Genomic DNA, 48,939 nt, shown 5'->3' on the forward strand with positions numbered 1-48,939 from the left:
CTCGATCACGAGGCCGCCAAGGGCGAGCTCAAGAAGCTGGTTCCAGAGGACGCGAAAGAGGCCAAAGGGCACGGCGTCCGCGCCAAGCGCTCCAAGTCGGGCGCCATTAGTTTTGAACTTCAGGCCGCCGAGTAGCCGCCGCCGAGCTTTCCGATTGGCTACGTTTTGGAAGCCGGAGCGAAGCTCTCGCAGAAGTTAGGACGTGGATGCGCCCATGGAGTCGCCCTTCGACTTTGCCCATCTCGACCCGTCCTGCGATCCCCCGGAGGGATATGCCGCAGCCTTCGAGCTGCTGGCCGCTTTCTGGTGCGAGCTACGCGCACTCCGGTCCGCCTGCCCGCAGGATGCGTTTATAAGCGACTTCTCCGCCCATCTGGAAACCGAGCTGGTCGCCGCCGCTCTCGTCTTAGCTATCCAAGCTGAACTTCTGACCGCTCGTTAGCGTCCTGGCCTTTCTTCAACGGAGTTACCGATGCAACGTGCAAGCCAGTCGATCAGCAACATAGGCGCGGCCCTAGCCAAAGCGCAGGCGGAAATCCACAACCCCGAGAAGTCGCTGACGGCGACCATTACTTCGGCGTTCCCGCGAGAGGACAGCCGGACCTTTCGGTATGCCTCACTGGCAAGTGGACTGGATATCGTCCGAAGGTGCCTGAGCAAGCACGAGATCGCGACGGTCCAGGCAACGGCGATCGAGCCTGAGACCGGTCTGATCCGACTCACCACGACCCTTCTCCATGCTTCCGGCGAATGGCTGGCCTCGGATTGGCCGGTCTGTCCCGTCACCGAGACCACGGCCCCGCATCGGATGGGCTCCGCCCTCACCTATGCCCGGCGCTACGGCCTCTTTACCCTGGTCGGGATCGCTGGCGATGACGATCTCGATGCGCCCGACGCTGGACCCCAATCGGCGGAGCCAGCTCCCACAGACAGGCCGCCGCAATCCGGAACGAACGGCCAGACTCTGCCAGCGAAAACGTTCCAGAGCGTCCGCAAGCGTGCCAACCATGCTCATGTCAGCGTCCTGTCGGCTGAAGCCTCGGCAACACTGCGGGACCAGTTGCTCGCCGAGCTCGACGGGTTAGGGCTCAAGGACGATCTGGACGCCTGGACGCTGCAAGCCTGGCCAAAAGCAAACGCCCTGATGCCCGCAGATGGCGACAAAGTCAGGACCGCGTTTCAGGACCGGCTCGCCCGCCGCCAAATGACGTCGGATGCGGGTACCGCGTCAGGCGAACTGCAACACCCCATAACGACCCCAGAGGTCCGATCGCGCATCGACAAGAGCGTGCTAACCCTGCCGGAGACCAAACGGCAACGAGACCGGCAGCACCTGCGCTTTGTGGCTAGCCACCCCTGCCTTGTCTGCGGCCGCGAGCCATGTGACCCACACCATTTGCGTTTTGCAAAGCCCCGCGGTCTCGGCCAAAAGGTCAGCGACGAATTTACGGTGCCGCTGTGCCGCGCGCATCATCGCGAGCTACACCGCGCCAGCAAAGAAAGAGATTGGTGGGTGACAGCCGGCCTAGAACCAGTCGGTTTCGCGCGCCAGCTTTGGCTGGAAACCCATCCGCTGCCCGTCGTTCGACCCGCCCAAGACGAAGATAATGAAAATCGGACGCCTGCTGCGCCGCCCAGTCGCATCGGCCTAGCCGGAAAACAACGTCCTTGATTTCAAATCATTGATTGATGGCGCGGCTGATGCTCGAACGCGAGAACCGTTTTGCGACACTGATCGCCATCTCAGCACATCATCGGTAGTGTCAATCTGCTCGATCTTGTTCGCCTACATCGGCGAGCTTGGCCATGCGTTACCGCCATGTCCTCCTATGTAATTCGGTAGCAAAAATGGCAGCAGATCTACTTTCGGCTCTTGGGCTCTTGCCCCATTGCGCCTCTCGGCCTCGCACTCTGGAGTAACGGATTTCTACTCCGTCGGTTGCAGGTTCGAATCCTGCTGGGCGCCATCAAAAACCTCTGCAAATAAAGGGTTTCTCACAATTTCGGTTTGTTCTTTTGGAATGCGGGGTAGTGTCGCTCATCGGTGACAGCATCAGGTGCGCGCCGTTGGTACAGCAGGCGGGCAACTAGCTAGCAAAACGCCAGCATGGCGTGACCCAACCAAAAGTGTTGCTTTTGGGAGAGCGTTTCTCGGAAGGCCCGTCCTCGGGCATCTTGCCCTCAGTAACGCCACAGCTTACGAGGAGCCCACAATGGCCGACTTAGCGAAATATTCCATCACGACGTTTCAGCGCAAACCAGGCTTGTGGCGCGCCTCAATAACTCGAACCGATCGACGCCCATGTGTGGCTCCGCGAGCAATCGGGAAAGAATTATTGAGTTTGGTGACACCGCTGGATTCTGAGTCCGAAGCTGCCGCGGGAGAGGCCGCTAAGGCCGTGATTGAGAAACTCTGAGCGGTTGTTTCCCAAAGGTCGGCACCGCTCGCTACGGCTTGGTCGCCAAGTGCGAGCTCGCACAAATGCACCAGGCCGGCGCTGGCGAGGCGCTCTTCGCCGGAGATGCCTCCCTTCGAAAGCTGCACAAGCCGCCTCGCCAATTCAGTCCGAGCGACATCCTGACTGACAGTTACCCCCCGAGCGGTAGTAGCTTTCCCACGCCCGATCGAATGCTCTTGCGAGCGATCGGCGGATGTCTTGGTCATCGTCTGGCATCTAGGGAAGCTATGGTGCAAAAGAGAAACCCGCCACCGGCGGGTTCTTGATTTTGTGGCCTAAAGCATGATGAAATTAGCATCGATAACCTGAGTTTTTGAGGTAGTTCGCGCATTCCTCGGGTGTGAAGGCGTCAAGGAGCTCGCCGATGGCGGCGCAGACTGCCTCGACGGTCCGTGCAGCGGCCTTTCGGAGCAGATGCTTGAGCTTAGCAAAGACCTGTTCGATCGGGTTCAGGTCGGGCGAGTATTTTGGGAGGAAGAACAGCTTGGCTCCGGCGGAGCGTATGAGCTGGCGCACGGCTTTGGTTCTATGGCTGCCGAGATTGTCCATGACGACGATGTCGCCGGGACGAAGCGTCGGCAAAAGAACCTTCGCCACATAGTCCGAAAGCTCTCGCCGTCGATCGGTCCCTCGATGAACCACGGCGCATCGATCCGATCACGGCGCAATGCCGCCAGGAAGGTCATGGTCTTCCAGCGGCCGTGAGGAACCTTGGTGGGGAGTCTTTGCCCGCGTGGCGCCCATCCCCGCAAGGGTGCCATGTCTGTCCTGGTCCAGGTCTCTTCGATGAAGACCAGCCGCTCAGCTTCGACGCGGTCTTGCTTTGTCCATTGGACGCGCCGCCGCGCCACGTCGGGACGATCTCGTTCGCCAGCCGCCACGCTTTTTTTTGAAGCTGAGCTTCTCAGCATGCACAAAATCCCACACCGAGTGATAGTCGACCTTCAGGCCGCGCCCGGCAAGTTCGGTAACGAGGCCACGCAGGGTGAAGTCGTCGTTCTTGATCCGCTGCGCAGCCAGACCGCGTGGTCTCCCGAAATTGCCTTCGGCTTGTGGCCGCCCATCTGACCGGGCTCAACGCTGCCGGTCTCTTCGACTCGCTGCATCCAGCCAATCGCCGTGCTGATCGCCACCCTAAACTGCTTGGCGGCCTGATTACGGGACATCCCGCCCTCAATCGCGGCTACCACACGCTTGCGAAGATCCAGCGAATAAGGCTTGCCCATCCATGCTGGCCTCCTACCCAGCCAGCATGGTGAATCAGAAACAAGCTGATTTGGGAATCCCAAATCGATTCAACCTAACCCCATCCCGCTTTAATTGAACACGGCGGCGCGAAGAGACCGGAACATACCAGGCGCACCTCAGTTAACTCGGGCCTCTCATCAAAGGATTCCGAAGATGAATAGGATCGCTGCAGTCGCCCTTTCCACTCTACTCACTTCTACATCTTTTGCACGCGCAAGGCAGTGCCAGTTCCGGCGGGAGCGCTAGTTCAAGTGGCAGCGCAAGTTCAAGTGGCAGCTCCAGCGGGAGCGGAAGCGCCCCTAGTTCCGCAACCTCCCCGACCGCTCCCACCGTAGGTCAAGGGCAAGGCAGCAGCGTGTCTACAACCTCTCCCGCCCCCGACGCAAAATCAAACAAGCAATAAAGGGTGAGGCCGCAGCCGTCTCGATAGCGACCTCAGCTCTGATGGGGCGCCGCGATTTGCATTCGCGGTCCCAGCCCCCGGGAACGAATAGTGGCGCCAAGAGTCATTCATCAGCTTCCGGCTCGGCGGGCCCCCCTCCGCCGCGAAGTAAAACTCCGGGTTGGAGGTTCGCGGCCCCAGATGTGATGATGTGGGGCCGTTTCCAATTCGTTTGCAAGGCCTTTGGCTGCGTCCCCCACTTTCCTGGCGCGGATGGGAACGCGATAGCTGCAAGTGGCTGCCGCGAGTTTAGGGACGATCGGAGGAAATGATGCGACTACCTTTGATGATGATAGTTGGTGCAGCCGTCTTCACCCTCGTGGGCTGCAACGAAGGCCCTCCTGGACCTGCTGGACCTGCTGGCCCTCCCGGCGCGCAAGGTGCTCAAGGCGCCTCGGGCGAGAGAGGTGAAAAGGGCGACAAAGGGGATAAAGGCGACATGGGCGAAAAGGGCCAAAAAGGCGACCCAGGTGAGCCCGGGAAAGATGCGCCACCGCCCGCTGCACGGAAGCGATGACGGCAGCCAGAAAAAGCCCCGCCGGGGGGGGGGCTGAGTTGGCGCATTTCAGCGCTTCTCGCAACGTTTCCGCCCGCTCCCTGATTTCCAGCACCACGCGGTGCATCCATCGATCGCGGTGTCTGCATCCGGCCCGAGGACAACCCCGAGCAGGCTGGCGGGGTCGAATATCTCGCGCGCCAGGTCTTCGGGTGCTTCCGTCATGCCATGACCGCCGGCTGGCTAGCAACTGTTCCGGACAGCACGGAAACAGCATTTCGCCTTCGTGGTTTGTTCTAGGTCCGGCACGGATCCGATTCGCGTTTTCAGTGCCCTCGCCTATCTAGTCCGTATGACATCTGCGTTCGAGCCCTGCATCCCGACCCGCCGAACCAAGGTGCCGGCCGGCCCCGATTGGCGTCATGAAGTGGAAATGGACGGCTACAGGTTGATCGTCCAGCGCGACGGCACGCGCGTGCGCCTTGTTCACCCGGAATGGTTACGATTGGTCTGATCGATATCCGTCGATTAGCGAGTCCGCGCTTCGCATCCGGTCGACGTCCTTCGTCCTGGACGGTGAAGCGGTGCTGCTCGGCGTGGACGGTATCTCCGACTTCGACGGCCTGCACAGCCGCAAGCACAATGACGAGGTGCAGTTCTACGCCTTCGATATGCTGTGGTGCGAATGGTCCGAGAAAAACTCTGGTCAGATCTCGAATTTTCATTCATAAAAACGTTCGTAGTAATTTCGATGTTTTCTTTCATCTAGGGCAATATTTCTGGGGATCTCACAATGGCAATTGTTGGTACGCCGGGCGACGATACTGTTGTTGGAACTGCAAACGTTGATCAGCTGGAAGGGCTGGCCGGAAATGACACGCTCGTCGGAGGCGACGGCGGCGATACATTAGACGGCGGTTCCGGACAAGATTTCGCCTCCTATTCCGATTCCGGATTGGCAATTGTTGCCAGCCTGGCAAATCCAGGTAGCAATACTGGCTTTGCAGCAGGTGATACTTACAATTCGATAGAAGGTCTGATCGGCAGCAATTTGAATGATACATTGACCGGTAACGGCAACACCAGTTTTCTTCAAGGCGGTCTTGGGGCCGATAATCTTATTGGAGGTTCAACTAGCGATTACGCCGACTACAAGAATTCGGCCAGCGGATTGGTTGTCGATCTCGGAAACACGGCAAACAATACCGGCGAAGCGATTGGCGACACGTATACTAATATTCTTAGAGTAAGAGGATCCGCCTCCAACGATACGCTGAGGGGCGATGGTAACAACAATACGCTTCGCGGTGGATTAGGTGCCGACGTCTTGGATGGCGGCGCGGGCTTCGATTTCGCATCCTATAGTGACTCAACGGCGCCTATCACGGTCAGTCTGCTGAACTCTGGGGTGAATACGGGTGAAGCCGCAGGCGATTCGTACACCTCCATCGAAGGTTTGCGCGGCAGCGATTTCGATGACCACTTGATCGGCGACGCTTCAAATAATTTGCTCCAGGGAGGTCCGGGCGCCGACACTTTAGATGGTGGCACCGGTTTTGACTATGCCGACTATGTTAATGCAGCGGCTGGCATCGTGGCAAATTTGGCTAACTCCGCTCTCAATACGGGCGAGGCAATCGGCGACGTTTATATCGGGATCGAGGCGTTAAAGGGGGGCGCTTTTAATGACACACTTACCGGCGACGCCAACATTAATTTTCTGCGTGGCGGCCAAGGAGCGGACAGGCTCGATGGCGCGGGTAATTTTGACTATGCGGATTATATAGATTCGACGTCGGCCCTTGTAGTAAATCTCGCCAACTCAGCCTTGAACACCGGCGAGGCGGCGGGAGATACCTTCATTTCCATTGAAGGCATTCGAGGGGGCAATCTCAATGACACGCTCACCGGCGATGCGAACAGCAACAATTTGCGGGGCGGTCTCGGAGCGGATTCGCTGGACGGCGGCGGCGGAACAGATTTCGCGGATTATGGAAATTCCTCTACTGCGCTTGTCCTCGATCTCGCGACCCCGGCTTCAAACACTGGCGAGGCTTCTGGCGACATATATGTGTCGATCGAAGGTTTGATGGGCTCGAATTTTAACGACACTATGACCGGCGACGGGAGCGACAATACTCTTCGAGGTGGTTTGGGGGCCGATGTGCTTGCGGGCGGTGCTGGTAACGACACCGCCGACTACATCAGCGCAGCGTCGGCAGTGCTGGTTAGTCTCGCTACGCCTGCCTCCAACACAGGTGAAGCGGCGGGTGACACCTATACATCGATTGAAAACCTGAGAGGTTCGTCGGGATTCAACGATACCTTGATCGGAGATGCAGGGAACAACTTTCTCGACGGTAATGGTGGCGCCGATTCCATGGCCGCCGGCGACGGAAACGACCAGTATTTTGTTGATAATGCGGGCGATATTGTTGTCGAAAATAGCAATGAAGGCATCGATGGCGTCAATCTCATCGGCAATTTCAACTATACGCTGGGTGCTAATATTGAAGGCCTGAGTATCTTGACTGGGGCCAACGTCTCAGGAACAGGCAATTCTCTCGCCAATAATCTCTACGGCGGTGCAGGCAATAATAGTCTGGACGGTGGTGCAGGGGCCGACACGATGATCGGCGGTCTCGGCAACGATATCTATTTCGTCGATAACGCCGGGGATATTGTTACGGAAAACGCTGCCGAAGGCACCGATACCGTTCACACAACCGTCACCTACGGGATATCCGCCAACACCGAGAATTTGATCCTCGACGGTTCAGGCAACATCACCGCCATTGGTAACGCGTCGGCGAACACCCTGACAGGCAATGCCGGCAATAACTCGCTTTATGGCAGCGGGGGCAATGACACCGCATATGGTGGTGACGGAAACGATGTCGGTATCATGGGGAACGGCGATGACCTCTTTGTAGGGGGTACCGGCGCTGACTATGCCTACCTTTATGGGGGCAATGACACGGCATACGGTGGCGCTGGACTTGATGTGTTGATCGGCGGTGGCGGCAATGATCTTCTGATTGGAGAGGCCGGGTTTAATTATTTCTTCGGAGGGGACGGCAATGACACGCTGTTCGGCAATGGTGGCGCGTCGGCAAGCGACGTCAACGTCATGTCTGGAGAGGCCGGCACTGACGTCCTCTATGGCGGCGCGGGCACCAACTATTTCTACGGCGGAGCCGGCGTTGATACTATGACCGGCGGCTCTGGGCTTAACATCTTCATCTCCTCCGGCGAGACTGAGGGTAACGTAATCAACGGCGGCTCTGGCCAGAACTATGTCTATGGCTCGAACGGCGGTGACACCGTCACCGGCGGAGCAGGTGTCGACGTGTTCCTGATGGGTACAGGCGCCGACCTCATTACCGGCGGCGGCGGAGTAGACTATGCTTGGGGTGGCGGCGGCTCCGATACGTTCACGATCAACGACCTTTCTTCCGAGGTGATGGTGATCCAGGACTTCAACACGGGTGGCATCAATGACGTACTCAACTTCTCCGGGACTTCGTTGCATTCCTTTGCCGACGTGCAGGCTGCTTCGTTCTATGCGGCTGGCATCAATACCACGATCATTACCGATGCTGCCGGAAACGCGGCGTGGCTAATCGGAAAGGGGCCCGGTGATCTTGACGCTAGCATGTTCAGGTTCACGTGACGCCCATTGGTGCAGGCGCGCGTTCAAGACCAAGCTCCCGCATCACAGCGGGAGCTTTGAGTTGGGCCTGATCACATATTGACGCGTGCGGCGCGCTGAATCGACGATGTCCAACTTCGTCGTCCGTGCCTCCAATTTCAAATTGGTACGATAATGAGGATCTGGCGCAATATAAGCCAGAGCTAGCGGAAGGCACCGAAGTTGTACACCGGCGGCGCGAGCCAGCGGTGGCGGCAACTATTTCGCGTGATGTTCTTCAGCAGCAGATCGAAGAAATCATCCATGGAATCGCCAATGACGAAGGCGTTCGAGCGCCTCGCGATCGGCGCCGGACCGGCCGCGGCGAGTTTCGTAGACGCGTCCGAGAGCGGGAGCGGCTGATGATAACCGAAGACAGTGATCAGCCACAACGGCACCGAACGCACCAGCGCCGCCATTTTTGCATGGGCTGATGCCGCCCGGATCGACTGGCATTACATCGCGCCGGGCAAGCCGACCCAGAATGCCTTCATCGAGAGCTTCAAGCGGCCGCTACGGGACGAACTGTTGAATGAGACGCTGTTCACGTCCCTGGCCCAGGCTCGCATCGTCCTCGGATGTTGGCGGGCCGATTACAAAAAAACTCGCCCACCTCGCAACTCTGATGGCGGACGCCGGCCGAATTTGCCTTCACCCATCTGCGACGGGAGCTGGCATGCGCTATGCCGACGGCTCCGCGCCAGCTGCGGGCGCCACCGCCGTTGCCGCCGAAGTAGTCATTCACGCCTTGGCCGCCGTCAAAATAGTCGTTGCCAGCGCTTCTCATGAGTACGTCAACACCGTCACCGCCAAACATATAATCGTCGTCATTACCACCATAAAAATATCTTGACCGGCATTACCGAACATCGTGTCGTTGCCGTCACCGCCCTGTCGATGACGCGCCCGCCGGTGGAGATCAAAATATCGTTGCCGAGCCCCCATAGGCCTGCGCGACGTAAATTTCAGAAGCTTCGCCGCTAGCAAGGTAAATATAATCGTCTCCACCATCGCCCACCGGTACATCCACTCCACTGCGCCGACCAGTGTGTCGTTACCATTCCCGCCAAAAAGGGTGTCATTGCCTTGGCCGCCATAAATTGCGTCGTTAGCAGGCTTCGCAGATGCTGGCGCTTCCGCGGCACGCCGCCCCGCCTCGCTACGAGCCGACGCTCGAGGCCGCGATTGCGGCGTTCGCCAAAAGTCGGCGGCGAAAAGTTTTAGAAGGACAGGCAAGACGTCTCAGCTGAAGGCGAAGTCCGTAGCCTGGAACGTTGCCGATGTCTGACCGATGAGCCAGATGTTTTCTGTAGGACTGATTGTGATCACGCTGAAGCTGCCGTAATCGGTTGTGTTGGCCAGAACGTCTGCAAACGAGTGGAGGTTGGTACCCTTAATGCTTATCAGATCTCCCTCGGCACGATTGAAGTCCTGGATGACGTTTGCGCCCGCAATGTTCTCAATTCCGAAGACGTCGGCTCCTGCGCCTCCAACTAGGTAATCGGCCGCACCGCCTCCTCCAAAGAGGAAGTCATTTCCGCCTTGGCCGAGAAGCACGTCTACTCCGGTGTTGCCATAGGCCACGTCGTTGCCATCTTGACCGTAAAAATAGTCCTGGCCGTCGCCGGCGTAGAACGTATCGGTGCCTATACCACCGACATAGATGTCGTTGCCGGCCTCACCAAAGGCGGTCGCGGGGCCCATGCTCAGTGCGTAGAAGTAGTCGCCGTCAGCGCCGCCATACATTACATCGTTGATGCCTTCGGAATTTAGTACGTCGACGCCCGCACCACCGAACATAACGTTTGTGCCGGACCCGCCGAACAAGTAGTCCTGATCATCTTCGCCAAACAGGCTGTCATTCCCTGCCTCGCCCAGCAGCACGTCGACGCCGGCTTCGCCGACCGCGATGTCATTTCCGTTGCCCATATAGGCGTAGTCATTACCGGTCCCGCCATAGGCGTAATCATCGCCGTTGCCCATGACCAGCACGTCGGCACCCCCAATGCCTACTCCCACATCATTGCCAGGGCCGCCGTAGATCAGGTCATTGCCAGGGCCGCCGATTAGCTCGTTGACGTTAGTGACGTTTACCGTGATGGTCTGCGTGTCCACCAGACTCCCATCGAAGGCGCGAACCTGGACGACGTAGCTGTTATTGTGATCGGCATCTGTTGGCGCTTCGAAATTCGGAGTGCCGACAAAACTCAGGGCACCCGTTATGGAATTGATCTGGAATTGCGCAGCATCATCACCGCCCAGGATCGAATAGACGATTGCGGAGCCGTCCACATCGGTTGCAGTGACCCCAGTTACGGCGCCCGTGTTCTCGGCGACCAGCACTGTCGCGTTGTCGCCGCCACCGTTCGAGGTGATGATCGGCGAGTCGTCGATTCCGGTGATGATGACGACGGCCCAGGTGACCGATTGCTCGAGATCGCTGCGCTCTCCGCGCACCCAATCTGTTGGATCATACGCGCGCGCCGTGACACTGTAGCTTCCATAGTCGAAGCCGTGATCGGAAAAGCTGAATGTGTCGCCGGAGTTGACGAAAGCGTGGCCGTTCACCGTCCAGTCAACGCTGATCACGGTTGGGTCGATTACGTCCACGCTCAGCGTCTGCACGTTGAACTTTGTACCGATGTTGTCGTCATGACCGTCGAGCGGGTCGACAAACTGATAAAACCTATGGATGAACTCCTCGCGTGCGATCGGATCGAATGGTCGACCCAGACTGCGCATTTTTGAGTCCTCAGTTGGCCGGTAAATTCCGTGATCATAGTAGAGACCACCTTCGTAGGAGCCTACCAAACCCAGCGCTGGATCATCGTATCCGAGCCACTCTGCCCACTTCACGCCAATAGAATTCGTTGTGACATTAATCTGACTCGGCTCCGAACCGGTATATGTCCCGGTGTTTCCGCCATATTCGTCTGCAAGACCCGCAAATGAGTGGCCGATTTCGTGCAGCCCAATTTCCTGAGCGCTGCTGTTGCCCGCCGCAAACACGCCGAAATAGCCACCGCCGCCGCCATATTTGCTATCGTTAATGAGCACGTAACGTATCTCGTCGCCGATGCTCGTTCCCGCCAGCGCGCTGTCCATCGCTTCCTGGGCTTTTGTATCGCTTACGTATAAGAGCCGCTCGGTGACGCCATCCCAGTAATAACTCGCGTCGAGCGCGGTATCACGGAAAGTCGCTGTCCCTGGATCGTCCGCTCCCGATTGGCTCGAGATCACATCAACAGCGTAAATGTTGAAGAAGCTCTCATAGCGGCCGAATGGCTGCGTCAGAGCGCTGTCATCGAAGATGTAGTTGAGATAACTCTGTATATGAGTTGGGAAGGTGCTCCCGATCTCGGAAGCGGTATAGCCGTCGCCAAGGAAAATGATATCGACCCGATTTGTGCTATCCCCAGTGGTGGTAATCGCCCGCAAGCCGTTTCCCATGTAACCGTGCTAGCATAATTACAACCCGGCGGGAAGGTTGAAGCTCCCGCGCCGGGCCTAACCCGAGCCACGAAGGCCGGGAATCCAAATGACCCAGGCTGACAGAGTGCATAGCATGCCACCCATAAAAACGTCTGCAACCCCACCAGCGCCCTCACAGGCAACCTTTGCCGCTCGGCTGGCTGCAACAAGGCCATCCGAGAGAGCGCTACAGCGGCCTTCGTAAGCTTCGCACGAAGGCCGCTGACAAGATCGACCGCCTCCTGGCGTTCCTCGATGCCCGCGATATTGATTCTGACCTAGAGCCGTCACTTGGATGGACGGAAGCCGGCGCCCGATCCTACGGCAACGAACAGGGCGTCGACCGAACAAGAACCGGAGCATCAAGAGGACGGCGGCGATGGCGAGCCATGGCTCGGTTCGCATGAATTGCGGTCAGGGGCGGTTTGCTATCTGCAGTCTTGCGCGTTTGGCCACCTGGACGTCGAGGCAGTGCGACGACGAAGGAGCGACGGCATGAAGATCGAAGCTTGGCATCGTCGACCTGGTCTATGCGTCGCCAGCAGCCTTCCTGACGATCCCGAGGACGCCTTGGCGGTCCTCGTGTGCGTGAGAAAGTTGGTCGCCAATTCTTGCGGGCGGACGCTCCGGAGCCGGTCAAGGCCCGAATCTTGACGCGGGCGCGGGACTTGTCGGCCTGAAGAGTAAGCCCGCCAGTTTGCGCCGGCGGGCTTTCTTTCGTGACTGACATCATACCCGGTAGCAAATCGAGCCGATGCGGGGGCAAATGTGGCGAAATCGCACTTCTGGATGTGAGGCTTAACTTTGAGCTGCACCCGGTTCTGTCCTAATCCAGTCTGCCGCTCGAACTCCGCCGGGCTCCAATATTCGATCGTCGAGTGCCGACGCTTCGGATTGTAGAAGCGCTCAATGTAATCGAAGACGTCGGCCTTGGCGTGGGCCCTCGTCCGTTACATTTTGTGCGCGCAGTCCGCTCGGTCTTCAATGACGAGAAGACGCTCTCCATCGTCGCGTTAGACATTGCCTAACCCGCTCATCGAGCAGACGACGCCGTGATCGGCCATCAACCGCTGGAACTGCTCGCTGGTGTATTGGCTGCAGCGATCGGAATGATGCAGCAGCGCGTCCGGCTTGCCCCGTCGCCAGATCGCCATCCCGCCGGCGGTCTCACGTCGGCGGGTTAGCGAGCGTCGCGTCTTCGTCCGGTAGGCTTATGCTACCGCCGGCGCGATTGCGAGCCCCCAGAGAGGCCCTGCACCTCCTCTAGATGGGCAGGGAAACTGTGATCGTGCCACAGCATGATCGCTCACTCGGCGTGCCCCATGCCCACGGCTGGCGAGAACCTCAGCTGTGCTCCGAAAAATCCGCCGACCCCGCGTCCACTGGAATTGGCAGACAACGCATAATTTTCAATGCGTAGCTTGTCGATCCCATGCCAACCACTGAAAGCTTTTTGAACGGGCGATTGTTTGAAAGGGCGCGCCGAGCGCCCAAACTTTAAGTTTTCAGCATCAATACCGGTAGATGGCTGCACATTATCGGGGCCTTTCGGTCGAGCATGCACAGGCTAACCGTGAAACCGAATTCGCCCCATCAGGCGCATCGTCCAGTCCTTGACAGAATAGACTTCCCGCCTATTTTTTCGGCGGGCTTGCGCCTCTTTACCGGCGAAAGATTGTAACGACCGTCAAAGGGTGACGACGATAATCGAAGAGCAATTGGAGCGCTTGCGCACGCACCGCAACAAGATCGCCCGGCATCGCCGAGTTCGCCAAACTCAAGGAAGTTGAGCGCGAGTTCATTGAACGGCGCATGACCGAGGAGCAGTCACAATAATGAAGCGGGCCGCTGATCGCCAGTCCGCCTTGGTCTACCGACGAGGATCAGAAGGTGCGTGAGTTCGCTCTTGCTGGTATTCGTCCTGTTGAGATTGCCAAGGAACTGGGACGTTCGGCCGCGGCCGTCCGTCACCGATTTTACAAGGAATTCCGTTAGGGCAACCATAACCGAAAGCAAGCCTTACCGAGCGTCTCACGGCAGCGCCGCCAGTTTTTCCGCTGGAAAGGTTAAGGCGAAGCGTTAAATTTCCCGGTTCGATCCTCACATTCCTCCCTATCGCGAACGTGCTGCGCTGCAGGCATTAATCGGAGAAGGCGGGTTCCCTAGTGCAAAACTCCATCCAGCCGGCCCCTCGACCATTTATGAAATGCTCAGCAAAGGCTGGATAACGAGGAAGCGGGACACGTCGAACGAATGGATTTATTGCATTTCGACAACTGGGGAATCAGCCTTGAAGGGCGACCATCCCCGCTATGCCGAAGAGACAAAGCCAGCGGCCTCGCAGGGCGAGGACGCGGAACTAGATAGGAGTTGATTTGAGTTTCGAGCGAATTTCCGATGAGAGCATTGCGCGCTATTACGAAACATCCGCCAACAAGCCGACGCGATCGAAGGCACGAGGACATTTCACGGCTAGCCCAAGCGTTCGGGAAAAGGGCGGACAAACTGCGCCAGGAAATGATTAAGCGACGTCTGCGGCACTCGCCTATTAACTGTCCGTCTTAATCAAGCCTTCCCCCGCCCCCGCAATCGCGCCAATGCGAGTTGAATATGAGCTCACCAATCACCGTAATATTCGTCTGCTCGCAGTGCAGCGCAGGCTATCAGGCTGTTCAAAAGCTTCGGACTTAGGAGATGACGGGACGTTTCAGCTGTGAGGTATGTCTGACTGAAATCTACGCTTGGTCCGGTCCATACGCCTATCTTGATTGCCGAGCCGTCGAAACGTTACCTAAGCCTCGTCGGGAGACGCCACCAAGTGAACTTTTTAATTAGTGATCGCGGCTTTGCCATTGCCGCCTGTAGGTTTGCAGGTCGCCGAGTTGCGCCGGCGCCTGCCCCGTTGATCCGTAAAACCAGCCCTATGCGAAGCGGATCGGACAGTTGCGTAAAAAGTGGGCTTTTCCGAAAATCACTTAGTTTGGCAACTCTTGGTACTGTTCGGTTGGGCGCGGAAAACTAAGAAGTGCGAGATGGAAAAGTTCACCACGAAACCAACGGCAATCGACCCGAGTTTCGCTATTGCTATGGTGGTATGGTTCGCAAGAACCACCAAAACCGTCGTCGCAATGCTCACTCCCAAAACTCCGGACGCAGCAAACCGCAGATATCGCCCTACGCTGAGGAGGCCACCAGTCTCGTGACCGAAGGTGATCTTGCTGTTCATCATGTAAGAGCCGGTGACGGCGATGATCCACGATACTATGTTTGAAGGGATCAGTTGTAAGTGAAGAACTCGGACCAACAGAGTAAAGATGCTGACGTCCACCAGGACGTTGACGACGCCAATTGACGCGAAGCTGAATAGCTTTGCTAAAAGAGAGCGGCGATTCCAAGCGTCTACGATATTTTTGACGACAACCCGCATGATGGCCAACCGCTAGCATGTTCGCCTGGCAAAGTCAGCTCGATTCGAAGGATATGGCGAAGCTGTCCTTCGGCCTACCCCCAAGCGTGCATAAATCGACAGACAAACCTTGCTGGAGCGCATTCTTGCTCGATCGTACTTTTCCTGCGCGTGAGCGCGGACCGGTACTTCGGGCTGCATTGCGCCTGTTCGCCTCAATTTGGCGTACGCTGGTCACACGTCTACGTCCTTCTCACCGGACGAGTTCCGATCACAATTTCGATTCTTGTCGCTACCGTCCGTCTGACATGATCTATCGCCTAATTGACCCAAATCCGCAGCATCTTTATTGCGCGGCTTTGCGCGGAGGCACGGAGCCTGTCATTTGCTTGCTGCCGCGCGACCAAATGTTGAATTGGGGTTCGAGGATCAAGCTCCGCGTAAATCTCGTTGCGGAAAACCTTAAACCCGCGCTCCGATTCTGAGCGCAAGAGCACGGTTTTGAAGATGCGATCGAACGGATTTTCCGCCGGCTGCTTTCGAGATACAGGTTTCTGCCGTGAGTTACGCTTCATGCTGTTTCCCCTCCTGAACAGGTTTATGTTTCGTGCAGACACCATGTCTGACGAACTCCCGAGAACACCGCCACTGGGAAATGGTACTGTGTGAACCGACTCAGCGCCGTCACGATCGAAGCACTAAGCCATTAACGGTCTCTTTCGAACCGACGTATCGTTAGGCGCCGTCAACTAGCATTTGATTGCTGGTCTGTGCGCTCGCGTCGACCTTCAAACCAGGCAACAATGGGCGAATAGAGCGTGCAAGATGCCCAAGATCAACTGATTGAGTTTGCCAAAGAAATTGGGTTCGTTTTGCGAAATTGGGACCGATTACGAAGCGGCCGGACTTGGGAAGTATTCACTTGTTCCGAGTCTGACGCTTTCGTGGGCCCGCTAGTCGCACTCCGGGTCCACCACCGTTCCCGTCAATAAACTCAATGCCGGCGGCTTCCAATGCACGCTGCATTGCCTCGATCGTGCGCTCCTTCAATTCGTCTCCACGTTCGAACCGAGCGACCGTGTCTATTGATACCTTGGCTGCCGCAGCAAGATCTCGAACCCCCCAGCCAACGGCTGCACGAGCCATTCGGCACTGCACTGGCAACAAAATCATAACAAAATCCTGATTTCGGTTGCAATACCTGTTTTATGCGATATCATGTTTTTGTTCTGATTTCGTACCGAGAGCCACTTTAAGGAGTTTGAAGATGCGTATGTCGATGGTAACTGATTCAGGTGATAGGCGCAGCTTCGTCGGCGGCTCAGATGCGCGGATCATCATGGGCGACGACGAGGCCGCCCTGCTCCGGCTGTGGCGGGAAAAGCGAGGCGAGATCGAGCCGGAGGACCTTTCGGCAAATCTGATCGTTCAACTCGGCACCGCGACCGAGGACCTCAACCGGCGCTGGTACGAACGTAATACCGGCCAGGTCATCACCCAGGTGCAGCGGCAGGTGTTTCATCACCGTGTCTGATCACCCTGCGACCGTAGTGCCCCCGGTCGAAGGCCCTCCGGCCCCCGAGCGGCCCTCCGTAGGAGTTGCTTGTTTAGCTCACCGGCTCTCTTCCGCCGCTCGATTTTCCACTATCTCCCGGCCATGTTGTTGCGTCAGCGGCTCGTTCTATGGTTTCCGAAAAGTCCAAGGTCACGGTGCGTGAACGGGCGGTTACCCTGGCCAGTTTTGATCCCTAGGGGCCTAGTTTGAAAAATCGCGGCGGCATAATTTGAACGATCGGCGAAACCAAGAATAATTAATCCGGGTGCAACGCAGAGCCCGAGCAACACGGCATCTGAGAGCGGATGGAAAAACCTTTCAGCAACAGCACCAATCCCGCCGCGCTGGTAAGTCATGAAGTATCTTCCAGCGAAGATAGCCGCGCCAAGCGCGATCAGGGCATATCCGAACCAGCGAATGACTGAACGCATGTTTTTCTTCTCTCTCAAGGCCGCCTCAGTCGGTGGCCAAAAGCGATGGTACTGCGTGAACACCGCGACCCTCTAATGCCGCCCGTCGAAGGCACTCCGGCCGCCGTGCGGCCCGCAGTGGGTGCACGAAATCAAGCATCGACGGTTACCTCCCTCTGGGTCCGCCGGGAGGGCTCGCAGGTGCATGTGAAAAACATCCGTGATGGAGACCACTTTACGTGCGTCCATCTTCGGATGAAGCAAGCAGCATGGCACTATGCGCAAGACCAATTGCGCTGACGCTGATGCTCAAGTATCAGGTATTGCCAATCGAAGCCAGCAAGCTGGCAAAATACAAGGTGAAGGAAACCGACTTCATCACAGATTCTCAGCGCGATATAAGGAAAACCAAACCCAGATGTATTTTCCCAGTCCATTTTATGACGGCATCCGTTCTGATCCGGCATCGATAGTTGCCGCTTACAATTCCTATGGCGCTCAGTTTGCAATTGATGCAGGCATTGCGAGCATGAACGATGAAATCAAAATTTCAGCGTTCTGTTCGGTCGTTTCGTATGGAATGGCGCCGTATGGCGTGAGCTAAACCAGCCTTGATCTAACCAGCATTCTGGCCGCCCCTGTCTTGTCGTGCAACCAATACATGTCTCTGACCTGGTTTTTAGTCGAAAAGTTCGGCCATGAACACACAGTTTTTCAAACAGCAATAGGATGGGATAGCGGCGCTGTAGGAAATCACTCACAATTTCTAGTTACGGCCAATGGTCAATCCGCCTTGCTTGATCCAACTATCGGCCTGGTCGCTCCTGGTGTAACTCTCACAGGATTGCTATCAGGCACACACTACACCACGATGGCGAGCTTCTGGGAGGCTAAGCATAGCGCCAACATCTCGACCTTCAACGCCGAAGTCGAAAACGCTATTAGTGGCGGGCTGTATCAGGTGCAAGATGCCATCTATAAATTTGACGGCATGGACCAGTGGCTTGAACAAAATGTATCGCATTATGGGTTGGTCTACGGGAACACCTTCAGCGATTATATTTTCAGTGACAACTTCACGTGGACCAGCGGTATAGCCTACGGCAACAAGGGCGACGATACGATCAACGGCGGTTCAGAAGCGGATGTCTTTTTCGGCGGCGCTGGGAATGACGTGCTTTCAGGTAATGGCGGCAACGACGTTCTAATTGGCGCAGATGGCAATGATTGGCTTTACGGCGGACCATATCAATATGGTGGTAACGGCAATGACGTTGGAGTCGGTGCAAGCAGCAACGATATTTTCGTAACGGAATCCGGCGACGACACCGCGTTCGGTGCAACTGGGCAGGATTATTTTTACATGGGCAGTGGCAACGACACCATGTACGGAGGCGACGGCGTTGACGTTCTCCAGGGCGAGGCCGGTAACGATTATCTGGATGGTGGCGCTGGCGTAAACTACTATTTCGGCGGCGACGGCAGCGACACGTTCTTTGCGAATTGCAGTGGATCGATTCAGGTCGTACAAAACTGGCAAACTCAGGACGCGGTCATATTGCAGGGATGGGGATTCACATCATTCGCTGACATGCTTGGGCACTCCTACCAGAACGGCGCGTATTTCATCGTGCAAGCCGATAACGGGTCGGCCGTATGGGTCAACGGCGCAACCGCTTCGACTTTTGCTGCATCACTGATTCCGTAAAACATCAAAACAGCAGACAACAACAAAAAAGGCCGCACCATTTCTGGTGGGGCTTTCTTTTTGGTTCAAGAAGGTCGGGTCGTAGCTCGCGAGGAACCCGACATGCTTCTACCTTGCTTGCCGTCGATGCGAACGCTCTCGACCAAGACGGCCTTTCAGCGAAGGTACGGTCAGTGAATTTCATCGGAGTGGACCTTTTCGCCGCGATCCATCAGGGCATATTTCCGCGCGGTCCAGTCGCGCTGATCGCCCCATTGCTGATCGTCGGCCTCCGTACTGGTACACGATAGATAGGACGCGCCAAGCGGCATCGAAAGCCTTCCACGCGCTCTCGAAGTCTTGCTCGGTACCGGCGCTATGCTCACCCGGATAGAAGCCGGATTGCCATTGCCATCGTTCTGCGGCTCCGGGCGCACTTTGCGATAGTCCCGACATGAACGTCGCTGAAATAGATGTGCCAGCAGTCGGCGCGTTCGCGGTAGGGGACGGCGCGTCAATACCTTCGTCATAGGCCGTCTCCGTAATTCCGCTGGCTCTTGCCGAGTCGCAGCAGTTCTGCCGCCGGTCTCTTTCCAGCCTCGTGACATTTCGCGCAGCGGAGCCGCCCGGCAAGAACATGAACGCACGTCGTCTCGCCATGGCGCAGCGCCGCAAGATCGACGCTGCGCAGCGTGCGGCAGCGCGCACATCGGATTTCAAGCCTGGGTAACCGCCGTTGATGGCCTGATCTATCGTTGGGGACGGGTCAATCGGCCCGCCGTCCGCCCACATGCGTTCGTTCCAGCTTTGGCAGGCAAGGTCGTCGGCTTCACGGATCAGGGCGGCCCCGGCCGCGCGCTTCAGCCGAACGGGCGGCCAATAGGCCGGTCATGGCGCGGGCCTTGGTCAACTCCTTCGCTAGCGCCTTGCGGTCGTCGCCCGATAGTGGGGTCGGGTGATGTTTCGGTCCCATGGCTGGCATCAAACCGCAGCGACCTGGATTAGGCAAACGGCACCATTGGTGGGGAGAGAGGCTCCACCTGACTACAGTAAGTCGGGGTAATGGCTCCAACCGAGGACACCCCGCCATTTGTGGGCAATGAAAGTGCCACTTGACATAATTAGCCCGAGAGCATGCACTTGGATTTTATCTAAGACCTCCCATGAAAAAAGCATTTTTAATCGCAGCGACCGCCGTCGCTGCTGACATTGGCTTCTAGCGTAATCGCCGTCGCAATCAGATTGAGGCATCCGCGCCAGCCTAATTTTGATGAATAGGAACGCCCATGACCTTCGGTATGATCGTTGGAAGATCCTTTGCCCTTCGTCTGGATGTTCCTAGCCGCGCAGAATAAAGCGCATCGCGATGAGACGGGGGTATGCTCCGACCCGACATGGCTGCCGGCGCATCCGGCGGAATGCAAGAAACAAGGGGACTAGCGAGCCACAAGCGTACAGCCAATGGCTCGATCGGAAAGGCGGTTCGGACAACTGCCGCGCGCGCCGGACGAGCAGGAAATCCGAGACCGTCCACTCCATGCTGCGGCCGCTGCGCGTCGGTATAGTCTACGCAAGCAACGCGGCGGGTATATGCTAGTGAACTTGGTAAGCAATCCAACCAAGCTGCAAACTAATCCATATAGCTTACCACATTTGACTTTTCTCGCGAGGAAGTGGAACGGTTCCTCACCGGTGAATAGGCGAATAGATATTGCAACATTTAAAGCCACAGCGGTGCCCCGCCACTATGCTGGTGCAGCAATGAGGCGAAGTAGCCGGGCCTCGCTTTCATGACGGCCCGCCGGTTCACTCCGGCGGGCCTTACTATCAACTTACTATGCTAAAATTCGCCGCTGTCAGCGTTCCAGCGGTCGCCCCATTGAGCCAGACCGCAGTATCCAACCTGAACTACGAAGTAGGCACCGTTCTGGACGCGGTTTTCGCTTTTTGAAACTCGCTTTCCGCCGCCGGCTTCGGAGCTTGCTGGCGCTGGCGACGCAAAAAACGGATGTAGGCCGTTCGGCTTCCGATGAGCGAATAGCCGCCCTTCGGCTCACGAAGGATCACCGCCTTCCTCCTGTGCCTGGCGAGAGGGCTAAAGCCGGTTCCGCTCGGCGTAAGGGAACCAACTAGCGCTTATCGGGAAGCCAAGGTGAGACTTGATCCGGCACGTCAGTTCGCTGTCGAGTTGCGCGATGATCTGGGAGTTAGTCCAAACGGGTTTGGCCATAATGCAGTTCCTGAATGAAACGCTATGTTGTGCCAATTCTCCGTTACGAACCGTTTACAGAACCCGTTTCAATGCCCTCGACTTGTGGGAAACTAACTCGATTCTCGTTGGAACGGGACCCATTAAGATTTCATTAGCTATTGTGGGCATGCCGCAAACAAGATCGCACTCGCGCCGGACAAGCTCGACGCTTGCCGCTCAGTGTTTGACCATCGCCCTGAACTCACATCCACGGTCGTGAAAGCGTTGATGCCACAATTCCAGGCTAAGCAGGCCCCAGGTCTTTCGAGAAAATTGTGAAGCCCCCTGGAAGCTTCCCAGCACCACATCCGAGTTGAAAAAATCGCGCTTTCGAGATCTTTGCTGATCAAACACGTCCGAGACGAAGCCCTTTAGCGCTCCCTGAAACCACTCTTTCAAGGGTACGGGAAAACCCATTTTGTCGCGTCGTTCAACCACATTCTTTGGAAGTGTGTCGCGATAGGCGGTTTTCATCAGCTGCTTCATTTGACCGCCCTTGAATTTCACATCCGCCGGAACGGTCGCCAAAAACTCCACTAGCGCGTGGTCTAGAAACGGAACGCGGCTCTCGAGCCCGTGGGCCATACTCATCCGGTCTTCGACCTGCAAGAGCGCCGGCAAAAGGCATTTGAAGTCGAAATGCGTCATTTTGTCGAAATAAGCTTCCTTGCGAACATTATCCTGGTTGTTGAAGATCGCGCGAAATGAATCGAACACCTGCGCTTTGTTGAGCGAGGACCAGTTAACCTCGCCTACCATGTCTGTCGACCGGTCGATCAGGCGGAAGTAGCGTGCATCGATATCCCCAAACAACCCGTCACGCCAAAACTCACTGATCATTGGTTTGTATTCACGCAGCAGGCCAAGATTGGGCACGATCGACTCGATGGTGACGACAAAATTGCCCTGCCGGTAGGTGCCATCCATGGCCGCTTTGATGCTTTGCTCGAAGTAGGCAACGAGATACCTTGCGTATCCGCCCAGAAGCTCATCGCCACCTTGGCCGCCGAGAACCACCTTGAGGTGCTTGGCCGCCAGTGCCGATACCATGTATTGCGGAAACGACCCGGGGCCGGCCACCGGGAAGTCGAGGTGATAGATAACGTCACCGACATGACGACGGAAATCCGCTGCCGTTATATCAGCGATATGCAGCGACATGTCCGCGAGGTCGGTCACTTCCCGCGCATAGTGGCTTTCATCGTATCCGGGATATTCCATGAACCGCCCATGGAAGGCTTCTCGGTTGCGATGATCATGACGCGATGCCAGCAACGCCACCAGACTTGAATCCAGTCCGCCTGAAACATAGCCTCCTACCGGAACGTCCGCGCGCAAATGCACGTTCATCGAATCCGCCAGCAGCTCCTTGAACCTCGTCTCGAAATAGCGCGGACTATGGTCGTAGTCGACGTCGTACTGGACGTCCCAATACCGCCTGGTCGCAACCCTGCCGTTGGAAATCACCAGCGCATGCCCGGCGGGAAGGGTATCGACTCCTTCGAAAAGCGTTTTGACGCCGATCGTGTATTGAAACGTTAGATACTCAGCGAGCGCCGAAGAGTCCGTCCGGATATCGGGAAGGAATGGAAGAAGCGCCTTCGCCTCGGAAGCAAAAAAGAGGGTATCGTCCTGAACGGTGTAATAGAACGGCTTGATGCCGAAGCGGTCGCGCGCGGCGAAAAACTTCCCGTTGCGCGGGTCCCAAATGACGAATGCAAACATGCCGCGCAGGTGGGTGACGCAATCCTCGCCCCACTTTTCATAAGCAGCTAGAATCACTTCGGTATCCGACGTCGATCGAAAAGTCCAATTCGCGGAAAGCTCCTTGCGTAGCTCGATGTAGTTGTAAACCTCACCATTGTAGGTGATGACCGTATGGTTTGGCGCGTGCATGGGCTGGGCGCCTGACGGCGACAAGTCAATGATGGCAAGGCGACGGTGAATCAATCCAACGCGCCGGTCATCTGAAATCCATTCACCATCGCCGTCCGGACCTCGATGCGAGATCAGGCCAGACATGGCGCGAATCGCAACCTCGGGCCGCGAATAGGGTCTTGACGTCAGTGAAATCAAACCGGCGATGCCACACATGTCGTATCTCTCACAATTTTACAAGGCTTCATGATCGCGGATCACGATCTTATCCAGCGGACGACCACACGAAGAGGCCGGCTCAGGTAGTTCAGCCAACCATGCACCACGTCTCGGGTCTCGGCGCTCGCGCTCCCCAGCAACGTGGAGAACAAGAAACGGTAAGCCTTCTCAGTCAATTTACGGGTAGCCTTGCGGCGCATCACAATCAAGCCGGGGGCAGCAAATCTAGCCAGTTCCCGGTCATCGAGGGCGGCCAGCGGGGCCTTTTGGTGTTCCCGAAAGGCAGTGCGGATGGCTTCATCGAACTGGCCGACCATCGCACGGTAGGAATTCGCTGGGTCGCACGCAACCTCTCGATAGGCCGCATCAATGATGGCCTTCGCCCTTTCGCCATCCTTCAAAACGCTAACCACCTCGAGGTGATTCGAATGGTCTTTTCTGAGTGGGACGTAGTGACGCCAAGGCTGCATCCGGCCGGAATAGTCGCCTTCGTACAGGATCAGCAACGTCCGCAAAGCAGACGCCTCAAAACAGCGGGGAGATATCTGGTTTAGCCTGATCTTGCCTTCGGCTTCCGCAAAGTAGCGTCGCTTCAGCTCTCCGAATGCGACGCCCGGCTCGCGACGGCTGTGATTCTCGACCTGGCGTTGAATTTCCCCGGTGAAGTCGAAAACCGAAGCGCCACTTTCTACACCCAGCATCGCCTTGCAGCTTGCAACAAAATCGATCCAGGCCTCGCCATAGATCCGGTCTTCCTCCCGAAAGGAGAAATCGAGAGCGAGCTTGTCGGGGGCAGCATCTTCCTGGAAGCGCTTCCCGATCTGGTATTTCTCCTGACCCAGATCGCCAAGCCAGGCGGGCACTTTGCGCGCACGGTAGCCGACATCAACGGGTCTCCGCGAAAAAGGCAACACCTTTTTGCTCAACAGATGCTCGGGGACATAGCCCGTGAGAACGCTGACCTTGGTAACGCCGGGCAATCTCATCGAGGGATAAACCTTCTCGATTTCGGCTTCTGGTACACAAGTAAAAAGGACGTCGATTCCGATCTCCTGCATTGCGGCGATCGTTGCATCGACGAAACGGTATTCGTCTTGAATAAAGATCGCCTTCAGACCGCCGAATTCACCGAGAGCCGTGCGCGCAGCAGCACTCACATAGGCGTTGTGACAGGCGATCAGGGAATAATGGATTACGACCGCATCGAAGTGATTTAGATCCAGACGTCTCGGCAGATCCCCGAGTATCGAGACGTGACGCACGCAGTGCTGTGAATACTGTGTCAGCGCATCAACATGCTCCCTCACGGTTGCCGCAATGTCATCGCGATAATCGCAAAGTAGAAGGATTTGCAGCGGCCTTGCCAAGATACTACCGCCGCGTCGCTCGAATATAGATGTCAAGCCCAAGCCATGGACCAAACAGCCTCAGCTTGAGAGAGCGCGTCAGAAAGCGCAACGGCCCCTCGTCTCCGATATTTTCCAATCTGACCGTTTCGATAGACCAATCTGTCAACATCCGCCTGAGTTCCTGCACTGAAAAGAACTCCGTCTCGGGCGCCGCCACTCCATCAACATTTGCATCGTACGCCCACCGCTCCGCTTCACCTGCAACTGGCTTTCCTGCCGATCTACCGCGAAGCCAGAGAGCGTGACGGATGGAGGTCAGCGGCCATCGAATGATGCGCCGGTAAGAAAACGCATTATACACCATGAAGATCAGTTGACCGCCGGGAACCAGTATGCGCCGAAGCTCTTTGAGCGCACCCGCGAGACTTCCAGTGTGATGCAACGAACCTATTGCAATTGCCACATCGAAAGACTGGTCCTCGAATGGACAGGAGAGGACGCTGCCTTGTACGGCACGGCCCGACAAACGTGCCTGATCCAGGCGGCGATTTACCATGGCAACCGGATCGGAGGCGATATCAAGCCCGGTAAAAGTGGCGCCCGCCTCCGCAATTTTTTGCGACAATGACCCGTAGCCCAGTCCAACCTCTAACACGCGCCTGTTCTTGAACGCCGCCACGTCGACGAAAGGCAGCAAATAATCGTAAAAATCGAAATACCAGTTGTCGAATTTCTGGAGTGAGGCCGCCGAATTGTCGTCAATCCCAAGCGAACGCGCCAGCGACGTCCCGCAAAGTTCGGACCAAAACTCGGAATTTGCGTCATTAATCGACATCTCTGCCCTGCTTCGATCGAGAGATGCGGCCATCACCTTGATTTGTCAGCTTTCCGCCAATCGATCAGGCGGCGTAGACCATCGTCCAATGATATTTGGGCGCTGAAAAGAATTTCTTTCGAGGCCTGGTCGGTTGAGCCAATCCGATTCGTCACCAGCGTCGCCTGGCTGCGCGGCGCATAGTTGATCGGCTGGTTGCACCCGGTCAGATGACAGATGCGTTCGGCGAGTTCGCGCAGTGAGGTGCGCTGCCCCGTTCCCACATTGTAGTAACGATCTGTGGTGGCTGCGTTCATCGCGCAAAGGTTGGCCCGCGCGCAATCTTCGGCGGCCACGAAATCAAATGCCTCGGATCCATCGCCAAGAATGGTGGGCCCTTCTCCGCAATCGATCGCGTCGAGCATCTTCATAATAACGGCGATATAGGCACCGCGATAATCCTGTCGGGGGCCGTAGACATTCATGTAGCGCAGACCGACATAGTCGAGGCCGTACCGATAGTGATAGGCCCGCGCCATGGCCTCTCCGCAAATTTTTGTAGCGCCATAGAAATTCTTGTTATTGAACGGATGCTCTTCGGTCATCGGCTCCTCAACGGCATCACCATAAACGGATGCGGAAGATGACCAGACGAGGCGCTTCACCCCATTACGCACACAACCTTCGAGAACATTGAACATTCCTCCAACGTTAACATCGAACGCGCTTCTTGGATACTCGTGACACTGAAGCAACCAGAGGGCCGCGAATTGAAATACCCCATCCGCTCGCTTCAGAGCAGAATCCAGTATGTCAGTTTGCGTGATGTCGCCGCCCGCCTCAAAAATCCTAACTCGTGGATCCTTCAGAGAACCGGCGAGATTTTCCGTTCTCCCACGAACGAAATTATCATAAACAACGATCTCGCCGACGTCCGTCGTCGTCAAAAGGTCGACCGTATGCGATCCGATGAGACCCGCGCCCCCGATCACAACGACCTTTTTGCCCCTGATATCCACTCGACCACTTCCCAATCAAATTTTATCGTCGACCAATCGAAGTGTTGCGGGAGACACTTCCCGATACTTCTCTCCGCTTCGCGGGCAGATCAAATCTGCTCCAAGCCTTTCACCGGCCCTGCTCATCCATCCAATGCGGCGAGCCGGATTCCCAACCATTAGTGCAAACGCGGGCACCTCCTTGGTCACCACGGCGCCAGCACCGATGAAGCAATATTCCCCGAGTGGATGCCCACACACAATCGTCGCATTCGCACCGATGGACGCTCCCCGACCTACCAACGTGTCGCGAAATTCGTCCTTACGACTGACATTGGCGCGAGGATTAGTCACATTGGTAAACACGCAGCTTGGTCCACAAAAGACATCGTCGGCGAGCTCGACACCATTATAAAGCGAAACGTTATTCTGAATTTTGCATCGGTCGCCGATCTTGACGCGCGGGCCGATCATGACGTTTTGACCGATCGAGCAGTCCCTGCCAATGACTGTTCCAGTGAGAACGTGGCAGAAATGCCAGATCTTGGTTCCTGGACCGACAAGGGCGCCCTCGTCAACATAGCTCGAGGCATGGATGTAGGCCTCAGGAAAACGTTGATCCTCGCGTTTTTCGCTCATGTTGCGGAACCTGCACGCGCTGCCGGATGCTGCCACTGATTCGCACGCATAATCGCCGCGTTTCTGAAATTTGATACGATGTCGATCGATGCCCGCACTTCGTCGAGGCCAAATCCGCGGCCAGCGACGATTTCCTCATAGCTGCGGGTATGGAGGTCCGTGAAACCTTCGGAGAACTCCACCTCTTCTCCATCGACGGTAATAGATCGAAAGGTGGTCTTTTTGCCCTGCACGTCGGCAGGGAGATCATTACGATCGACCGACAGGAACCAGCTCACGTCAGCATTGGAGCACTCCAGGTATCCCGCGGCGCGTTCGGGTTCCCGCAGATGCGCTTCGTTTCGGGTCGCAGGACCAAACACAAAACTCAACATGTCAAAAAAATGCACGCCAATATTCGTAGCCACACCACCGGACTTCGCATCCTCGCCTTTCCACGATGCGTAGTACCAGCGACCGCGCGAGGCAATATAGGTCAGATCAACCTTATGTCGCTTTTTGCTGTTGGCGAATTTGTTTCGCAACGCGATGATCGCGGGGTGGAGCCTGAGCTGCAAAATCGTGGAAATTCGATGACCGGTATCATTTTCAATTTCGGCCAACCCATCGATGTTCCAGGGATTGAGAACCAGTGGCTTCTCGCAGATCGCGTTCGCGCCGGAGCGCAATGCAAAGCGACAGTGCGCATCATGCAGATGATTGGGTGAGCAAATCGAAACGTAGTCGATCTTTTCTCCACGACGGCGAAGCTTGTCGATATGGCGATCAAATCTTTCGAACTCAGTGAAGAAATGCGCGTCCGGGAAGTGGCCGTCCATGACACCGACAGAGTCATTTGGATCGTAAGCAACCTTGAGATTGCCGCCAACGACCTGCATGGCTTTCATATGGCGCGGCGCGACATATCCGGCAGCGCCTATTAGTGCAAATGACGTCATCTGTATCGATCCTTGTAGTTTCGGTTTGAAAGGTCCCAGGCTTTCACGCTATCTCCATCCGCAATCAGCGAGCCAACCCGAGCAACGCGGGGGCAAACACACGATCATGCCCGTGTAGGGCTATCGCTTCGTCGAACACCTTTCGTGCATTTTGCACATCGGTAACGACGACGGCGTCAAAAGGTGACGAAAGCGAGTCGTAAAACGGCACAACCGGCTTGCCGATGAAAAGCGATTGGCCAGGCGTCCTATCAACCACCGCCACGATGGATACCCCGCTTTCGACCGCGGAAAGGATCGCAACTTCTGCAAGGTCCGACATGCCGCTGAGAAGGAGATTATGATGGTTGAGTTCCTTTGCAGACTCGAAAACTTGCCTGCAATCAGCTTTTGCCTGACGGAAAAAGGAAAATGAAGCAGACAAATACTCGACCGTAAGGCGTGACTTTTCGGTAAACCCCCGTGGAGTGAGGTAATATGCATATCGATGCGCCGGCGCATCGCCAACCTTGACCAATCCCTTTTTTACGCAGCGTTTGAGATACGCATTTACAAGACCGAGCGCGATCCCAAGCTCAGCCGCAATGCGTCGCTGTGAGGTCGCACCATCGCTCACGGAATTCAGCAAGCCAAGAACGATCCGATCGTCCCCGACACTATCGTTTGACAAGTCGCGCCCCCAAATCTTGAGAACCCAATGAATAGCGCGGTCATCGCCTCAACGTCAATACTTATGTTCACAAGATGAACACAATAACATACTGATTCTATTGAAGTTATGAACTATCCATACTCAAATCGATGAGATGGCGGGGTTCGGTAGCAAAGACATGCAGAAGGCAAGCAAATTGATGTAGAGGAAGAAACGCCGCGCGCCGCCGTTCCAAAGCAACCTGAGCGGTTGAAGGTCTCCCTCAAATTCGTTGACGACAGGCACATGAACATTTTGTTTCTCTACAACTCAACGCAAACCTACACGAGCACGGTATTCGAGCATGTCGGCAGCTTCGCAAAATATTCAAAATATGCCGCATTTTTTTGCCACCTCGACCAGACAACAAACTTCAATGTCGACCTTTCGCGATTTGCAGTGGTTGCAATTCACTACTCAGTGCGCCTGCCCTTCGACCAAATTTCGGAATCGTTCGCCGATGCGCTTACGCGATACAAAGGGTTGAAGGTGCTCTTCATTCAGGACGAGTACGATTACACATTTAGGGCTTGGCACTGGATCAGCCGCCTTGGGGTTCGACTGGTCTTCACAGCTGTTCCGGTTGACAGTATTGTCAAAATTTACCCGCCTGGGAAGTTTCCAGGTGTTCGCTTTGTCAACAATCTCACGGGTTATGTTCCCGAACACCTGAGGCTAAGTACAAATTCCCCCCCAGCCTCGAAGCGCGACACCATCTTTGGTTACCGCGGCCGCCCATTGCCCATTCGCTACGGCGCGCTCGCCATCGAGAAGGTTTTGGTTGGAAAACTCGTAAAGGACTTTTGCGAAGTAACTAACATCAAATCGGACATCGCATGGTCGGAAAGCGAAAGAATCTATGGGGATAAATGGTACGAGTTTCTAACTTCTTGTCGCGCAATACTGGGATCAGAAAGTGGTAGTAACGTATTTGATTGGGACAATTCTCTAACCGACAAAATTGAAGCTTTTAAGAGAGATAACCCTTCGGCTACTAACGATGAGATCTACTCAAAGATTGTTGAGCCGGTCGAGTTGCCGGGGCTAATGAACCAGATATCACCGCGCGTATTCGAGACGATAGCGGCCGGCGCGGTCTTGGTTTTGTTCGAGGGAAATTATTCAGGGTTGCTCAAACCATGGGAACATTTCATTCCCCTCAAAAAAGACGGTAGTAATCTGGCTGAGGTTTGGCGACTTTTGCAAGATGGCGCATACGTCGATGAGCTTACCAGGAGGGCCGTCCAGGACATCATCGCCCCGAAAAACTATGATTATCGATCTTACGTGACGATGGTAGATTCACAGCTGTCCCTGGAAATCGACCGATCTGCAGCTATTTCCGTTGATACGGAGAAGAACCTCGCTCAATACAGCTCGAAAACGGTTGGTCCGGATTGTTCGTCCGCTAATGCGCACAAAAGCGATCAAGCGGATGTTTTTGTTTCGACCTGCATCACCACAAGTCCCACGCAATACAAGTTACCAGATCAGACGTTTTCGTTCTTGGGCCGCCCGATCGATACTCGATCTCCCTTGCTGGCGATTCGGTCTGTGATCATTATCGTCTTGCTATCGGTCTGGAACCGGCTTCCTCAATTTGTGAGGCGCACGTTGAAGCCCATGCTGCAGGAACTCAGAGGTCGTCCTCAGTAAGATGCGCGATAAGAGTTAAAAACCTAGCTCAATTAGCTTGCAATTTGAAAGCCCGAGAGACCGAATGTCTAACGCGAAACCCACAGCACCACTCAACATTCTCGTTCTCTATGATAGGGGCGCCATTTCGACTGAGTTTGTGAGGCAGCATCTTGAGTCAATTCGCATTCATTCAAAGCATAATGTTCACTATTTGGGCGCAACTTTCGGTGCCAACTCAGCAACGCCGGTAGATCTATTCGACGCCGTCATTATCCATTTTTCCGTACGTCTTGCTTATGACTGGCATATATCACCTCATTTCGTCGAACAGGTTAAACGTTTTAGCGGTGCAAAAATCCTTATGATTCAGGATGAGTACGAGATGCCCGAAACGGCATGTGGTTGGGTCCGTCAGCTGGGTATCCAAACGGTATTTACGTGCGTCCCCGAAAATTGTCGCGAAAAATTCTATCCGGCAGACCAGGTGCCAGGGGTTGAATTTGTCCAGGTCTTTACCGGCTACCTGCCCGACGAGCTTCCCGATCCATCCCAAATCAAGCCGCTCGCGGAAAGGCCGATCCATCTTGGCTATCGAGGGCGAAAGCTTCCGGTCTGGTTCGGTTCATTAGGATACGAAAAATACAAAATTGGTCCGCACATGCGCGCGGCTTGCGAGCAGCGCTCGATACCCAGTGACATCGAATGGTCAGAAGGGAAACGCTTCACCGGGCCGGAATGGTACGAATTTCTCGGCCGCTGCCGAGCTGTACTAGGTACTGAGAGCGGGTCGAACGTCGTCGACAAAACGGGCAGCATCCGTGCTGCGATAAAGGAAGCCTCAGGACGTAATCCGAAATTATCCGAAGCGGAGCTATACAACGAATTCGTCCGACCTCACGATGGAGAGGTGCAGATGAATCAAATTAGTCCCAAAACATTTGAAGCTGCGGCAATGAAGACGGCGCTCATCCATTTTGAGGGGGAATATTCAGGCCTACTTAAACCACATGAACACTTCATCCCACTCCGCAAAGATTTCGCAAATATCGACTTCGTTCTTGAACGATTAGCCGACGTTGCAGAACTTCAAGCGATGGCGGAACGAACTTATAAAGCCCTTTGCCAGCCAGCTAAATATGGCTATCAGGTCTTCATAGCAAAGGTTGACGCCGCCGTAGAGCGCAACTGCCGGCGACCGAAAGGGGGCACTTGGACCTATGAGGCGGTTAGATACCAAAGCGGTCAGCAGGAATGGTCAGTCGATACGCAGGACTTGCCGTCAAGTCGCCCCGTACCTCGTGCTCCGCTGACGGGCGGCTTTTTAAGGTCAGCGTGGCTCCGGATTCCGGTGAAAATACGCGCCGGGTTGGTGCCTGTGATCGAACAAATTATGCATCGTCGCAGGCGTTGATTATGCCTCGCGTAGACCAAACTTACTTGGAAGTGATTCCAGTCACTTAGTTGCAAATGGCTATCAAAATCTTCACCACGTGTCGAGCTTCCGCTAGCGGCGTTCAAGGTCCGGTCCGGGCGGCCAGCCCTGGTTCGTTTCCGCAAACCCCAGCGCGATGCAAATACGCCGCCGCTGCGATGTTGCACCATCGCTGACGGTGTTCAGCAGGCCAAGAACAATCCTGTCGTCCCCGACCTTATCGTTGGGTCATTCGGCAAAGCGCGCTCCATTGAAAAACCTCAGCTCGAGGAAACCTCGATAATACAAGGAAAATTAAACACGGATGGCAGCAGCCAGATTCTTGCGACAATACTGCTGCATCGCTTTTGGTCACTGTTCTCCATCGCATTCAGTGACGTTCAGCCGTCCACCGAGGCGAAGCAGGCTGTCGTAATCGGACCTCAACCTTCGTGAGCGTCCGGTGATGGCTCGGTCAATTCGCTCAGACGGCGCTATTGGCTCAGGCGTCCACCATTCCGGGTGGGTGAGCAGATGCAACCGCGGATATCCTTGAGCGATGATGTCACGCATGGGCTTGAACCGCCAGTATCCATTCGAATCCGAACAGTAGACGTAATCCCGCCGCAGCCGGCCGTCATAAGCGTTCAAGAGGCCGCCTAGCTTTTCCGAGTCAAAGCTAAGCAGGTTGGATAGATCCGGGTTGTGCCAACTTAGGCAGCGGATTTCTCGACCGAGGATGGTCTGGAGAACCTTCCGCTCCCGCGCGATTGCTGGCTCGAGACTTGTAATCGTCCATTCTTTGATCGAATAGGCGCTGCCATCGAAATGCAGGCCAACCTCGTGACCCGCTGCCAGAACACGATGGGTGAGGGCTTCTACCTCAGGTTCCAGCAAATTATAAAAAGCAGAGCGTGGATTGAGAAACCAAGTTGAAACCACGCCCTCCTCTGCTTCTATCTCGGCCAGCCGCGCTGCGCGATGCATCGAAAAATCGACATCGTGCCGCCAAATGACGTGACGCTCGCACGTCCCCTCGCCGTAGCGAGCGAATTGATAACCGCCGGATTTCAACAAGCGCAGAAGATCGCGGAATCCAGTCTCCGTGAATTCGGTGAAATCTGTCATGTCGTCCCTATCACTGAGAAATGTCCGCGAGCGCCGCCATCACAATCTCGTCCACCCACTTTCCGTCAATGAAACACGCCCGGCGAAGACGCCCCTCGACCTGCAATCCAGCCTTTTCGTAAGCCCTGATCGCGCGGGCATTGTCGGCAAAAACGCGCAGCCACACGCGCTGAAGATTTCGATCATTAAAGGCAAAATTTGTGGCCAGACGCACAGCCTCGGAACCCGCGCCGCGGCCCCGGTTGAATTCTTCACCAATACGTATGATCAATTCCGCAGAACGATGAACAGGATGCATGTCCGCGAGTTGCAGCAATCCGATTATCGCGGGATCGCCAATCATGCGTATGGCGAACACGATGCGCCGATCGTCCCGCGTGATGGCCTCGAACCATGCCGAGTGGTTCGGCGCGTGGACCGGTATGAAGGGCGCATTGAAGCGGACCGTTTCAGGATCGTTGATCCAGCCAAATAAGGTTTCACTATCCTCATGGCGAAGCTCAGTCAGGACGATCTTTTGGCCTTTTAGCATCGACGCTTTCTCTAACGGACCTGCGACCCACACTATGCTTCCGTTGTCGTAAGCACTTCCTCAAGCGGCCGACCATCATGCATCAGGTAGTCGATGATCGAAAGACCGGGCAGGAATCGCGTCGGATCGCCATAGGGTCGCGGCATAAACCGTTGATAAACAAGCTGTATGCCTTCCTCTGCAAAAATCTCATCTTCCTGATAACCCGCGGCACCCCCGCCGGCAAGGTAGGCCTTCCCTCCAGCCGCCTTAACAAGTGAAATGAGAAGTCTGGTGCTCGAGCCCTGATGCGCCAGTTCGCTCTGACGAAGGAACTGCGTAGCAATACCCAGGTACGCAGCAATGACCTTGATTGCTGAAATATTGAAAGTCGCAAGATTGCCTTCGGGCGACTCAAACAGCGGTTGCAGCAACGTCATAGTATTGTTGAAGTGCGGCGCCCGCCCGTAACCGGCCGTCAACGTTTTTTGCAACTTGGTACGCCACACTTGCCCGTCATCAATTTCAACGGCAAGGATGCGAGTACCAAGTGATGCCCGCTTAACGGGGCAAGTCACCCACTTCGCTTTGCCCTGCACACAAAGTTGCACTCGATTGACCCATGAACCCATGCCCCCCGACCCTTTGCGAGGATAGTCCACATTATCAAGGAATATGAATACGTCCGCTCGCCGTATTTTGTCGAAGTAGCCGAGCCAGGGAAAGAAGTTGGGCTGATGGATGGCAATCAGCATGCGCTCCTCACAGCCGCGTATCGAAAAAATTCTTCAGGCGGCGGAACCATAATAATCCTCCCGTTAGCGAAAGGCTCGCACAAATCGTAAGATAGGCGAGCATCCACAGGGGGGGCAGTCTACCGTTCAAAATAGGGTCGCGGTAACATTCGGCTATGACGTAGAAAGGGTTAAAAACGAGAACACTCTGCGCAAACGCCGGATAAGCAGTCAGAGCATAGAAGATAGGCGAGGCAAAAAGAAGAATAGTGAGCAGATTTGGCAGGATCAGAGCCGTATCGCGAACAAACACGTTGAGAGCGCCAAGAAACATCCCGAGCCCGGCGACGAAAACCAACTGAAGCAGAACCACCAACGGGAGAATAAGCATCGCAGGCTGCGGCAAGGTACCGTTTACCAACTGCAGGAGAGCAATCAGTACAAACGAAACAGCCAAAGGCACTAGTCCAAGCAAGGCACCAACGACCGGGAGAAGTTCGGATTTGAAGGCGATGTTCTTAACGATACCAGCGCTCCCAACCACGGACGCCGTCCCATTCGACAATCCCTCGGAAATCGACAGCCAGGGCCCATAACCCGAGAATAACCAGATGACGAACGTCAGCGTGCTCGTAGCGCCCGCCATCCGGTTTGGAAAAACGAAAGTGAACACGAAGCAGAATATGCCAAGCAGCATCAGCGGCGACAGAAACGCCCAGACGGTTCCGAGCGCCGACCCAAGATAGCGGTCGGTGAGTGCCATGCGAAACAGATTGCTAAGCATCAGCATATCGCGCCGATCAAAGCCCATAATATTCATTTAGGAAGCCTCCAACGCGCGCGTTGTGATGACAGGCGGATAATAGAGCAGCGGCCTGCCACCGTGCTGGCCCTGCTCGTCGATCACCTCGAACGCGCGACGGCTAGTATCTATAGGACCCGCATCATCGCAGAGAAGAACATCAAGGCCGTAGAGATCCGCACCGAGCAGCATGGGATCGAAAGTAACCCCTACCGTGAATGCCCCACTCTCGGGCAAGCGCTGACCTGTGGCCGAAAGTCGTTGCCGCCAAATCGGCCTTCCGTCAACCCGTGTCAACGCGACTTGCAAATCCACTGGCCGTACGAGTCCCGGCGTCGTAAGCATCAGAACACCGGCCACCCGGATCTCAAAGGGGTAAAACGCCGTAGCTGTCGCCGCAATTACCTTGCTGTCCTGAATGAGATCGACGCGCGTGATCCGGCCAATTTCTGGACGGGATATAACAATTTCACCTTCGGCGAACTTGCGAGCGAGCTCCGCCTCGTCCGCCTGCGTCACGGCAGCCTGATAGGCGTCCGTGACGGATTTGGGCTCACCGTCCATAACGATCTTACCCTGATCAAGCCAGATGCAGCGATCGCACATATCCACGATGGAGCCGAGCGAGTGCGAGACCATGAACACGATCCGGCCCTGCCTAGCGATCTCTTTCATGCGCCGCATCGACTTGTCCGCAAAAAAGGCATCACCCACCGCCAGCGTCTCATCGATGATAAGGATATCGGGTTCGATGAAGGCGCCCATGGAGAACGCGAGGCGCCCCTTCATGCCCGAGGAATAAGTTCGGACTGGCCGATCGATGAATTCGCCAAGATCCGCGAAGGCGACGATCGCTTCAACATGCGATGCAATCTCCTCTTGCGACTTGCCGTGCATAGTTCCGTCGAGCCAAATGTTCTCGCGGCCCGTTATCTCTTCGCGGAGCACCGCACCAATGGTGAGCATTGCGTGCACGTCGCCAACTATCTCCACCGTACCTGAGGTCGACTCAGCGACGCCCGCCAAAATCGACAGCAAAGTCGTCTTGCCGGCGCCGTTGCGACCGATGACGCCGACGCGCTCACCCTGCCTGACGTCAAACGAAACGTCTTTGAGCGCGCGCACCTCGCGATAGGACACGGCGGCTTGTTTGCCCGCCGACAGGGCCTGCCAGAGCGACGCGGGGCCGGCGCCCTTCTCGGCTAGCACGAAGCTTTTACAAAGTTTGCTGACATGGATGGAGGCCTTCATGCGGCGCTCACGCTCCAGCGGGCAGGCAGCATAAGACCTCCATCAGGATCACCCAGGACATTCAGGGTGATGCCGTTGCCGTCAAGCCAACCGAAACCATCGAGCAGAACGCGGCGTGTTGGCAACTCCCCGTCGGGCATTACAAGATGCAACGATGCCTGATAGGTGCCCGGATCGAGGGGCAAACGCGGCACAGCAATATTGACGTGATAGATGCCGGGTTCTCTACCGACAGGGCTCACGCTGCGCGACATAAGGGCAATTTCCCATCCATAGCCTGGCTGCAACCGTTCGATCACGAAGACAGCCCCAACCTCCACCGGCTTCAATATTTCCGCTCTGGCCCCAATGACGAGGTCGCGACCGGCTTCGATCTGGATATCGGCGGGCTTTTCTATGAACCGCGCATATCCCGACGTCATCGCCTGGCGTGCAACCTCGCCAAACAGGTAGAGCCGCGCGGCTCGCTCCGGCGGCCCTGAGTAGGTCACGCGACCCTTGTCGATGATATGCGCCGTCTCGCACAACTTGATGATAGCGCTCCAGTCGTGGGTGACGAGCACGCCGGACGCGCCTCGCGATACCCGGTCGCGTAGGCGTCTCCAGCACTTCGATTGAAAATGCTGATCGCCAACCGAGAGAATTTCGTCCAGAAGATACACCTCGTAATTTCCAGCGGTTGCAGTCGAGAAGAACAGACGGGCCATCATGCCAGCCGAATAGGTCAGGACGGGATCCTCGAAACGGTCCCCAAGTTCGGAAAAGTCATGAATATCGGCGATCATCGGCCCGCGCTGGCTCTTCTTAAACCCATGCACCGTGAGGAGACGCTCGGCGTATTGGCGCCCCGTCAACTGCGGATTGCCAACAAGACCCAACTCATAGATGGCTGAAAGTGCGCCGTTGATCGCCACCCGGCCTCGATCGGCTGAATAAGCGCCGCCGACGACGCGGAGCAGTGTCGACTTTCCCGCTCCATTCTTGCCGAGAATGCCCACAAACTGCCCCTTGGGCACATCGAAGCTGATGTCTTTCAGGGCCTCGAACGTCGGCACATCCGTGCCCATGCCGAACGCAAGCCGCCATGCGCTGCCCTTGTCGACGAGCGCAAAGCTCTTCGATACGCCTTGACAGGAGATAGCGATCACCGGCACCACGACATCTCTCATACTCCATTCCGTCGCAAAACGTAGATTCCAGCGTAGTCGCAATCGCGAAACAGCGTTGAATCCGAACAACCATCTTGAAGATTTGCTGCCAGCTGATTGATCGGATGATCGTGCCGGGCCGGATAAGGAAGTTCGACCAGGGGCTGTAAAACTCGAGACATCACCAAGTAAAAGCCCAGATTGATGTAGGCTTCAATTTTGAAAAATGACGTCGCGACGGCTTCAAACTGCTCGCGCTCAATTAGCACATTGTATTTTGCAGCAACAATAGGTGGAAGTGTCGTATGCTTGCGCAACTCGTTCAGTCCGCGCAACCCGCCGCTCCATCCTTCGCTAACAAGCCACAAGCCGCCCGGACGCACCGTCCGGGCAATCTGCTCCATACCTTGTCTCTGCTGGTCCCAATTGTTAAGGTTGATTAGGCACCGTATCGAAATGGCAATGTCGACAGGCCCCTCTTCCGCGCGTATCGGCTCAAGATCCAGAACGTTGCCGGTACGAAAACTTGCGTTCGAGACTCCGCGCTGGCGCGCCTCATCTCGTGCTCGGTCCACGAACTTCGGAATGTAGTCAACCCCAACGATTGATGCGACATTCCTGGCGAAGCGCAATGTGCTGTATCCGTCGCCGCAGCCGATATCTGCGACCTTGGCGCGGGAATCAAGCCACCGCTCCATTCCTGCTTCGACTGCTTCCTGAAGAAATGGATCACGAGCAACAGGACGCAATCCCTGTTCATCGCGCTCGCTCGCCGCCGCCCTTTCCCAGAACTCACGTACTTTAGTTGCGTCTTCTGCCTCAGACACGCTCCCCTCCTTCAAACGTCCGGCACCATTGCTCAAAGCTCAGGAACGACCAGATCAATAATCGGTTATTGGCTTTGCCGGACATATGCTGCTCTACCGTGAACCGGATTTGGTCAGGTGAAAGGTAGTCGCTGCAGGCCAGTTCAGGTCCCATCAGCATGTCGCGCACATAGTCGGCATTCTCTCCCCGATACCACGATGCCTCGGGTGAAGAGAAGCCTTGCTTGCGACGCTCCATCACCTGGGCGGGCAAAATATGCGTCATTGCTTGTCTAAGGCAGGACTTGCCACCTGCGAACGCTTCCTGTGCAATCAGCTTTTTCTTCACGGCGTCTTCATCGATGGCCAGCATGTGGTCAAGATCGGCGAGTTTGTGACTGACAGGCAATCTCATCGCGAAGTCGACGAGCGCATTGTCGAGGAAGGGGAAGCGCTCCTCCAGCCCACTTGCCATGGCCAGCTTGTCACCTACCAGTAGGAGGCCCGAAAGAAAGGTCCGGCACTCAAAATAGAGCGAGGCTTGTATATGATCTTCGGGACTATCGAATGCGAGGCCCTTGGCATTTCTGTAAACCGAACGAAACACGTTGAACATCTCGTCTTCGTCGTCGGCGCCTGAGCGAAACAGAGCCTTTCGTTTCTCTGCATTCGTTAGACGCTGCCAAAAACCGTAATAATTTTCGAGATAGTGGTCGCGGTCGAGAGACCGAAACACCCGATAATAGCGCCAAGGGTAGCCACCGAACAGCTCATCGCCACCGGCGCCCGACAGGCAAACCTTGACGAACTTGGAGGCCAGCCGGGCGATGTAGTAGTTTGGATAACTCATGCCGAGCCTTAGGTCTTCAAGGTGCCAGATCACGCGGGGCAACGACCATCGAATGTCTCCGGCGTTCATCACTTGTTCGTAGTGCTCGGTCTTGCAGGTATACGCCATCAGCTCAGCTGCGCGCCGCTCATCGAATGTAGCCTCGATGCCTTCCACGCGAGAGAGCTCGAATCCGGCCGTGAAGGTCTGAAGCCTCGGCACATGATTTGCAGCCAATGCGACCACGGCACCCGAATCCATACCGCCCGACAAATAGGCTCCAACTGGAACATCAGCGACGAGTTGGCGGCTCACCGCATCCCGCATCAAGCGCTCAAGCTTCGCAACTGCTTCTTCAGGATCGATCGGCTCGGTTTTGGAAAAATCGTAATCCCAGTATGTTTCTCGTCGCTCGCCCTCGTCGTCTATGGTCAAGATCGTGGCGGCGGGCAATTGCTCTACACCGTCGAACAACGTATGCGGCCGGAACAAGTTCTGAAACGTGAAATACTCGCGAAGCGCAGCCTGATTGACGCGAACCTTGAAATCCGGGTGCGCCATGAACGCTTTGATCTCGGAGGCGAAAGCGAGGTGACGGTCAGTACGCCACAGATAGAGTGGCTTGACGCCAAATCGATCGCGCACAAGAAACAAACGCTTTAGCCGCCGATCCCAAAGCCCGAATGCGGCCATGCCGTCCACCCGCCGAGCCAATCCATGGATGCCCCAAATCGCATATCCGGCGATCAACACTTCCGTGTCAGAGCGCGTGCGAAACGCCCAACCCTCCTTGGAAAGCAAAGTGCGGAGTTCGCGGAAGTTATATATCTCTCCATTGAAGATGATTGCGATCCCCCCGTCGGGCGATTGCATCGGTTGGCGCCCGGCCGAAGTGAGATCAATGATCGAGAGGCGGCGATGGCCGAGACCAATATTATCCTGGACCAACAAACCTTCGTCGTCGGGGCCACGATGAATCAACGCGTCGCGCATGGTAGCGATGATACGCTCTTCGACGGGGCCATTATGGAGATTGTAGAGACCTGCAATGCCGCACATCAAGGAGTCCTCAGCCGACCGGGACATCGGGCCATCGTAACGGTGGTCCTCATCCCATCGCTCTCAATGTATCCACGACGCGATCTACGTCAGCGGTTTGCATGTGGTTATGGAGCGGCAGCGCAATGCTCCTGGCTTCTGCTTGCGTGGCCAGGGGAAAATGCCTCGGATCCGTGCCATACGTCTGTCGGTAAGCCCCTAGGCCCACGACGGAGTGAGTGCCGGGCCGACCTGCTATGCCGTTGGTCTGAAGGTAGGCCAACAGATCGTTACGCGGTGCCGGCGCACGCGTCTCATCTACCATCACGACATAGGCTTGCAGCGCATGCTCATGAGCTCTTGGTCGCGCCGGAGCGCTAATCCAGGAGAGCTCTTGCAGCCGCGCGTCATAGTATTCGGCAAGTGCGCGCCGTTCCGCAATAAAGCGATCGAGTTTTCCCAATTGCACATAAGCGATGGCAGCCTGAACATCTGTCAGTCGATAGTTGAAGCCAAAAACCTTGAACTCGGGCAGATCGTAGGGCTTGGCGCCCCGATGACGTACTTCCTCCGAAACGCTCGCACCGTGGTTGCGATAGACGTCGACAAGCGAGGCCAGCCGATCATCGTTAGTCGTGACCACCCCTCCCTCACCGCAGGTAATCGATTTGCGCGGGTGAAGCGAGAAGCAACCAAGTGCACCGAGGCCACCGGTCGGCTTTCCATTATAACTGCCGCCAGCGGCACAGGCAGCATCCTCGATAATGGGAATTGAATCAGGAACCACAGTTCTAAGACCATCCATGTCTGCGGCCAGACCAAACAGGTGCACGGCAATGACGGCCTTGGTTCGCCGAGAAAGCGCGGCGGCGACGGCGGCCGGGCTGATATTGTAGCTGTCGGCCTCGACATCAACGAAAATAGGTGTCGCCCCGCAGTGAACGACGACGTTGGCAGTCGCAACCCAAGTGAACGCCGGCACGATCACCTCGTCGCCGGGCCCTATGCCAAGGACAACAAGCGCCAAATGCAGCGCCGTCGTGCACGACGTGACGGCAAACGCATGCTTGAGCTGATGGCGCTCGGCAAAAGCCGTCTCGAATTTACGGACCCAAGGTCCTTGCGTAAGCCAGCCTGACTCCAGGACCTGGCGTACTGCGTCAAGCTCATCCTCTCCCATCACGGGTTTGGCGATTGCAATTGAACCTAGGCCAGCTGTCATCGTCCAAATCTCTTTTTTAGAATCGCAGGCGACGCGGGATTACGCCGCTTCGGACTCATTCAAACACTTCGTCTGATTCAGCCGGCAAGCCCGCGCGCAGGCGATCGATCACCCTCTCATATCGTTTGGCACACACGTCCGGGGAATGCCACTTGATCGCGTAAGAACGCCCCGCCGATCCAAGCTCCGCGCGACGTACCGGGTCCGTCAATAATGACTTCAGCACATCATAGACCGACGCTTCGGTTGCATGCGCCACTGGCGCCTCAATGATGTGCTGAAGCGGCGGATCTTGCGCACCATTGATGTTGGTAATGAGCGGGCGCCCGAGCATGAGCGATTCACGCGCGTTGGCTCCTAAGCGACCGTAATTCAATTGGTCAACCACAACGTCAGCCTGAACTTGGTAAAATTTCACATCGACACTGGGTAAGTCAGTGGCGAAGAATAATTTGACGGGCCATCCCTCATTTTTAAGACGCTCTATCGCTGTCAAGACAGCGCCCGTGCCCTTTATGTCGCGATCGTCGCGTCGTCGCGATTCATAGTTGCCGACCGCATGATATACGAGAAACTCATTTGGCCTTCGAGTAATCTTTTTGTCCGCAGCAACGACGATATCAGGGTTCCAATCGACTTCAGAAATTGCTGTGGTGATTGGCCGTGTCACAAATTTTGGACCTTTGCGCTCAGGAGTTGTCCAATCACCTTCCAAAGCGACCCAATCGCAGAGTTGATCTAGCTTTGAAATCCAAGCCGCATTTGTCGCGTTGCTGCATACCGATGGAGAGTTTTCCCACACACATTTGCTACACAACCCGCCTGTAACGTTACGAATTGATGATTGCAGGCTGCCGTCCATGCAGCCCGCAACCATGTATCCGATCTTTACTGAATGCCGCTTGAGTTCAAGAAGATCCCAGGGAACTTTGGTATTTACGTTGGAGTACTCGATATTTTCTTTGAAAAAACTTCCGTATCCACTGCCATAAAAATGCAATGCGCCAAAGCGCTCCGGGACAGTGCGGAAGAAGTTTCGTACACGATCTCGCATGGCGTCCGGGTCAGCGTCGAATAGATTGATATCCTCGCCATGGTAAAACTGCTGTTGCGGGCTATCTTTCGATTCAATCGAGACAGTCACGGCGTCCCATCCGCGCTTTTTCAGCCCCTTCGCGAGCCACTCGAAATGATAATAGCTATTATGTAGGAACACCACAGAGCGACGTTTTGGCTCTGCGGGAATTGCGGAAGGCAGAAGAGAGGGTTTGTCAAACGGAACTATGCTCGAGATTCTTTGTGATTCGGCTGGCAAGTGCCTCGCCGCGAAGCCTTCCGCCACGAAATTGATAAGATCGGGTTGAGCGGACAAGACGTTCATTGCTTCCATATATGCGGTGGAATTTATCGCTTCTGAACCTGGCGTGATCGAGGTCTCTGCGAGATTCGGCTCACGACGATGCTGGTGCCGCGCAAATGCAAGGTGTGCTACGCTGGGCATACGACGGACAGCATCGATCAACCATGTCGCTTCAAATGCGGTCTCGGCACTACCGTGGGGCGTCAGTGTCTTAACCCATATCTTCTCGACGTCTCCACGAACGATCGCATCCACGCATTCCCTCGTAGGATGACCTCCAAACCAGGGAACGTTGAGTTGATTTGCACTACCTCGTAGCAAGAAGAGCGTATCGGCATGCTGAGCATAGTAAAAGCGATCTTCCGGATCGAAATGACTATTCGCCGACTGTTCTTGTGCCCCTCGGAAAATGAGGACTCCGCTAATCTCAGTGACAAGTTTCCAATAGGTATCGTAAAAATTCACAGCGTCGGAGCGCAGTTGATCGTGACGACCAAGAAGCGATTCGTGGCGCGCGCCAAGCCCTTCATGCCGCGTACTGAGCCCGTCGAGCTGCTTGCCGAGTTCGTCGTGCTGCCCGATCAACGCTTCAAAACGACCTACGAGCTCCTCATGACGTGCCGATAGGTCAGAATTGGACCGTTGAAACGCCTCAGCCTTCGTCTGCAGGTCACTGACAGCCCGTTCGGTATATCGCACCCACCGCTGCGCGCGTCGAATGAAATTCCAGCGGATTGTCAAATCGCGAAGTAACAAGCCGAGCGTCCCCATCGATTTGTTGCAAGACCTTCGCGCAGCCATTCGGTATCACCAGGTCCAAAAATCGGTGTCAAGCTGCCGAAGCTCTCCTCGGCCGAGTTAAGTGAGCAAGCTCCTTTTTCCGAATGCAGCTACAGTGGGACAACCGACGAGAGCACTTTTTCACTGTCGTTTCGTGCCGGGGAACGTTATAGCGTTCACGCAATGAACGTCAAGCCTTGGTGGTGGTTGCCATATTTAAGGCATTCAAAGATAAGGGAAAATGTCCGATTCCAAGCTACTTCGCAGGGCAGTATAGCCAAGATTGTGTCAGTCAGTGGGAGCAGCTGATCAAAAAACGATATCGATCTCCTCGGAATCGGCTCGAGCCAACTCTAAGCGGAACTTGCCCCTCGAACACACTACGATTGAGTACACTGCTCATTGAGTCTAACAACTTCCGCTTCTGCTCGGAATCGAACATACCGGGCCCTAGTAAGATCCCTGAAGTGCACTCGCATTTTTGGTGACGAATGGTTCTGACCCATTTCCACCAAAACTCGACAGTCGCTGTCCCTTGGACCGGAGAAAAAAATGAAAAGTGGTGACAGCTTCCGCCCGTTCGCGAAATCTAGCCAGCCATCGGATGCATCTGTACTGTCCTGGCCGAAGCTGGGGACCAGGCGTTTTGAGCGCGACCGCCCATTGTTCCTGATGGTAGCGGTGTTCGATCCCCACGGCATTTCAACTATTTATGACTATATTGCCTCATGGCAGGAGGCCAGCCGGTTTAACATCGTAGTGTTGAACTTGTGGCCGGTGCTGAGTTCTCCACTTGAAATAGCCCCATCCGTCAATCTGAAGGATTTTGACGGTGTTATCTTGCATCCAACAGCGGCTTACTTTCCCGCAAACCTCTTAGGCCTTGACCGGTCACTCAAAACGCCCTTTCGGGACTATGAGGGCATCAAAGTCTTAATCAAGCAGGACGAGCACGTTCACTCGTCTAGCTGGTCACAATTTTGTCGGGACAATCAATTCCAAGTCCTCGTAACATGTGTACCATCCTCTGAGATTGAGAAAGTCTATCCAAAGAACGTCGTCGGTGATCTTAGAAGAGTTCACGCTCTTACAGGTTACGTGGCGCCATGGATGAAGCGTATTCAGGCAGTGCGCGGCTCTGAGCGTTTACTGGATATCGCTTATCGTGGCTCGCTGCAGCCGCTTTCCCTTGGCAGACTGGGCTTTGAGAAGCGAAAGATTGGCTTTGATGTTCAAACGCTGGCAGCTAAAAATGAACTTTCCGCAGACATTTCTAGCCGATGGGAAGATCGAATAGGCGGATCCGCCTGGTACACATTTTTGTCCAGCTCAAAAGTCATTCTAGGCGTTCAGTCGGGCTCCAACCTATTTGACTTCGATGGCTCGGTCGATTCCTGGTGTCAGCAATACGCTCAGCGAAATTCCGGCGCGGATCCGGCCAGTGAGCAATATTACCGTCGAGCGCACGAGGAACGGCTCCATCTTTTCGAAGGGAACGTCGATTACGCCCAGCTTTCACCGCGACACTTTGAGGCGGCTGCGACACGATCAGCGCAGGTGCTGTACGAAGGTACCTACTCTGGGGTCTTCGAGCCAAATCGCCATTTTCTGCCTTTGAAGCGGGATCTATCAAACTTCGACGAAGTCATTGATCTAATCCGCGATGATCGCAAGCGAGATTTGCTCACCGAATGCGCTTTCGAAGAAGTCATCTGTAATGATGCATTTTCATATCGCGCCTTCGTGCACAATGTTGAAGACGTATTGGAGGCCGAATTGCAAAGGCTCGGCCGTCCTGCAAAGCTAAAGTTGTTATCAGTACACGAATTGGCACCGAGACGACCACGCGCGCTGGTGCTGATGTCGCATGAGCCGGTTCTTGATCCTCGCATTGAATGGTTGTCGTCAACTCTGGAAGAAAAGGGCTTCGACGTCGTCGAACTCGGCACTTATAGATTCACGGAAATGGGCAGCGGACCGAGCAAGGAAGTTCTTTCCGACAAGCGCGTTCGCGTCCGTGTCGAGCGTATGCGTCACGATTTTCAATTTGTAACGCATCCCGCTGACGTGCGGCGTGGCCTGACCGTCGGACAGCAACAACTCCTGACAATTTTTTCGGTGATGTCGTTATCCGACGAGTCGCTCGGCGCCCGCATCGGCGCTATCGACATAGACGACGCATCGGCGGCTCGCTTCCGCTCGCTTTGTCTCCACTTCCTCAATACCAACTCCGCGTTGATGCAGGCCGGTCAGCAGTTGGGCAAGTTCGACGTGGTAGTTTCAGCCGATCTCGACGTTCTTCCCGCTGGACAGACTCTTGCTGAGTCTTACGGCGCCGAAATGGTCTACGATGCGCATGAATATTGGCCGTATTCCCACTTCCGCTCCCATCACTGGGAGCACGATTTCTGGGGACAAATCGAGCAAGCTCTCGTCGAAAAAGCCGACATTTGCATGACTGTTTCGTCCGCTCTGGCGGAGCGCCTGACCGAAGATCACGGCGTGCCATTTCTCGCCGTGCCCAACTGTGAGCGACGATCGGCAGCAGTCTCCGACGAGCTGTTGGCCAAGCGAGCGCCTAACCACAATGGTGGCAAGATCATCTTCCTTTACCAGGGCGGGTTTGCCCCCGGGCGCAACCTAGAACTATTGATCAAATCATGGGCGAGGACAGACGAGCGAGCCATATTGTGGTTGAGAGGGCCGACATGGTCATTCAAAGAAGAGCTTTTTGCCATCGCGAGAGACACAGGTCTGTTAGACAAACGAATATTTTTTCCCGAGCCAGTTCAGGAATCTGAGTTGGTCTCCGCTGCCACTCAAGCCGACGTTGGCATCATCCCGTACGATACGCTCAACCCGGCCTACCGTTACGCAAGCCCCAACAAGTTGTCCCAATACTTGGCCGCCGGACTACCTATACTAACAACTCCGGTAGAAACGATTGCTCCGATAATAAACGCCAACGGACTCGGCACCGTCTTCTCATTCACCGAGGACGGCTCACTTGAGAAGGCCGTTTTTTCCCTGATCTCCGATTCTGACACACGACGAAGAACATCCGCTCGCGCGAGAGCCTTTTTTCTGGAAGAGTATAACTGGGAGAAGGTGAGCGCGGTTTTCTATTCCGAATTGTCAAGGCGTCTTCAGGAACGACCAGCGACGGACAATGCGATCACGGAACTCGACTTCGGTTGGATCGATCACGGGCGAACAATGCGTGAATTTGGCCTTCGCACTTATCAATTCGGTTCCGGGAACAGGGATCGAGAATTAGTCGCGATTTCAAACGCCCAGTTATCGACGACAAAAACCGAGCTGCAGGTTGTGATCAACGACCTAAGGCAGTCGCGTGACGAGCACGGCAAACTACTTAGTGAGATGACAGTTCTGCACGGAGAGATGGCGATCTTACGTCAACAGTTGGCGTCGGTAACTTCGGAATTGGCGCGAACGCACGGTACGCCGTTATTGACGCTTGCGATTCGACGTACCATAAGCAACTTGCCCGAACCGCATAGATCTCGTTTGAGACATGGAATCGAACAACTGCGTGATTATAAATCAGGCAAATAGGCCACGCGATCTCCTGCTCAAACGAGAAGCGAGCATCGCGCCATTTTTCAAGAGAGTGTCCTGAGTCGTGTCGCCGCAAATTGCACGACCTAGTTAGACTCGATAGGCATTCTCTGATGGTACTGCTTCAGTCCCAAGGGGTAAAGATGCATCTACTAAAGAAGATTTTCGGCGAAAAGTCCGACACCTCGAGAACTGGTGCCCCGATCAGTGAAACGGAGCTCGCGTCTACACCCGTAGTGGACACTAATGCTTTCGTTGAACCGGACAACGGTGAACGTGACGCACCGGGAATGACAGAAACGCACCGGGAGACACCCGTAGAATATTGGTCGCGTCACAACGTCACAAATCATTTGAGCTTCCCGACGACCCAAGCCTCGCTCGACTATCTTTCGTACCGGAATGAACAGTATCTTCGGTTCAAAGAACTTCTGCCGGTCAGGGGTTTCGATGGGCAAACGATCGTCGATCTGGGATGCGGGCCGGGCCATGATCTGGTCTGGTTCCATCTCGAATCGAAGCCAAAAAAGTTAATCGGAGTTGACGTATCGGGCTCGTCGCTACAGGAGGCCAGCGCTCGCCTTAAGCTCCATGGATTCGAAGCCGAGTTGATTCACCATGATATCCATGTAGGACCCTTGCCGATTGAGAGCGGATCCGCTGATCTCGTTCGCGCGAACGGAGTGTTGCAGCACTTTGCAGATCCAATCGCCGGATTGAAGGAAATGCGTCGGCTATTACGGCCTGGCGGCGTCGCGCAGATAATGGTCTACAACTATAACAGCCTATGGATGCACCTATACGTCGCTTACGTTATGAAGATTCAAGAAAATAAATTTCCAGGAATGGACAAGAGGGCCGCGTTTGAACTCTCGACGGACGGGCCGGATTGTCCCCACGCGCGCTGTTACGAACTCGAGGAATTTCGAGCAATCGTGGAACCTCTGGGTTTCAAGATGGCATCCCACGGTTGCGCCGTATCGTCCTGGGAAATGAAGTTGTTGCCGCTGCGGTTCGACGCACTGCTCAATCAGGATTTGGATACCGAAAGCAGAGAGTTTCTGGCTTCTTTGCGTTTCGATGATCGAGGATTACCTCTTGCCGGCCAGCATCACGCTGGCGTCGATGGTTGTTACACCTTTATTGCGATATAACCGATGGCCAGCGCGTGAACGCGGTGCAGTCCATGGCCTTGGCGACGTCGTTGCCGCGCTGGCGCGCTGATCGAGGTCTAGATTGGCCACCCGCGGCGCCCTAAGGTTGGCTGCCCGCCTTGCCCTTTTCAGGTGACCTTATCCGACTGGCTTAATTCAGTTTGAAATTCGTTCTGGCCCACGCCAAGGACCGGGGCAGGAAGCGCCGCCGCTTTTCGGAAGAGCAGATCATCGGGATTTTGAAGGAGCGAAGGAGCACGAGGCAGGCATCTCGGTCGCCGACCTGTGCCGCAAGCATGGCGTCAGCGACGCCAGCATTCACAAGTGGAAAGCGAAGTTCGGCGGGATGGACGTCTCGGAGGCCAAGCGGCTGCGGTCGCTGGAGGATGAGAACACCCGGCTAAAACGTAAGCATCCGGTGAAGACCGCGTAGCGGTCAACTCAGGCTGCCTGATTGACTTGCTTGTTTCGGTCGCGCCAATTCCACGGGAGCAGTTCATCGAGCCGTTGGACTGGATGCGCCGCGATGCGCGTCAGGACGTCGGCGAGCCAAGCTTGTGGATCCACGTCGTTCATTTTGGCCGTGACGATCAGGCTGTACATCACCGCAGCACGGTCGCCGCCGCGATCCGAGCCGCAGAACAACCACGACTTCCGACCCAAAGCGATGCCGCGCACGCCGCGCTCGGCCGCATTGTTTGACAGGCAGATGCGGTCGTCATCGAGGAAGCGGGTAAATGCGCTCCAGCGCTTGAGCATGTAGTCCATGGCCTTGGCGACATGGTTGCTGCGCGAGAGCTTGGCGCGTTGCGCGCGCATCCAGGCTTCTAGATCGGTCACGAGCGGCGCGCTGAGTTCCTGGCGAACCGCCTTGCGCCTTTCGGCGCTCTGACCGTTGATGGTCCG

General features: G+C 55.6%; 38 protein-coding genes, 1 tRNA gene and 7 pseudogenes. 16 read left to right on the forward strand and 30 right to left on the reverse strand.

From position 1 onward, the window contains the following. From JQ575_RS45185 to JQ575_RS36560, 4 genes and pseudogenes are all read left to right on the forward strand, one after another. Positions 1-135: pseudogene (locus JQ575_RS45185) on the forward strand (endonuclease); the annotation flags it as partial. 79 nt (positions 136-214) lie between these two features. After that, positions 215-442, forward strand: coding sequence for a hypothetical protein (locus tag JQ575_RS36550; protein ID WP_212038055.1), 228 nt, complete (start codon positions 215-217; stop codon positions 440-442). Positions 443-472: 30 nt separating this feature from the next. Continuing rightward, a complete protein-coding gene (locus JQ575_RS36555; protein WP_212038056.1) occupies positions 473-1,672 on the forward strand; it encodes an ERF family protein in 1,200 nt (399 codons plus the stop codon). A 219-nt stretch (positions 1,673-1,891) separates the two neighbouring features. Beyond that, positions 1,892-1,966: transfer RNA gene (locus JQ575_RS36560), tRNA-Ser, on the forward strand. 784 nt (positions 1,967-2,750) lie between these two features. On the opposite strand, the pseudogene JQ575_RS36565 reads toward JQ575_RS36560, so the two are convergent. After that, positions 2,751-3,685, reverse strand: a pseudogene (locus tag JQ575_RS36565) (IS630 family transposase). A 1,029-nt stretch (positions 3,686-4,714) separates the two neighbouring features. Further along, positions 4,715-4,870 carry a hypothetical protein gene (locus JQ575_RS36575; protein WP_212038058.1) on the reverse strand — a complete coding sequence of 52 codons (156 nt, stop codon included), beginning with the start codon at positions 4,868-4,870 and terminating at the stop codon, positions 4,715-4,717. A gap of 257 nt (positions 4,871-5,127) precedes the next feature. Here JQ575_RS36575 and JQ575_RS46250 point away from each other — a divergent pair, with 257 nt between their 5' ends. Both JQ575_RS46250 and JQ575_RS36585 read left to right on the forward strand, forming a co-directional pair. Then, the gene (locus JQ575_RS46250) at positions 5,128-5,376 is read left to right on the forward strand and encodes a hypothetical protein (RefSeq protein ID WP_212038059.1); all 249 of its coding nucleotides are present in this window, start codon (positions 5,128-5,130) and stop codon (positions 5,374-5,376) included. 62 nt (positions 5,377-5,438) lie between these two features. Next, complete coding sequence (locus JQ575_RS36585) at positions 5,439-8,318, forward strand: calcium-binding protein (RefSeq protein ID WP_212038060.1); 2,880 nt, start codon at positions 5,439-5,441, stop codon at positions 8,316-8,318. 182 nt (positions 8,319-8,500) lie between these two features. Here JQ575_RS36585 and JQ575_RS36590 read toward each other — a convergent pair whose 3' ends face one another. Next, on the reverse strand, positions 8,501-8,755 hold the full coding sequence (locus JQ575_RS36590) for a hypothetical protein (protein WP_212038061.1): 255 nt from the start codon (positions 8,753-8,755) through the stop codon (positions 8,501-8,503). Between JQ575_RS36590 and JQ575_RS36595 the strand changes: the two are divergent. Next, positions 8,706-9,042: pseudogene (locus JQ575_RS36595) on the forward strand (transposase); the annotation flags it as partial. The gene JQ575_RS36590 and the pseudogene JQ575_RS36595 overlap by 50 nt on opposite strands. A gap of 77 nt (positions 9,043-9,119) precedes the next feature. On the opposite strand, the gene JQ575_RS46695 reads toward JQ575_RS36595, so the two are convergent. The 3 genes and pseudogenes from JQ575_RS46695 to JQ575_RS45195 form a co-directional block, all read right to left on the reverse strand. Next, a complete protein-coding gene (locus JQ575_RS46695; RefSeq protein WP_212038062.1) occupies positions 9,120-9,572 on the reverse strand; it encodes a calcium-binding protein in 453 nt (150 codons plus the stop codon). Between the two features lie 6 nt (positions 9,573-9,578). Then, positions 9,579-11,774, reverse strand: coding sequence for a M64 family metallopeptidase (locus JQ575_RS36610; protein ID WP_212038063.1), 2,196 nt, complete (start codon positions 11,772-11,774; stop codon positions 9,579-9,581). An 860-nt stretch (positions 11,775-12,634) separates the two neighbouring features. Then, positions 12,635-12,961, reverse strand: a pseudogene (locus JQ575_RS45195) (IS3 family transposase); the annotation flags it as partial. A 697-nt stretch (positions 12,962-13,658) separates the two neighbouring features. Here JQ575_RS45195 and JQ575_RS46700 point away from each other — a divergent pair. Next, positions 13,659-13,802, forward strand: coding sequence for an SANT/Myb-like DNA-binding domain-containing protein (locus tag JQ575_RS46700; RefSeq protein WP_409364863.1), 144 nt, complete (start codon positions 13,659-13,661; stop codon positions 13,800-13,802). Positions 13,803-14,778: 976 nt separating this feature from the next. Here JQ575_RS46700 and JQ575_RS36625 read toward each other — a convergent pair. The 3 genes from JQ575_RS36625 to JQ575_RS36635 form a co-directional block, all read right to left on the reverse strand. Beyond that, positions 14,779-15,234, reverse strand: a complete 456-nt coding sequence (locus tag JQ575_RS36625) for a GtrA family protein (RefSeq protein ID WP_212038065.1) — start codon at positions 15,232-15,234, stop codon at positions 14,779-14,781. 299 nt (positions 15,235-15,533) lie between these two features. Then, the gene (locus JQ575_RS36630) at positions 15,534-15,788 is read right to left on the reverse strand and encodes a hypothetical protein (RefSeq protein ID WP_212038066.1); all 255 of its coding nucleotides are present in this window, start codon (positions 15,786-15,788) and stop codon (positions 15,534-15,536) included. Positions 15,789-16,131: 343 nt separating this feature from the next. After that, positions 16,132-16,359 (reverse strand): helix-turn-helix domain-containing protein, encoded by a 228-nt coding sequence (locus JQ575_RS36635; protein WP_409364862.1) that lies wholly within the window; start codon positions 16,357-16,359, stop codon positions 16,132-16,134. A gap of 121 nt (positions 16,360-16,480) precedes the next feature. Here JQ575_RS36635 and JQ575_RS36640 point away from each other — a divergent pair. Next, positions 16,481-16,735, forward strand: a pseudogene (locus JQ575_RS36640) (YqaJ viral recombinase family protein); the annotation flags it as partial. A 146-nt stretch (positions 16,736-16,881) separates the two neighbouring features. On the opposite strand, the gene JQ575_RS36645 reads toward JQ575_RS36640, so the two are convergent. Then, positions 16,882-17,199, reverse strand: a complete 318-nt coding sequence (locus JQ575_RS36645; protein ID WP_212038068.1) for a hypothetical protein — start codon at positions 17,197-17,199, stop codon at positions 16,882-16,884. 256 nt (positions 17,200-17,455) lie between these two features. Here JQ575_RS36645 and JQ575_RS36650 point away from each other — a divergent pair, with 256 nt between their 5' ends. Together JQ575_RS36650 and JQ575_RS36655 are read left to right on the forward strand one after the other, a co-directional pair. Continuing rightward, positions 17,456-17,782, forward strand: a complete 327-nt coding sequence (locus JQ575_RS36650) for a hypothetical protein (RefSeq protein ID WP_212038069.1) — start codon at positions 17,456-17,458, stop codon at positions 17,780-17,782. A gap of 57 nt (positions 17,783-17,839) precedes the next feature. After that, entirely contained in the window at positions 17,840-18,886 is a 1,047-nt protein-coding gene (locus JQ575_RS36655; RefSeq protein ID WP_212038070.1) for a calcium-binding protein, read from the forward strand. Between the two features lie 170 nt (positions 18,887-19,056). Here the strand turns inward: JQ575_RS36655 and JQ575_RS36660 are convergent, their stop codons facing one another. The 9 genes and pseudogenes from JQ575_RS36660 to JQ575_RS36700 all read right to left on the reverse strand — a co-directional run bounded on the left by JQ575_RS36660 (position 19,057) and on the right by JQ575_RS36700 (position 28,621). Then, complete coding sequence (locus tag JQ575_RS36660; RefSeq protein WP_212038071.1) at positions 19,057-19,197, reverse strand: hypothetical protein; 141 nt, start codon at positions 19,195-19,197, stop codon at positions 19,057-19,059. Positions 19,198-19,391: 194 nt separating this feature from the next. Continuing rightward, positions 19,392-19,838, reverse strand: a pseudogene (locus tag JQ575_RS36665) (hypothetical protein). Positions 19,839-21,293: 1,455 nt separating this feature from the next. Beyond that, on the reverse strand, positions 21,294-23,210 hold the full coding sequence (asnB, locus tag JQ575_RS36670) for an asparagine synthase (glutamine-hydrolyzing) (protein WP_212038072.1): 1,917 nt from the start codon (positions 23,208-23,210) through the stop codon (positions 21,294-21,296). Positions 23,211-23,251: 41 nt separating this feature from the next. Next, positions 23,252-24,580 carry a hypothetical protein gene (locus JQ575_RS36675; protein ID WP_212038073.1) on the reverse strand — a complete coding sequence of 443 codons (1,329 nt, stop codon included), beginning with the start codon at positions 24,578-24,580 and terminating at the stop codon, positions 23,252-23,254. Positions 24,581-24,584: 4 nt separating this feature from the next. Beyond that, positions 24,585-25,397 carry a class I SAM-dependent methyltransferase gene (locus tag JQ575_RS36680; RefSeq protein ID WP_212038074.1) on the reverse strand — a complete coding sequence of 271 codons (813 nt, stop codon included), beginning with the start codon at positions 25,395-25,397 and terminating at the stop codon, positions 24,585-24,587. Positions 25,398-25,429: 32 nt separating this feature from the next. Further along, a complete protein-coding gene (locus JQ575_RS36685) occupies positions 25,430-26,395 on the reverse strand; it encodes an NAD-dependent epimerase/dehydratase family protein (protein ID WP_212038075.1) in 966 nt (321 codons plus the stop codon). Positions 26,396-26,410: 15 nt separating this feature from the next. Next, on the reverse strand, positions 26,411-27,013 hold the full coding sequence (locus JQ575_RS36690; RefSeq protein WP_212038076.1) for an acyltransferase: 603 nt from the start codon (positions 27,011-27,013) through the stop codon (positions 26,411-26,413). Continuing rightward, on the reverse strand, positions 27,010-27,951 hold the full coding sequence (locus JQ575_RS36695) for a Gfo/Idh/MocA family protein (protein ID WP_212038077.1): 942 nt from the start codon (positions 27,949-27,951) through the stop codon (positions 27,010-27,012). Before JQ575_RS36695 ends, JQ575_RS36690 begins: the two co-directional genes overlap by 4 nt. A gap of 64 nt (positions 27,952-28,015) precedes the next feature. Further along, positions 28,016-28,621 carry a winged helix-turn-helix transcriptional regulator gene (locus JQ575_RS36700; RefSeq protein ID WP_212038078.1) on the reverse strand — a complete coding sequence of 202 codons (606 nt, stop codon included), beginning with the start codon at positions 28,619-28,621 and terminating at the stop codon, positions 28,016-28,018. A gap of 267 nt (positions 28,622-28,888) precedes the next feature. Here JQ575_RS36700 and JQ575_RS36705 point away from each other — a divergent pair, with 267 nt between their 5' ends. Both JQ575_RS36705 and JQ575_RS36710 read left to right on the forward strand, forming a co-directional pair. Beyond that, positions 28,889-30,298 (forward strand): hypothetical protein, encoded by a 1,410-nt coding sequence (locus JQ575_RS36705; RefSeq protein ID WP_212038079.1) that lies wholly within the window; start codon positions 28,889-28,891, stop codon positions 30,296-30,298. Between the two features lie 64 nt (positions 30,299-30,362). Beyond that, a complete protein-coding gene (locus tag JQ575_RS36710) occupies positions 30,363-31,691 on the forward strand; it encodes a hypothetical protein (protein ID WP_212038080.1) in 1,329 nt (442 codons plus the stop codon). 372 nt (positions 31,692-32,063) lie between these two features. On the opposite strand, the gene JQ575_RS36715 is transcribed toward JQ575_RS36710, so the two are convergent. From JQ575_RS36715 to JQ575_RS36760, 10 genes are read right to left on the reverse strand one after another with little or no spacing between them, the layout of a single operon-like run. Next, entirely contained in the window at positions 32,064-32,819 is a 756-nt protein-coding gene (locus JQ575_RS36715; RefSeq protein WP_212038081.1) for a hypothetical protein, read from the reverse strand. Positions 32,820-32,829: 10 nt separating this feature from the next. After that, entirely contained in the window at positions 32,830-33,351 is a 522-nt protein-coding gene (locus JQ575_RS36720; RefSeq protein ID WP_212038082.1) for a GNAT family N-acetyltransferase, read from the reverse strand. A 32-nt stretch (positions 33,352-33,383) separates the two neighbouring features. After that, positions 33,384-34,085, reverse strand: a complete 702-nt coding sequence (locus tag JQ575_RS36725) for a WbqC family protein (RefSeq protein ID WP_212038083.1) — start codon at positions 34,083-34,085, stop codon at positions 33,384-33,386. A 7-nt stretch (positions 34,086-34,092) separates the two neighbouring features. Beyond that, positions 34,093-34,884, reverse strand: a complete 792-nt coding sequence (locus JQ575_RS36730) for an ABC transporter permease (RefSeq protein ID WP_212038084.1) — start codon at positions 34,882-34,884, stop codon at positions 34,093-34,095. Beyond that, positions 34,885-36,117 carry an ABC transporter ATP-binding protein gene (locus JQ575_RS36735; RefSeq protein ID WP_212038085.1) on the reverse strand — a complete coding sequence of 411 codons (1,233 nt, stop codon included), beginning with the start codon at positions 36,115-36,117 and terminating at the stop codon, positions 34,885-34,887. Further along, a complete protein-coding gene (locus JQ575_RS36740; protein ID WP_212038086.1) occupies positions 36,114-37,286 on the reverse strand; it encodes an ABC transporter ATP-binding protein in 1,173 nt (390 codons plus the stop codon). Before JQ575_RS36740 ends, JQ575_RS36735 begins: the two co-directional genes overlap by 4 nt. Next, entirely contained in the window at positions 37,283-38,092 is an 810-nt protein-coding gene (locus tag JQ575_RS36745) for a bifunctional 2-polyprenyl-6-hydroxyphenol methylase/3-demethylubiquinol 3-O-methyltransferase UbiG (protein ID WP_212038087.1), read from the reverse strand. The genes JQ575_RS36740 and JQ575_RS36745 overlap by 4 nt, the downstream gene beginning before the upstream one ends. Further along, complete coding sequence (gene asnB, locus JQ575_RS36750) at positions 38,085-39,959, reverse strand: asparagine synthase (glutamine-hydrolyzing) (RefSeq protein ID WP_212038088.1); 1,875 nt, start codon at positions 39,957-39,959, stop codon at positions 38,085-38,087. The genes JQ575_RS36745 and asnB (JQ575_RS36750) overlap by 8 nt, the downstream gene beginning before the upstream one ends. 49 nt (positions 39,960-40,008) lie before the next feature. Beyond that, on the reverse strand, positions 40,009-41,160 hold the full coding sequence (locus JQ575_RS36755) for a DegT/DnrJ/EryC1/StrS aminotransferase family protein (protein ID WP_212038089.1): 1,152 nt from the start codon (positions 41,158-41,160) through the stop codon (positions 40,009-40,011). Positions 41,161-41,215: 55 nt separating this feature from the next. Further along, positions 41,216-43,276, reverse strand: coding sequence for a glycosyltransferase (locus JQ575_RS36760; RefSeq protein ID WP_212038090.1), 2,061 nt, complete (start codon positions 43,274-43,276; stop codon positions 41,216-41,218). 576 nt (positions 43,277-43,852) lie between these two features. On the opposite strand from JQ575_RS36760, the gene JQ575_RS36765 reads away from it, so the two are divergent. The 3 genes and pseudogenes from JQ575_RS36765 to JQ575_RS36775 all read left to right on the forward strand — a co-directional run. Beyond that, a complete protein-coding gene (locus JQ575_RS36765; protein WP_212038091.1) occupies positions 43,853-46,876 on the forward strand; it encodes a glycosyltransferase in 3,024 nt (1,007 codons plus the stop codon). Between the two features lie 116 nt (positions 46,877-46,992). After that, positions 46,993-48,033, forward strand: a complete 1,041-nt coding sequence (locus tag JQ575_RS36770; protein ID WP_212038092.1) for a class I SAM-dependent methyltransferase — start codon at positions 46,993-46,995, stop codon at positions 48,031-48,033. Between the two features lie 173 nt (positions 48,034-48,206). Further along, positions 48,207-48,442, forward strand: a pseudogene (locus JQ575_RS36775) (transposase); the annotation flags it as partial. A 32-nt stretch (positions 48,443-48,474) separates the two neighbouring features. Here JQ575_RS36775 and JQ575_RS36780 read toward each other — a convergent pair. Continuing rightward, positions 48,475-48,939 (reverse strand): transposase (locus JQ575_RS36780; protein WP_212038093.1); only part of this gene is annotated, 465 nt, incomplete at its 5' end.

The sequence above is a fragment of the Bradyrhizobium sp. JYMT SZCCT0428 genome, assembly GCF_018131075.1.
In the GTDB taxonomy this organism is placed as follows: Bacteria; Pseudomonadota; Alphaproteobacteria; order Rhizobiales; family Xanthobacteraceae; genus Bradyrhizobium.

What these genes read in the sequence shown, in the direction of transcription:
- JQ575_RS36550 (WP_212038055.1), top strand. Translation starts at nt 215, where the DNA reads ATGGAGTCGCCCTTCGACTTTGCCCATCTCGACCCGTCCTGCGATCCC.
- JQ575_RS36555 (WP_212038056.1), top strand. Translation starts at nt 473, where the DNA reads ATGCAACGTGCAAGCCAGTCGATCAGCAACATAGGCGCGGCCCTAGCC.
- JQ575_RS36575 (WP_212038058.1), bottom strand. Translation starts at nt 4,870, where the DNA reads ATGACGGAAGCACCCGAAGACCTGGCGCGCGAGATATTCGACCCCGCC.
- JQ575_RS36585 (WP_212038060.1), top strand. Translation starts at nt 5,439, where the DNA reads ATGGCAATTGTTGGTACGCCGGGCGACGATACTGTTGTTGGAACTGCA.
- JQ575_RS36590 (WP_212038061.1), bottom strand. Translation starts at nt 8,755, where the DNA reads ATGGCGGCGCTGGTGCGTTCGGTGCCGTTGTGGCTGATCACTGTCTTC.
- JQ575_RS36625 (WP_212038065.1), bottom strand. Translation starts at nt 15,234, where the DNA reads ATGCGGGTTGTCGTCAAAAATATCGTAGACGCTTGGAATCGCCGCTCT.
- JQ575_RS36630 (WP_212038066.1), bottom strand. Translation starts at nt 15,788, where the DNA reads ATGAAGCGTAACTCACGGCAGAAACCTGTATCTCGAAAGCAGCCGGCG.
- JQ575_RS36635 (WP_409364862.1), bottom strand. Translation starts at nt 16,359, where the DNA reads ATGGCTCGTGCAGCCGTTGGCTGGGGGGTTCGAGATCTTGCTGCGGCA.
- JQ575_RS36645 (WP_212038068.1), bottom strand. Translation starts at nt 17,199, where the DNA reads ATGCGTTCAGTCATTCGCTGGTTCGGATATGCCCTGATCGCGCTTGGC.
- JQ575_RS36650 (WP_212038069.1), top strand. Translation starts at nt 17,456, where the DNA reads ATGCGCAAGACCAATTGCGCTGACGCTGATGCTCAAGTATCAGGTATT.
- JQ575_RS36655 (WP_212038070.1), top strand. Translation starts at nt 17,840, where the DNA reads ATGTCTCTGACCTGGTTTTTAGTCGAAAAGTTCGGCCATGAACACACA.
- JQ575_RS36660 (WP_212038071.1), bottom strand. Translation starts at nt 19,197, where the DNA reads ATGCCGCTTGGCGCGTCCTATCTATCGTGTACCAGTACGGAGGCCGAC.
- asnB (WP_212038072.1), bottom strand. Translation starts at nt 23,210, where the DNA reads ATGTGTGGCATCGCCGGTTTGATTTCACTGACGTCAAGACCCTATTCG.
- JQ575_RS36680 (WP_212038074.1), bottom strand. Translation starts at nt 25,397, where the DNA reads ATGTCGATTAATGACGCAAATTCCGAGTTTTGGTCCGAACTTTGCGGG.
- JQ575_RS36690 (WP_212038076.1), bottom strand. Translation starts at nt 27,013, where the DNA reads ATGAGCGAAAAACGCGAGGATCAACGTTTTCCTGAGGCCTACATCCAT.
- JQ575_RS36695 (WP_212038077.1), bottom strand. Translation starts at nt 27,951, where the DNA reads ATGACGTCATTTGCACTAATAGGCGCTGCCGGATATGTCGCGCCGCGC.
- JQ575_RS36705 (WP_212038079.1), top strand. Translation starts at nt 28,889, where the DNA reads ATGAACATTTTGTTTCTCTACAACTCAACGCAAACCTACACGAGCACG.
- JQ575_RS36710 (WP_212038080.1), top strand. Translation starts at nt 30,363, where the DNA reads ATGTCTAACGCGAAACCCACAGCACCACTCAACATTCTCGTTCTCTAT.
- JQ575_RS36715 (WP_212038081.1), bottom strand. Translation starts at nt 32,819, where the DNA reads ATGACAGATTTCACCGAATTCACGGAGACTGGATTCCGCGATCTTCTG.
- JQ575_RS36720 (WP_212038082.1), bottom strand. Translation starts at nt 33,351, where the DNA reads ATGCTAAAAGGCCAAAAGATCGTCCTGACTGAGCTTCGCCATGAGGAT.
- JQ575_RS36725 (WP_212038083.1), bottom strand. Translation starts at nt 34,085, where the DNA reads ATGCTGATTGCCATCCATCAGCCCAACTTCTTTCCCTGGCTCGGCTAC.
- JQ575_RS36730 (WP_212038084.1), bottom strand. Translation starts at nt 34,884, where the DNA reads ATGAATATTATGGGCTTTGATCGGCGCGATATGCTGATGCTTAGCAAT.
- JQ575_RS36735 (WP_212038085.1), bottom strand. Translation starts at nt 36,117, where the DNA reads ATGAAGGCCTCCATCCATGTCAGCAAACTTTGTAAAAGCTTCGTGCTA.
- JQ575_RS36740 (WP_212038086.1), bottom strand. Translation starts at nt 37,286, where the DNA reads ATGAGAGATGTCGTGGTGCCGGTGATCGCTATCTCCTGTCAAGGCGTA.
- asnB (WP_212038088.1), bottom strand. Translation starts at nt 39,959, where the DNA reads ATGTGCGGCATTGCAGGTCTCTACAATCTCCATAATGGCCCCGTCGAA.
- JQ575_RS36755 (WP_212038089.1), bottom strand. Translation starts at nt 41,160, where the DNA reads ATGACAGCTGGCCTAGGTTCAATTGCAATCGCCAAACCCGTGATGGGA.
- JQ575_RS36765 (WP_212038091.1), top strand. Translation starts at nt 43,853, where the DNA reads ATGAAAAGTGGTGACAGCTTCCGCCCGTTCGCGAAATCTAGCCAGCCA.
- JQ575_RS36770 (WP_212038092.1), top strand. Translation starts at nt 46,993, where the DNA reads ATGGTACTGCTTCAGTCCCAAGGGGTAAAGATGCATCTACTAAAGAAG.